We start from the raw sequence: 55,505 nt of genomic DNA, 5'->3' as shown, positions 1-55,505 counted from the left end.
GAAGCGCTGGAGGGCGTACCGGTCTCGCAATGGCTGACCGCCGAACAGGCCCCGGTGGAGGCGCTGGCCCGATTTCACACGGTGGACCATGTCGACCGGGTTCTCTCGGCCTGCGCCGAAGCGGGCGAGGAAAACTGGGTCGCCCTGGACGCCGATACGCTGGTGCGAGGCCCCTCGGCCCGCGCCGCGCTGAGCGGGGTTGGCGGTGCCCTGATGGCGGTCGATGGCGCGGTGGAAGACGGGGAGGGCGCCTGGTTCGTCCTGGCCCGCCCGCCCGGTCATCATGCCGAGCCGGACCAGGCCATGGGCTTTTGCCTGTTCAACCAGATCGCCGTCGCTGCCAAGCATGCGCTGGACGTGCACGGCCTGCCCTCGGTCGCCATCGTCGACATCGATGTCCATCACGGCAATGGCACGCAATGCCTGGCCGAGGCCGATGAGCGCGTCCACTTCATCTCCCTGCACCAGGCCCCGCTCTATCCGGGGACCGGCAGTGCGGGGGAGACGGGCCTCAATGGCAATGTCGTCAACATTCCGCTGCCCGAAGGCACGGACAGCGAGTCCTGGCGCCGGGCCTTCGAGGCGGAGGTCATCCCGGCGCTGCGCCGGGCCGAGCCGGCCCTGGTCCTGGTCTCGGCCGGTTTCGACGCGCACGCGGATGATCCGCTGGCCGGTTTTCGCCTGACAGACGAGGATTACGCCTGGGCCGCGACACAACTGGCTGGCATTGCCCGGGAATTTGCGTTTTCTCGTCTTGTTTCCGTACTGGAGGGCGGATACGACTGCCCGGCTCTGGCCCGCTCGGCCTGCGCCTTCGTGCAGGCCCTCCACGACGCCTGAGTTTTGACAGACCCTTTTGGCCGGCAGCGACGGGGCGCTCCAGTCGATACCGCCCGCCCCCAAGCGAGTTGACCCGTTCCGCCCACATCATGACTGCGTCTTCCTCCGATATCGCCCCGACCCGGCCCGGCAGCATCACGATTGCCCGGCACGGGAAGCCGGATGCCAATCGGGAAGCCTGGCTGGACTGGCGGGGCTATGAGGACTGGTGGGACAATACCTACCAGCCGGCCAGCCTGGCGGAGGGTCAGAGCGCGCCGGATGCGCTGGTCGAAGCCGCTGCGGCCTCCCACACCGTGTTCGCCTCCACGCTCCAGCGCGCCATCGAGACGGCTAAGGCCGTGGCGCCGCAGCGGGATCTGGTGATCGATCCGGTTTTCGTGGAAGCCGAACTGCCGCCGCCGGCCCTGCCGGGCAAGTTCATGGCCAAGACCTGGGGCGTGTTTGCCCGCTGTTCCTGGTGGATGGGCCATGCCCGCGGACGCGAGTCCCGTCCCGAGGCCGAAGCCCGCGCCGGGGCCGCCGTCGACCGCCTCATCGAGGCGGCTGCAGCCGGACCGGTTGTCTTGTGCGCGCATGGCTGGTTCAACCGCATGATGCGGCCGCATCTGCGCAGCCGGGATTGGGTCTGTGTCCGCGATGGCGGCGATACCTACTGGTCCTGGCGGCGGTATGAATACCGGCCGGAATAAACCGGATGCCGGGCCATTGCCGCGCCTGATTCCGCTTTCTATGCTGCCGCACTGACAAGGAGCCGACCATGTCCGAAACCCCCAATGCCGATATTGCCAGCCTGAGCTTCGAACAGGCCGCGGCCGAGCTCGAACGCATCGTGCAGCAACTCGAATCGGGGGAAGTCGAACTGGAGCGCTCGATCGAGATCTATGAGCGCGGTGCCGCCCTGCGAGCCCATTGCGAGGCCAAGCTGAAAACGGCCGAGCTCAAGGTCGAGAAGATCGTGAAGGGTGAGGATGGCCAGCCGGCGACGGAGCCGGCCGGGCTGGACTGATCCATGTCCTCCGAAACCACGCCACCGGCCAGTATCGAGGACTTCCTGAAACTGGATATCCGCGTCGGTACGGTCACCCGCGCCGAACCCTTTCCGGAAGCCCGCAAGCCGGCGATCAAGCTGTGGGTGGATATGGGTGAGGAATTGGGTGTCAAAAAGAGTTCCGCCCAGATCACCGTGCATTACAAACCCGAGGAGCTGATCGGTCGCCAGGTCATGGCCGTGGTGAATTTTCCGCCGCGCCAGATCGGACCGGTCAAATCGGAAATCCTAGTCCTCGGCGTCTCCGACGCGGCGGGCGATATCATTTTGCTGGCGCCGGACCAAAGCGCCCCCAACGGCTCACGGATGCATTAGGCTCGCTCATGGATTCCTTCGAACAGCGCCTGAACGAAGCAGCGGACCGTGTCACGGTAGCCCTGGATGCGCTTCTGCCGCGCGCGGAAGGTCCCGAGGCCCATCTCAATTCCGCCATGCGCTATGCGGCGCTGGGTCCGGGCAAGCGGCTGCGTCCCTTCCTGGCCGTGGAGGCCGGCAAGCTGGTCGGCGCCGATGATCGCGGCGTGCTGCGGGCCAGTTGTGCGCTGGAATGCATCCATGCCTATTCGCTGATCCATGACGATCTGCCCTGCATGGATGATGACGACATGCGCCGCGGCCGGCCCACCGTCCACAAGGCCTATGACGAAGCGACGGCTGTGCTGGCCGGTGACGCGCTGCAATCGGTCGCCTACGAAATCCTCGCCCATCCCGACACGCACCAGCGCGGCAGTGTCCGCGCCCGCCTGGTTGAGCGCCTGTCGCGGGCCTCGGGGCCCTACGGCATGGTCGGCGGGCAGATGATCGACATTCGCGCCGAGACCGAACAGTTCGACATTTCCGTCGTCACCCGCATGCACCGCATGAAGACGGGCGCGCTGATCTCCTACGCGGTAGAATTGTGCACCATCCTGCGCGAGGTGGAAGATCATGTCCGCCGTGCGCTGGAAGGGTTTGCGCACGATCTCGGCTTGGCCTATCAGATCACGGACGACCTTCTGGACGCGACAGGCGACCAGGATGAAATGGGCAAGGCCGCCGGCAAGGATGCCGGTCAAGGAAAAGCCACCTTTGTCACCATTCTGGGGGTCGAGGGTGCCAAGGAGCGTTCGGGGCATTTGGCCGCACAGGCCAAGGAACACCTTGATCCGTTCGGTGCCCGTGCAGATGTTCTACGAGAGGCCGTCGACTTCATCGTCGCCCGGCGCTCCTGAAAGGCGGGACCCTGATGACAGAGAAGACCCCGGCACTCGGCAAGACCCCGGCTCTGGACCGCATCCAAACCCCGGCCGATCTGCGCAATCTGAGCGTGGAACAGCTGCGCGATGTCGCAGACCAGCTGCGGGCGGAAACGATCGATGCCGTGTCGGTGACGGGCGGGCATCTGGGCGCCGGCCTCGGCGTGGTCGAGCTGACCACGGCCTTGCACCATGTCTTCGACACGCCGCGCGACACGCTGATCTGGGATGTCGGCCACCAGTGCTATCCGCACAAGATCCTGACCGGTCGCCGCGACCGGATCCGCACCCTGCGCCAGGGCGGCGGCCTGTCCGGTTTTACCAAGCGCGCCGAGAGCGAATATGACCCGTTCGGTGCCGCGCACGCCTCCACCTCGATTTCCGCCGGGCTCGGCTTTGCCGTGTCGCGGGATCTGAAGGGTGAGGACGACCGCAATGTGATCGCCGTGATCGGCGACGGCTCCATGTCCGCCGGCATGGCTTATGAGGCGATGAACAATGCCGGCCATATCGGTGGCCGCCTGATCGTCATCCTCAATGACAATGACATGTCCATCGCCCCGCCTGTCGGCGCGATGAGCCATTATTTCGCCCGTCTGGTGTCCTCGCAGGGCTATCGCAGCCTGCGCAAGCTGGGCAAGGGCGTGGCCAAGGCGCTGCGCGTCGAGGAAGCCGCGCGCCGGGCCGAGGAATACATGCGCGGCATGGCCATGGGGGGCACGCTCTTCGAAGAGATGGGCTTCCGCTATGTCGGCCCGATCGACGGCCATGATCTCGACCAACTCGTCCCGGTCCTGCGCAATGTGCGTGACGGGGATAATGGCCCGGTCCTGATCCATGTCGTGACGCAGAAGGGCAAGGGCTATGCCCCGGCCGAAGCTGCCGACGACAAGTATCACGGCGTGGCCAAGTTCAATGTCGTCACCGGCGAGCAGCAGAAATCCAAGGGCGGCCCGCCGTCCTACACCAAGGTGTTCGCCCAGCAGCTGATCCGCGAGGCGGAAGGCGATGAGCGCGTGGTCGGCATCACCGCCGCCATGCCGGGCGGGACGGGCATGGACCTGTTCGCCGAACGCTTCCCGGATCGCATGTTCGATGTCGGCATTGCCGAACAGCATGCCGTCACCTTCGCGGCCGGTCTGGCCGCGGACGGGATGAAGCCCTTCGCGGCAATCTATTCCACCTTCCTGCAGCGCGGTTATGACCAGGTCGTCCACGATGTGGCGATCCAGAACCTGCCTGTGCGCTTTGCCATCGACCGGGCCGGTCTGGTCGGGGCCGATGGTTGCACCCATGCCGGGTCCTTCGATCTGGGCTTCATGGGCCAGCTTCCGGGCATGGTGATGATGGCGGCTGCCGACGAGGTCGAGCTGGCGCGCATGGTCGCGACGGCGACGCAGATCGATGACCGCCCGTCCGCCTTCCGCTATCCGCGCGGCAATGGCACCGGCATCGAGATGCCCGATGTGATCGAGCCGCTGGAAATCGGCAAGGGCCGGATCGTCCGCGAAGGCTCGCGCATCGCCATTCTCTCCCTGGGCACGCGCCTGGGTGAAAGCCTCAAGGCTGCCGACGCGCTGGCCGCGCAGGGCTTCTCCACCACGGTGGCCGATGCCCGCTTCGCCAAACCGCTCGATACCGACCTCATCGCCCGCCTGGCGCGGGAGCATGAAGTCCTGATCACGGTGGAAGAGGGCGCCCAGGGCGGCTTCGGCGGTTTCGTCCTGCACTGGCTGGCCGATGCCGGCCTGCTGGATCGCGGCCTCAAGGTTCGCACCCTGACCCTGCCGGACATCTTCCAGGACCAGGACACGCCGTACAACATGTATGAAGAAGCCGGCCTCAATGCCCGCCACATCGCTGCCAAGGCGCTGGAAGCCATGGGCCAGGACGAGGCGGCGGCCGAGCGGATCGCAGCGGCCCTGGCGGCCGGCTAGGGCTTCGCGCCCTTCACCAATTCCGTGAGATCCTGGACCGGCGTGCTGACCTGGCGGAAATCGACATGGTCGGCTGCCAGCGCCGTGGCCAGCTGGGCCACGTCCGCAGGCCGGACCGTTCCCGCCAGCAAGCCTGACTTGGCCAGAACCAGCGTCTCCGCCCGCGCATTGAAGAAGCTCGCCAGGCGCAGATTGTACCGGTAGAGCGCACCGATCGAGGAGAGCAGGAAGAGGATCAGCGCGATGGCGCCGGCCTGCAGGGCCAGGCCCCGGTAAAGATCGATCTCACCGGTTCCGTTGGACACCCGGAAGGCATCCGTACAGGCCGTCACAATCGCCGCGTCCGGCGTTTCGCCGGCGCAATTGCTGAGGAAATTGCCGAAGGTGATGAAAGGGCGGTCCGTGTCGAAACTGCCATCCGTCTGCAGCAAGGTCTCATAGGCATTCGCCATGCGCGCCATCCAGCCGGCCTCGGCGTGGTAGGCGGCGAGTTCCGGATCATCCCGGGTCCAGTCGGGCAGTGCATCCAGCGCGGCCTGGTATTGGGCGAAGGTCTGCACCCCGGCAAAGCGCTCGCTATGATCGGTGATGACCAGCGCGCCGGTGCCGAACTCCTCCCGGAAGGCGATGCGGCCATTCTCAAGGGGGAAGGCCACGGAAAAGCGGAAGGAGGCGCTGGTGTCGGGCATATGAACCTCGATCGGACGCGCCCCCGCTTGCGCCCCCAGAATGAACAGTTCTCCACTGCCGCCGTATACATAGAGCTCACCGGAGGCGAGGCCGGCAATGTCGCTGACAAAGCCCTCCATCACATGGCGAAGCGTCCACGCTTGGCTCGCGGCCGTCCAGACATGGATCTCGTTCTTGTCGTTGACCGCAACAATGTCTCCGTTGGGCAGAAAGTGCGACAGGCTCCACTGAGTATTGGTCCGTGTCGTCGGGATGTCCGGTTCGTAGTCGATGCGCCCCAGCGTATCAGGCGAAATCTGGTACAGGTTGGAAAAGCCGCTGCTGGCCAGGACGATACCGTCAGGGCCGAGCGACAGCGCCTCGACATAGAGCAGCGGGGAAAGCTGCGACCAGCTTGCCCCGGCATCGAAGGAGATGGACTCATAACCGTATTCCTGGACGAGCAGGACATCTCCGGCCCGGTAGAGGCGGATGTCAGCGACGTCCACATCATCGATCCAGGGCAGGGCGTCACCGGATTGCTCGATCAGCGCCGTCAGGGCTGAACGTGGGGCCTCGCCAATTCTCCGCGGGTTTTGCAGCCGGTTCGTCACATCTGGGGGAAGATCGCTCTGGTACTCAGCAACCCACACATCGCCCGTCAGGCGTTCGGTCTGCGTTTCGAAATGCGTGTTCAGTCGGGCTTGCTGGGTATTGATCCGGTTGGTGAGGATCGGCGCATTGCGTTCTCCCACGAAGGTGCCAATCGATAGGATTGCCGTGACGCCGAGGATCAGGACGAAGGCCAGGAGCAGGAAATAGCCGATGACCTGTGACCAGCGCGCCCGTGTTTTCAGGCGATCGATGACCGCATCAATATCGGCCTCGGCCGTGGGTTTGATCCCGGGTTCACTGTCCGATTGCGCCACATGATCCCCCGACGGCTCTGGTCGGAGATTATTATAGGGCCTTGTTTCGGGGTATCAATTTAAAGCTGTGAGGCGCGGTCAATTCCCCATCATCCGCGCCGCCACCTCCCGCACCGCTGCGCCATGTGACGCGACCGGATCAGCCGGATCGAACACGGTCACCGGCCAGTCCGGCGCCAGGCCTTCGCCCTCATGGACCGTCCCGTCCGCATCCGCGAAAATCTCATTGGCCAGTTCGACATACCAGCCATTGGGCAGGGGTTTGGCGAGCGGGGTGGAGAAGGCGCCGCGCGTGGTCTGGCCGGCCTGGGTGACGTTGGGCAATTGGCGCAGCATCAGTGTCGTGATCTCGCCGGCCGACACGGTGACATCACTGGTCAGCACGGTCACGGGGCCGGTATAGCGCACGCCGTCCGCGGGCTCGATCCGGTAGGTGATGTCGGGATCGGCGCTCCAGTCGGTGCGGACGGAATAGCCGTCGAAGGCTTCATCGGTGAAATGGCTGGCAATGGCGCGCGTGACGGCGTCATAGCCGCCGCGATTATTGGACAGGTCCAGGATCACCCCGTCCAGGTCTGCAAATTCGGTGAGGGCCTCGTCGAGCATGGCGTGAAGGGCAGCCAGCTCGCCCGCCGCCCATTCCGGCGTGCCCGGCTCCAGCGCATGGTCGAAACCGCCCATGGTGAAGATCTGGATATAGCCGATCCGTCCGTCGATCGTGCCGGTGATCACCCGGTCATTGAGGATATGGCGGGCGCCAGGGTCGAGGACCTCATTCATCAGCCCGTCAATGATCCCGACCAGCCAGGTCATCTCGCCCATCCCGTCATGAACCGATGCGAGGGTCTCGCCGAGCCCGTACTGGGCGCGGTGGCGTTCCCCCCCGATCTCGGCAATCAACTTGGTATGGCTGTCGCCCAGCGGCTCGATCATGGCGGCCAGAAGGGCGAAGAAGTCGGCATCCGTCTCCACCGCCGCCAGTTCCGCCCGGGCCCTTTCGACCTGGGCGTTCCAGTCGACGCCGCGCCGCTCAAAAAAGGCATAATGCTGCGCAAACACCGAGGCGAAGACGTCCAGTGTCCCGGCACGGTCGGTCAGGTCGGTCGCGCCGCATTCCGCCGGCAGGGAGTCCAGTTGCCGGAAAATCGTATGACCATCGCTGGGCAAGTATTCGAACTGGGCCCGGTCCGGACCCGTCGGCGTAAAAAAACGGTATTCCACCTGGCTCATCAGGGTCGGCCCGTCCTGGGCGGTGCGATAGCAGCCTGCCGGTGTGTCCTGCCAGCGCGTGATCCCGGTCTCGTTGATCTCCAGGATCCAGCCATAATCCGCATTGCGCCAGACGCCCTGCGCGGCGGGCAGGATGCCGGTTTCCGTACGGATGGTCTGGGTGTGGGCGGCCGTGTGGTCCGGTTCGCAGGCCGACAGGGCCAGGGCGGCCATCAGGCAAAGCGGGGCAGTGAGGGGCAGTCGGGACACGGGCAACTCCAAAAAATGACTGCGGTCATCTTTAGTCAGTTTTCTGCCCGGCATCAAGGTCCGGTATCAAGGCCCGGTGTAACCGGCGAGACGGCACAGGGCGCGCAGGCGTGCCGCCAGCGTTTCATCCAGCCTGTCAGCTTGACCGGTCACCAGGGCTTCGCGGATGGAGCCGGTCACGAGGGTCACGGCGAGATCAGCCAACTCGGCGGCGTTCACCGGCCGCTCGAAGCTGGAGGCGGTGGCCAGTTCGGTCATCCGGTTGAGCAGCGCGACATCCATCTCCCGTTCGACCGCTTGGATGGAAGGCGTGGTCGGCGCCTGTTCCGACTTGGCAGTCCACATATGCGGCGAGGCGGCGGCGCCTCGCACGCTTTCGCGCGCCAGGGCCAGCCATTGGTCCGGCAGGGCAGGCGTGTCGGAGAGGTCCATCTCGAGACCGCCACGCATGGCCTCGCGATACCAGTCGGCCAGAAGATCGGCCTTGCCGGGGAAGTGATTGAAAAAGGTGCCCTTGGCGACCCCGGCCACGGTGACAATCTGGTCGACGCTCACCGCATCATACCCGTCGCGCTCGATCAGCTGCACGGCGGCCTCGTAAAGGGCTTTGCGAACCGCGCGCTTTTTGCTTTCTCTCTTGCCAGTCATGCCGCCAGTATGGAGCGGTTGATGACTTCAGTCACTTTTCACGGACAGGCCATGCGCGCCGATCGCTATCTCGTCGACCACGGACATTTCGAAACCCGGGCCAAGGCCCAGGAGGCGATCGCGGCCGGCAAGGTGGTGGTGAATGGCCAGGTCCTGACCAAGCCCTCGCAGAAAATCTCCGACGGGGCCGAGGTGAAGGCCGAGCCGGCCCATCCCTGGGTGTCGCGGGCGGCGCTCAAGCTTGTCGCGGCGCTGGATGAATTCGGGATCGATCCGGCGGGTCGGGTTTGTCTGGATGTGGGATCCTCGACCGGCGGCTTCACCCAGGTCCTGCTGGCGCGCGGAGCGAGGCAGGTCTATGCGGTCGATGTCGGCCGCGACCAGTTGCACGCCTCGCTTCAGGCGGATGCGCGCGTGGTTTCGATGGAAGGCACGGATGCGCGGTCATTGGCGGCGGACATGTTCTGCGAACCGCCCTCGCTCATCGTCTGCGATGCCAGCTTCATCTCATTGCTGAAACTCTTGCCGCCCGTCCTGCCGCTGAGTGCGGCGAGGAGCGATCTGATCGCGCTCATCAAACCCCAGTTCGAGGTCGGCAAGGCCTTGATCGGCAAGGGCGGTCTGGTGAAGAGCGACAGCGACCGGATGCGGGCCGTCGAGGCCGTACGGGCCGGGTTCGAGGCGCTCGAAGGGGTCTCGGTACGATCAGTCATGGACAGTCCAATAACGGGCGGTGACGGCAATAAGGAATACCTTATGGCCGCCACCCGGTGTTTCCAACCGATCTAAACGTGCAAGGGACGAATCAGTTCCCGTATGTGTCCGCCGGGCGCCAGATTCCGTCACTTCCCTGACACATATAGACCTGGTCGGTGAAAGCCTCGCCATAGGCATCCAGACGGCGCGTCTGGGACCATTGGCACTGGCCGGTCGTGGAAGCGGACGTGGTATAGACCCGGGCCTCGGCCCGATCCTGGGAGCCGCCCAGAAGCTCGCCGGAGGAGCCGTAATCCTCATAGCGGTAATTGCCACCACCGCCATTGTCGTCGGCATAGTAGTATTCGTCGGAATAACCGTCCGAATACCCGTCATCATAATAGCTGTCCTGATAGCCATAGCCCGACGGCTTGCCGGCATAGGGATCGCGGCTGTCGCGATAGCGCTGCTGGCCGCAATCCCCGCCACCGGCAATCCCGGCCCCGATCACGGCGCCGACACCGGCCCCGGCAATCGTGCCGACTTCCTCGGCATTGCCGCGGTCACGGTGCTGGTAGCGGCGGTCATAGCGCGAATAATGGCGGCCACGGTCTTCCCAGCGGGCGCGGCGGTCCCAGCGGTCGGGACGGCCATGGCGGTTGTTATTGCTATCATCGGCCAGCTCATTGCCGATCACGGCGCCCAGAAGACCACCAATGATCGCGCCGGTGACCTGGCGGTTCTGGCGGGCATTCTCGCATTCCTGATAGGACTGGGCCTGGCGGGATTGCGCCTGGTAGGACTGGGCTTGGGCCAGCGTCGGAACGGTCACGGTCAGGGCCGAGGCGGCGAGCAGGGCTTGGGTCAGCAGTTTCATGTCTACCTCCAACAAGGATACGGGCGCTTTTGTCCCGGTGTTGATGCCACACTCGCACGGGCCGGATGAGCCCAGCATGAACAGCTTCCTGAAAACTTCGCAAGAAACAGGCCGGTCGGAGCCGGGTCGGCAGCCGCCATGAAGAAGGGGGCGGATGTCACCATCCGCCCCCTTCGCGATCCTTCGGACAGGCCGGGGCCTGCCTATTGGCGGCGCGCCACCTGCCAGTCGCCATAGGCGTCGCGGCACATGCGCACACGGTCGTAATTATACGTGCCGTCGGGCATGTAGACTTCCGCATCGCCCCAGCGGCACTCCACGCCGGCATTGTAATAGGTCTCGCGGATCACGATGGCGCCGCGGACCCCGGAATACGGGTTGGCCCAGTAATAGGGCTGGCCGTATTCGAAGGCGTAATTCATGGCGTAGTGATACTGGGCCCGGTCACACTGGTCGAAGCGTTCCAGGCTGGAGCCCAGGACCGCACCGAACCCTGCACCGACCAGGATGCCCGCACCGACATTGTCGTCACTGGCGGCATAACCCCCGACCAGAGCGCCCAGCAGGGCCCCGACCACGGCCCCGTCACCATTCCCGTTATAGCGGCACAGACCGTCATAATAGGCGAAGTTCCGGGTGTTGTAGCCGTGATTGTAATAGGTGCGGTGATAGCGCCAGCGGCTCGACGGACCCCAATGGCCGTAATAGCGGCTATTGTTCCAGCCATGGTTCATGTGGCGGATCCAGCGCAATTGCTGCTGGCGGCGGGCCCGGTCGCGATAGAAGGCGCGGCGGCGTTCCGCATATTCCCAGCGGCGGCGGTCATGATGCGCGCCCGGCCGGCGACCCGGACCGCGGTCCCAGCGGTCACGGCGGCGGTCCCGGTCATAGCGGCCATCGCGGTCGCGGCGGTGGCCATACCGTCCATCACGGTCGCCCCGGTGACCGAAGCGCTGATCCCGGTCGCGGCGGCGATCAAACCGATTGTCCCGGTCTCTGCGACGGTCAAACCGGTCACCGCGATCACCCCGGCGGTCGAAACGATTATCCCGGTCCGGACGGCGGTTCACATCACGGTCAGGCCGGCGGTTGGGATTGCGCACGCCGTCACCGCGCGGTCCCCGGTTCGGATTGCGGACACCGTCACCGCGCGGTCCCCGATTGGGATTGCGCACACCATCCCCGCGCGGACCGCGGTTGGGGTTACGCACATCCCGGCGCGGATCGCGGCTCGGGGTCCGGTTCGTCACATCCCGGCGAGCCGGTCGTTCGGTGCGTTCGACCGGCCGCATGACAGGTCGGCGATCCCCGCGCCCGCTTTGCTCGCGCGGCGCGATGGCCCGGTCCGTATTGCGTGGATTGCGGTTTTGTGTGCGGGCGAAATCGCCGCGATTGCCCCGGTTGCCGCGACTGTCCGCCGTCCGGCGATGTTCGCGCTGGGGACGGGCATCGCCACGTCCCTGGCGCCCGGCTCCGCGCCCGCTTTCGCGCCGCGGCCCGCGATCACCCCGCGCGCCCCGGTCACCGCGATCGCCACGTTCGGCACCACGATCCTGCCGCTGCGCCTCGGCCGGCGCCACATCCAGAAGGGCAGGGGTAAGAAGAAGGGCCGCGATCGCCGCGCCCATGAGACGGATTTTGCGTGGTGTCATCGGACACGCCTCCGGGTCTACGCCGGGACACACCCGGCCAGTTAACCCTAAGCTAAGTTTTCCCGGATGAGCCCAACATGAACGGCTCAGTCATGTTGGGGGAACACCGAGATCAGTCAGATGCTGCCAGACGCCTGGCCTCTTCCAGATATTGTCGGTCCGGCTCCGCCAAGACGCCCTCCCGATCCAGAGATTCCATCAAGTCCAAAGCTGATTGGGCATGGGCCGGTGACGAGTTCAATTCCAGCTTCGCGGCACGCAAATGAAGAATCCAGACGTCGCGGCGCGGATCAGGATCTGCACTGGCTTCACGAACGCGCTGTTCAGCCTTTTCCAGGGCGCTTTGGTAGGTGTCATATGCGGATTGAGTGTCGCCCATCGCCGCCAGACGATCCCCTTCATAGGCTTGCGCCCATATTGCCGCGTTGGAATGAGATTGGGTGAAGATTTCGCCTTGGACGTGGTCTGAGACAAAGGCGTCAAACCCGGCCTGGTTTGGATTTTCTGCGTAAATGCGGGCCATTCTGAGCACAATCGCTTGATAGCTGGGTGTGACGCCAGGATAAGCCGGGTCTCTCTCCCAGATGCTCTTCAGCAGGTCGAGTGCCAGATCGTAAGCGGCCAGTGCAGATTGAAGATTGCCGGTATCCCCATGCAGGTCTCCGATGCGCCATTGAGCGCTGGACTGATCCCAACGCGCCTGGAGAGCCGTGTTGGAATTGAGTCCGGCTCCGTATGTTTCGAATGCCTCTTCAAAGCTTGCGAGGGCTTCCTCCGGTCGTTCCAGGCTGGCAAGAATTTTCCCGATATCGCTTTGTGCCACCGCTACCAGTCTGACCCGCTCGGGCGGCAATCGCATCGCGTTCGCCTCTCCAAAGTTGAATGAAATGAGGTCTCGGCGTTGTTCAAGCGAGGTCTGCGCGTAGTCCAGCGCTTCTTCCAGCCGGCCTAGTTGGTAAAGCGCCCGGGAAATATTCAAGGTTCCGACGGCGGCATCTTCCGCCAGCCGCCCTGTTTCACGGCGTTCATCCTGAAGTGATTGCACGATTGAAAGGCTCTCACGAAAATGAACCAACGCCGCTTCATGGTCGCCCTGTTGCTGCGCCAGTTTCCCAGCCTCATTCAGCAGGATAAAATGATCGACCGGGTTGTCGTCAGGCAGGCGTTCAAAGGCGCGCTGAATATGCCGAGACGCGTTTTCGGTGTCCTCGCGGCGCATCAGGTGCCGGGCCAGAAAGATGTCAGCCCAAGGATCCGAAACTGGCACGGCTGCGGCCCGTCTCAGCGCCGCTTCCGAACGCTCAGTGTCGCCGTAGAAAAGCGCTTCACCCCTGGCCACAAAGAATTGGTAGTAGAGGCGGGGGGCCGCAAACAAACCGACGCCGACGAGCAAGGTCACGACGATCAACAACGTACGCATCATTCCTACCCATGGGGATGTGGGCGCGATGCCGGGCGCAGGTGTCTCCCGGCACCTGTTTCGCAAAGCGCGCCAATAATGGTCGACCTCACAACACGCGGCAATTGCATTGCTTGCAGTTTTTCAGCGTAAAGTTAGGGGCGGGAGAAGAATTGCGTTCGAAAATCCAATCACCACTTTCCCCGGACGAAGTTCCGGGGCCGCCCGACCGCATTCTCAAGCGATGAGTCTTCGGCAGGTCCCGGACAGCGCTGCGCGCTTCCGGGAAAAATGAGGTTGGGCTTTCAGACATCTAATTCTCCGTCATCCGACGGTGCCCGCAGGGCATCCGGGGGACCTGAGCTCCCCCGTCGACTGGATGAGTGAGGTCCCCCGGACAAGCCGGGGGATGACGGTGGAGATGTCGATAAAAAGTTCGCCGCCTAAAACGCCGACTGCCCCGCATGGCGGAGTTTGTGATCCGCCAGAACCAGCGCTGCCATCGCCTCACCCACCGGAACGGCGCGGATACCGACACACGGATCATGGCGGCCCCGGGTTTCGATCGTGGTTTCCTCGAAATCGCGGTTGAGGGTGCGGCGTTCGATGCGGATGGAGGAGGTGGGCTTCACGGCAAAACGGATCACCAGGTCCTGGCCGGTGGAAATGCCGCCCAGCACGCCGCCATTGAAGTTGGACTGGAAGATGGGGCCGTCCTGGCTCATGCGCATTTCGTCGGCGGCATCCTCGCCGCGCATGGCGGCAGAGCCGAAGCCGGCGCCGATCTCGACGCCTTTCACGGCATTGATCGTCATCATGGCCATGGCCAGATCACTGTCCAGCTTGCCATAGACGGGCGCGCCCCAGCCGGCCGGCACGCCGGACACAACGACTTCGACAATCGCACCGGTGGAGGAGCCGTCCTTGCGCAGGGCGTCCATGTCGGCTTCCCACAGGGCGGCGGTTTCCGCATCGGGACAGAAGAAGGGGTTCTCGCTGACCGCATCCCAGTCCCAGCGCTCGCGATTGATCGCGCGTTCGCCGACCTGAACCAGGGCGGCGCGGATGGAGATGCCATCGCCCAGCACCTTGCGGGCAATCCCGCCGGCGGCGACGCGCATGGCGGTCTCGCGGGCCGAGGAGCGGCCGCCGCCACGATAATCGCGGACGCCGTATTTCATGTCATAGGTGTAGTCCGCATGGCCGGGCCGCCACTTGTCGCGGATATCGCCATAATCCTTCGAGCGCGCATCGACATTCTCGATCATCAGGCTGATCGGCGTGCCGGTGGTGATCGGACCGCCGGTGCGGTCATCCTCGAATGTGCCGGACAGGATGCGGACCTGGTCGGTTTCCTGGCGCGGCGTGACATGGCGGCTCGTACCCGGACGGCGCAGATCCAGCCAGGGCTGGAGGTCGGCCTCGGTCAGGGGAATGCCGGCCGGGCAGCCGTCGACAACGGCGCCGATGGCCGGTCCATGGCTTTCGCCCCAGGTGGTGACCCGGAAAAGGTGTCCGAACGAATTGTGAGACATGTGGAACCCGCGTGTTTTGCTCACACTAGACGCGGAATTTCGCCCCGTTAAGCGGCCGACTGCGCTTTGCGGATCCAACGGGCCAGGCGGGCATGGGCCGAAGGGCGGGAATATTCATGGATGAAGGCATCCAGATCGGCACTGTCCAGAAGCGGTGCGGCCGGGCGGTCCGGCACGGGGTTGCTGGCCGTGATCCGGATCGTGATGGCGATGTCAGGCTCTCCGACCGCGTGAATGATCTCGCCTTCCAGCACACCGGCGGGAATGCGCACCAGGAGCGGGCGATCGCCATGGCGAACGGTTCGGGTGAGACCGGCGGCGGCCTGCTCGGCAGTGATTTCCAGATCCAGACCGGTCGGACCGACCGCCTTGATCAATTCCATCGCGGCGACGATTCTGGCCAGCTGTGTCAGGGTTTCCGGCGTCGGTTCGGTGACATCGGGATGCAAGGTTTTGACCCGCGCGCGGAAGGCCGATTTGGCCGCAACAGGACCGTCACCCGGCACAAGGCCGAGCGCCTCATAGGCGTCCCGCAAACTCGTAACACGCGATGTCATGCCGGGAATCTAGCGCGAGAAGATTCCCGAAAGGTTGACGGACTGCGGGAAAACTTGACCCGGCGCATCAGGCGCTTAACTAGGCGGGGAGTGCTGCAGGAGGCCCGCAATCTGATGTCCAAGAAGGATGATCTCATCCCGCCCTCGCCGGATGCCGAGGCCTATGCCAAGACGTCCGAGGCGAATGCCGCGGAAATCTTTGACCGCGAGGACCCCTTCAACCTGTTCGCCGACTGGCTCTCCGATGCCAAGCGCAAGGAGCCGAATGATCCCAATGCGATGGCGCTGGCGACGGCGGATGAAAACGGATTGCCGGATGTGCGCATGGTGCTCCTGAAAGAGGTCGATGCGCGCGGCTTCGTCTTCTACACCAATCTGGAAAGCGCCAAGGGCCGCCAGCTGGCGGAGAATAGTCAGGCGGCCCTGTGCTTCCACTGGAAGAGCCTGCGGCGTCAGGTGCGCGTACGCGGGCCGGTCGAGGCGGTCAGCGAAGAGGAGGCGAATGCCTATTTCGCCTCGCGTCACCGCGACAGCCGGATCGGGGCCTGGGCGTCCAAACAGTCCCGTCCGCTGGAGAGCCGGTTCGCGCTGGAGAAGTCCGTCGCGAAAGAGGCCGCCCGCTTCGGTCTGGGTGAAGTTCCGCGTCCGCCACACTGGTCCGGTTTCCGGATTTGTCCGCTCTCGATCGAGTTCTGGCGCGACCGTCCCTTCCGGCTGCACGACAGAATGTCCTTCCTGCGGCCCGATTTGGGGTCGCCATGGGGTGTCGAGCGGTTGTATCCTTAGGGGCAAGCCAACCGGGGGGCGGCACTCATGTCACGGGTCTTGGACATTCTGCGGGCGATCATTCTCCCGCTGGGCTGGATTTGCGCCTTGCTGGCGCTGGTCACGCCGGTCTGGTTCCTGGTGGCCGCCTTCGGGGCGAAATGGGAATTTGTCTCGCTGGAGTTCGGCCTCAACTGGATGACCCATGACATGGGCCGCAAACTCCTGCTGGCCTGTGTCGTGGCCGGGGTGCTGGGCGGGCTCTTCATGCTGGTCTACCGCTTTGTGGCCAAGGAAGCCTTCGGGGTCGTGTCATCGCCGTTGCTGGCGCTCGCCATCGGTCTGGCCGGGCTGGGCTGGGCCTGGACGATCGACCAGGCGCGGGCAGGCACGCCGCCACTGCTGGACGTGACGACCGATGCTGCCGATCCGCCCAATTTCTCCACCAGTCTTCTGGCCCGCCGAGGTCGCGGTGCGGCCAGCCTGGACTATGCCGCCAAGCAGGACGAGACCGGCCGGTCGCTGGCCGAGGCGCAGGCGGCACTTTATCCGGCGCTGACCACGCTGCATTTGCACCAGGCCCCCGAAACCGTGTTCGACGCGGCGATGGACTATGCCCATGAGCAGAACTGGCGCGTCGGTTCGGCCTCGCGGGCTGCCGGCATGTTCGAGGCGGGCGCGGAGAGTTTCTGGTTCGGCCTGCGCGACGACATTGTCGTACGCATCCGTGAGGACGGGGAGGGCGGTTCGCTGGTCGATATCCGCACCCTGGCGCGGCAACCGATCCATGATCTGGGTCGCAATCCGCGGCGGGCCCGACAATTCCTCGCCGCCATGGCGGGCGAGGACTAGACCGGTTCCGGCAGGCGGTAGCTGTCGGCCAGGCCCGGTTCTACGCTGTCACAGGCCACCCGGCCGGTTTCCACCAGATGGATGAGATGCGCCAGCACCGAGTGCGCGGCGGCCGGATGGAGGCGCTTGTCGACATCGGCATACATGGCCTCGACCATGTCGCGGACCTCGGTCCGGCCGGCGGCGATCTGTTCCAGGATCTGCATCTCACGCTTTTCGCGGTGGAGGATATAGGCCCGGATGAAGCGGTCCGGCTCGGTGATGGCGGGGCCGTGGGTCGGCCAGAGAATGTCGAACTGGCGGTCGCGTACGCGCTGCAATTGTTCCAGATAGCTGCCCATATGACCGTCCGGCGGACTGATCACACTGGTCGACCAGCCCATCACATGATCGCCGCAGAACAGCGTGTTCTCGTCCTTCAGCGCGTAGCAGACATGGTTGGAGGTATGGCCCGGCGTGTGCAGCGCCTCGATGGTCCAGCCCTCGCCGTGGAAAATCTCTTCATCCCCGACCTGGATGTCCGGCTGGAAGCCGACATCATCACCGGCCTCAAGGCGCACTTCCCCGCCCGCCGGCGGCGTGATCTGCGGGCCGTAGCCATAGACTTTCGCGCCATGCTTGCGCGCCAGCGGATGGGCGAGGGGGGAGTGGTCGAGATGATGGTGGGTGACGAAGACATGGGTCACCGTCTCACCCTCAAGCGCCGCATCGATGGCTTCGATATGGGCCGGATCGACCGGGCCCGGATCGATCACGGCCACCTGGCCATGCCCGATGATGTAAACGCCCGTACCGGTATAGGTGAACGGTCCCGGATTGGGCGCGATGACACGGCGGATCAGTGGCGACAGCGTATCGCAGCGCCCGTACTCGAACTCGAAATCTTTGACGAAGGGAATGGCAGTCATGTCATCTCGGCGGGTTCAGCGGCGCGGGGCGCCGCCTGGATATAGGCCAGGAAAGCGTCCGCCAACTTGCGGGTCACGGTGATCTTGTCAGGCAGCGCCATGGCGATCGGCGGGCCCATGTCGGTCTTGTTGACATCGACGACGTAGAGGCGGCCATCGCTGCGATCGCGCAGCACGTCCAGCCCGCCCCAGTCCAGCTTCATGGCGCGGGCAAACCGGCCCAGCTGTTCCACTTCCTGCGGTGTGAGCACGTCTTCGGTCGCGGCGATTTCGACCTCGTCATTGGAATTGCAGAAGCGCGTCTCGATGCGGCGGCGCTTGTACATGACCAGCGGGATTTCGCCGCCGATTGTCGGACAGCGCAGGTCTTCCACCAGGCTGGTCCCGGTCCGGTTGTCGATGACGCGCTGATAGACATGGCCCGGCCTGGCCTTCACGGGGCCCTGCACGATGCGGCCGTCATGGGCGCCATTGATCTCGGACTTCTCCACCATGGCACCGGTCCAGCTTTCCGGATCGACGGTCAGGGCGTAGCCGAAACAGTCTTCGAAGACTTTGGCGACATGGCTTTTCGCGATGGACTGGCAGTCGCGATTGATGACGGGGACGCCGTCGGGAACAGGCCGGGCCATGCAGGTCGTGCTGTCATCGAAGACGAAGACAGCGTCGGCATCTTCGGGGGTCTTGGCGATCCGGGCGCCGGCAGCGTGCAGCACCGACCAGATCAGATACCAGGGGCGGGGACGGTCCGGCGTGAACCAGATTTTCGGCCCGGTCCCGGCCGCGGCTTTCATCCGCCAGCCTTCTGCGACAAAATAGAAGGGGAACCAGGCCAGGACTTCACCGATCAGGCCGGGTTCTATGGGCAGGCGGGCTCCGGTCTTCTTGACGGTCACGACACCGTCCTGGAATTCGAAATCTCGCCACCACAGCGCACTGTGCATGGATCGGCCCTTCCTGACTCTTCCGGACCGCATCCTAGGCATGAGTCGAACACATGCAATTCACGCTGGATCACACTCGGCGCGGAAATTGCGTGACCGGCGGCAGACCGGAATGCGGGAGGCGAATGTGAACGGCGGACAATTCCTAAGCAAGCGCCTCGTGCGGCTGGGCTGGCTCATTCTGGCACTGATCCTCGTGCAGTTCTTTGTCAGTCCGGCGACAAGCGAGACAGGACTATCTCGGACGGCGCCCCTGCCGCCGCTGGATGAGGCCGCGACTGCATCCCAACGGCAGACACTTCATTGACAATAAACGTGTCACATTGAAACTGCCCCACTTCTCGGAAGAGCCGGTTCATTCATGTTTGGTTTCGTCATCCGGCGCATTGGCGTCGCCATTCCCACGATTTTGGTGATCATTACGGTCGCCTTCTTCATGATGCGCGCAGCGCCCGGCGGTCCGTTCGACCTGGAACGCCCGATGCCGGAAGAGACCCGTCAGACGCTGCTGGCCAATTACGGCATGGACCAGCCGCTCTGGCGCCAGTACGTGGATTACATGGGCGATCTGGTGCAGGGCGATCTCGGCCCCTCGCTCAAGCTTCGCGACAAGCGCGTCTCCGAAATCATCGCGGAAGGCTTCCCGGTCTCCGCCACGATCGGTGTCTTCTCCATGGCGCTGGCGATAGTCCTGGGCTCATTGCTCGGATCGGTCGCGGCACTCCGGCAGAACACGGCCGGCGATTTCTCGATCATGACCTTCGCCATGGTGGGGATATCCATCCCGCCCTTTGTGATGGGTCCGATCCTCGCCCTGGTCTTCGGCCTCTATCTCGGCCTGGTGCCGACCGGCGGTCTCGATCCGCGCTATGGCATGACGCCGGACCGTCTGATCCTGCCGATCATCACTCTGGCCCTGCCGCAGATCGCCATCATTGCGCGTCTCATGCGCGCCTCCATGATCGAGGTGATCCGCTCCAACTACATCCGCACCGCCCGGGCCAAGGGCCTGTCGGCGACCGCGGTGATCTTCAAACACGCCCTGCGGTCCGCCGTGCTGCCTCTGGTCAGCTATCTCGGCCCGGCCTCGGCGGCGGTCCTGTCCGGTTCGCTGGTCATCGAGCGCGTCTTCCAGCTGCCGGGCATCGGCAAGCACTTCGTCGACGCCGCCCTGCAGCGTGACTACACGGTGGTGATGGGGGTCGTGATCATCTACGCCTCGCTCATTATCCTGCTCAACCTGTTGGCCGACCTGCTTTACGGCGTGCTCAACCCGAAAGTGAAGTACGACTGATGAGCCTCATCTCGACCCCTCAGGAAAAGACAGAGCTCCTCGAAAAGGCGGCTGTGAAAGGCCGTTCCCTCTGGGATGACGCGCTCGCCCGCCTGCTGCGGAACCGCGCGGCCGTGGCGTCGATGATCGTCCTGGGCCTGTTCGTCTTCCTGGCCACGATCGGCCAGCTGCTCTGGGTGCATGACTACGACACGATCTATCGGGACCGGGTCTGGATCGGCCCGACGCTGGAGAACTGGCACCTTCTGGGCACCGATGCGCAGGGCCGCGACATGGTCGCGCGCATTCTCGTCGGCCTGCGGGTCTCGCTGATGGTCGGCGTTGTGGCGACCATCGTGTCCCTGGTGATCGGGGTGACCTGGGGCGCCATGGCCGGCTTCATCGGCGGCAAGGTGGACCAGGCGATGATGCGCGTGGTCGATATCCTCTACTCGCTGCCCTTCATCTTCTTCGTGATCATCCTGATGGTCGTGTTCGGCCGAAATATCGTGCTGATCTTCGTCGCCATCGGCGCGGTGGAATGGCTGACCATGGCGCGTATCGTGCGCGGCCAGACCCTGGCCCTGAAAGGCATGGAATTCGTCGAGGCTGCCGAAGCGGCCGGCGTGTCCAAGACCAATATCATTGCGCGCCACATCATTCCCAACGTGCTGGGCCCGGTCGTGGTCTATGTCACGCTGATGATCCCGGTCGTGATCCTGGCGGAAAGCTTCCTGTCCTTCCTGGGCCTGGGCGTCCAGGAACCTCTGACCTCGCTGGGGCGTCTGATCTCGGCCGGTGCGCAGGACATGGAGCCGGCGCCGTGGACGCTGATCGGCCCGGCGGTGACGATGATGATCACCCTGTTCTGTCTGAACTTCATCGGCGACGGGCTGCGCGATGCGATCGACCCGAAGGATCGCTGATCCATTTCATCGACCGGACAAGAAAAAGGCCGCCCAACCGGGCGGCCTTTTTTGTGGCGCCTGGCCGGGGGCTCAGCTCACGCGTTCGGCGCGGAACCAGCGGCCGCCATTGTTGAACTGCATGAAGTAGGAGCCCAGCGCCCCGGTGCGGATATGGGCCTCCAGGCCCGGACGGGCCCCCCGGCTGATCCCCTGGATGCGGGTATTGTCGGTCTGGCGCCAGACCTGGCCATTGGCCAGGGTGACGGTGATCTTGCCGTCCCGGCGGGTGGAGATCTCCGTCACGGCCAGCCCTTCGATCCGCTCGATCCGGCCGTCATCATCGCGGGTCACGACCCGGTCGGCAGACGGGGCGGGTGCGTCGGCGGCCTCGGCCAGCTCGGAATGATCACCGCGCAGGCTCGGCAGGGAGAAATTGGGAATGCTCAGGCCGAAGGTCGATTCCTCGGCCCGCTCGATCTGGCCCCGGTCGACCGCCACGATGTCGCCGGCCTCGGCATCGCCGTACAGTGTGGCCACCGCAGCATCCAGACAGGCCAGACGGGCCGAATCATCTTCGATTGCCCGGCAGGCGAACAAGGGCTGCAAGGGTTGGCCACCCGATTGGGCAGCCACAGGCGCAGCGAGAATAAAAGGCGATAAAATAACGAATAATTTGGATTTCATGGGGATTCCGTACGCAGATGGATTGAGCGGACTATGCGCCACTGGCTTGCAGCTGTCGACCGGGTGCGCATGTTCCGCTAGAAGTGACAATTGAGTAGAGTTTTGACGCGTCGGAGGGGAGACCGATACCGTGATCCGCAAAGCCTTTTTGAAGTCCGTTCTTGTGACCGCTTCCGCCCTGGCCCTGGCGAGCTGTGGTGGTGGCAGCCCGGTTGATTCCGACCATATCATCCTGAACCGGGGCAATACGGCAGAGCCTCTGTCGCTCGATCCGCACAAGGCCAGCGGGACGTGGGAAAACCACATTATCGGCGACATGTTCATCGGCCTGTTCACCGAAGCGGCGGACGGCACGCCGATTCCGGGCATGGCGGAAAGCTGGGACGTGTCGCCGGACGGTCTGACCTGGACCTTCCAGTTGCGCGAAGCCAGCTGGTCCGATGGCGAGCCGGTGACGGCCAGTGATTTCGTCTTCGCCTGGCGCCGCATCGCGTCGCCGGAGACCGGCGCACAATATGTGTCGCTCCTCTATCCGATCGCCGGCATGGAAGCCGCCACGCGGGGCCAGGCCCCGGTCGAGGAGATCGGTGTGACGGCGATCGATGACCGCACCCTGGAAGTGCGGCTGGAAAACCCGGCGCCCTACCTGCCGGGCCTGCTGACCCACTACACCAGCTTCCCGCTGCCACAGCACGTGGTCGAGCAATACGGCGACGAATGGGTGCGTCCGGCCAATATCCAGGTCAATGGCGCCTATCGCCTCGAAGACTGGCGGACCAATAACTTCGTCCACCTGGTGCGCAATACCGGCTTCTTTGACAATGAGAATGTCTGCATCGACGACGTCTACTACTATCCGACCGTCGACAACTCCGCCGCCGGACGCCGCGTCCGCAATGGCGAGCTGCACATCAACAACAACTTCCCGGGCCAGCAGCTGGACTTCCTGAACCGGGAGATTCCGGACTATGTCCGCATCGCGCCGTACATGGGTACGATCTACTTCTCCATGAACACGACGCTCGACACCTTCTCCGACCCGAATGTGCGCAACGCGCTGGGCATGGCGATCGACCGTCACTTCATCGCGGACGAGATCCTGCGGGCAGGCTTCCAGCCGGCCTATTCCCTGGTGCCGCCGGGCGTGAATGATTATCCGGGCGGCGTGTCCGCCGAATGGGCCGACACGCCCATCGAGGAACGCCGCGCTGAAGCCCGGGCCCTGCTCGAGGCGGCCGGTTTCGGTCCGGACAATCCGCTCCAGTTCGAATACACCTACCGTGCCACGGGCGATAATCCGCGGATCGCGCCGGTCGTCCAGAATGACTGGTCGGCGATTGCTGACTGGGTGCAGCCGGAGCTGATCGTCAACGACACGCAGATCCACTACGACAATCTGCGCGCCAATGACTACCAGATCGCCGATGGCGGCTGGATTGCCGACTATAATGACGCCTACAACTTCCTCTTCCTGGGCGAGTATCGCTCCGTCCCGATGAACTATTCGCGCTACAACAATCCGGAGTATGACGCGATGGTCACGGCGGCGAACCGGGAGCTGGATCCGGAGGCCCGCGGTCGCATGCTCGCTCAAGCCGAGCAGATGCTGGTCGATGACATGCCGATCATCCCGATCGTCTATTATGTCTCCAAGAACCTCGTGAATCCGGACGTGACCGGGTGGGAAGACAATATCGTCGACATCCACCGTACGCGGTACATGTGCCTGGCGAGCGCCATGGAGGATGCGGCGGAATAAGCACCGCCGCTTGCCAGACCAAGCCCCGTCGACCTAGCTTGTGCGTAACAGGTTCAGGTCGCGGGGCTTTTTCATGTCAGGTGGGGATACAATCACGGATGCCGTGATCGGTGGCGCGGCCGAAGACGCGGTGGGCGATGCCGTCGGCGCGTCCAAGCGAAAGAAAAAACAGCATTTCTCCATGTTCCAGTCGCCGACGGCAGCGGGTGAGTGCTCCAATTGCGGCACCAAGCTCTCCGGGCCGGTCTGTCACAGTTGCGGCCAGACCTCGGACACCTTCCACCGGCCGATCTGGGATCTGTTCATGGATGTGGTCGACGGGCTGCTCGGACTGGAAGGCCGGCTGTGGCGCACCCTGCCGGCCCTGATGTTCCGGCCCGGCGCCGTGACGAAATCCTATCTGACCGGCCAGCGGGCCCGTTATGTGATGCCCTTCCGGCTCTATCTGACGGCCAGTGTGCTCTTCTTCCTGGCCTTCTCCTTGGTCAATTCAGGCGGTGGCGGTGACACGACGGACGTTGAGCCCCCGGACGCGGCAGCGGCCATCGAAGGCCAGCAGGCCGGATTGGAGGCGGCCCGCGCGAATGTCCAATTCCTGCCGCCAGAAGTCCGGGACGAGGTCATCGCCGGTCTCAACGAGGCTGATGCTGATCTTTTGGAAGCCGCCGAAAACGCCGACGAACCGCTGACGCCGGAAATGCGCGAATTGCGGGCCGCGCAGGGGCGGGAAGAATCCAAGCTGGCCATTCGCCGTGCCCTGCTGCCGGAGGATTTCCCGGATGTGGAACCGGGCACTGAGGATGATCCCCAGCTCGTCGATGCCGGCGGCATGACGTTGAGCTTCGGCGACGTGTCAGGCGCCCCCTATTGGCTGCGGGCGCGGCTGGCCAATGGGGCGGACCGGATCATCGATACGCAGGGCCAGGCCCTGTGGACGGAGATGAAGACCTGGGCGCCGCGCCTGATCTTCTTCCTGCTGCCGATTTATGCGCTTTTCCTGGCGGGGACGCATTTCTACAAGAAGGGCCTGTTCTTCTACGACCATCTGGTCGTCTCGCTCCATTTCCATGCCTTCCTGTTCTTCCAATTCCTCCTGCTGGGCGTGATCAGCCTGGCGATCGGGCCGGGCTGGGCGATACTCGCCTTCTTCCTCTGGTCGAACTACTACCTCTACCGGATCCACCGTTCCGTTTACGAGCATGGCCGGATTTCCTCGGCGATGCGGACCGTCTTCCTCGATTTCATCTACATGATCGTGCTCAGCTTCGGCTTCATGATCCTGTTCTTCGTCGGGGTGTTCAACGCGGGCAGCTGAACGGCTGTTGCCGACCGGACATGAAAAAAGGGCCTGCAAGCGCAGGCCCTTTTCTTGTCGCCGGGGATGAGGCCAGGGCTTATTGGGGGACCTGGCTCGTGGTGCGCATCTGCACGCCGGTCTGCTGGCTGGCCTGGCGGGCCTGCAGCGCCGCCTGGACTTCCGGCAGCTCCATCAGCGCATTCAGGCGGGCCGCCGTCTCGGCCGTGTCGGCGGTGACACCGAACATTTCCTGGAAGGCTTCCAGCGGGGTGCGTTCGCGCGGGAAGCGGCGCAGGCGGACATCGCTCTCCGGCGCGATGCCGGCCAGCTGCTTGGCCACCGCAATGGCATCGCGGAAGCCGCCGATCTCGTCGACCAGGCCCAGGTCCAGGGCCTGCTGACCCGTCCAGACGCGGCCGCGGGCGATCTCCAGAACCCGCTCCAGCGGCAGGTCGCGGCCATCGGCCACGCGCTGGGTGAAGTCCTCATAGACCTGTTCCATCTGGCCGCGATAGGCGGCGCGCTGGCTCTCGGTCCAGGCTTCGGCGCCGGACATGGCGGTGGTGTATTCGCCGCCGACCGACACGGTCTCCACATTCAGCCCGACCATGTCGAACGTGCCGTCCAGCACGATCTTGCCGCCCAGCACGCCGATCGAACCGGTCAGCGTGGTGCCGTGGGCCAGAACGTAGTCGGCCGGGGCCGCAATGTAGTAGCCGCCAGAGGCGGCCAGCGAGGCCATGGAGACCACGACCGGCTTGCCGGCTTCGCGGGCCCGGTTGATGGCGAACCAGATCTGGTCGGAGGCAATGGCGGACCCGCCGGGCGAATCCACCCGCACCACGATGGCGCGGACATTCGGGTCCTCGGCAGCGTCGAGAATCGCTTCTGCCATGAAGTCGCCGCCGATCATTTCCTCGCCGCCGAACGGGCCGCTCAGCCCGTCACCGGTGACGATGGCGCCCTGGCCCTCGATCAGGGCAATGACCGGATCATTGCTCCAGGCCGGAACGGCTTCGGCATGATAGTCGGACAGTTCGATGAATTCGGCGCCCGGACCCGCTTGGGACAGGGCCGCTTCACGCGCTTCGACGACATGGCCGAGATGGTCGACCAGACCCGCTTCCAGCGCGCCTTCGGCCGAATGCGGGGCGGTGTCGAACAGGGCGCGAATCTCCGCCGGCTCAAACCCGCGGTCGGCGGCGATCGCATTGACGGCCGTGTCGAAGATCGAGCCGATATAGCTTTCTGCCGCTTCGCGGTGGGCTTCGGTGAAGTCCGACTGGGTGTAGGTGTTGGCGGCGTTCTTGTACTCGTGGAACTGCTCGAATTGCGGCTCGGCATTGAAGTGTTCGAACAGGCCGCCCAGGAACATCACTTCGGAGGCGAGGCCGGCCGGGGTGAAGTTCGCCGTGTCCTGCAGCCAGATCTCGTCGGAGCCGGAGACCGCGAAATAGCCGGTCACACTGGTGCCTTCAAAGCCCTGGGCGTGGGTCAGCACGAATTTGCCGCTGTCGCGGAAATCGGCCAGCGCGGTGCGGATTTCCTCCGCCATGCCCGGGGACAGTCCGAATTCATTGGCCCGGATGAACAGGCCTCGCACGCGGCGGTCCGCCTCGGCACGCTCCAGCGTGCGGACAATGTCCACCACGGGCAGCGGCTCGGCAAAGCCGAAGGGCGAGCGCGAGGGCGTGTCCAGGCGCGGGGTGCGCAGGTCGAGTTCCAGGACAATCCCGTCCTGGGGCAGGGCGGTCTCGCTGGCCGCGGAGCTCAGGGCGCCGCCGATCAGCGCGGCGATCAGGACAAAAAACGCGATACCGGCCAGCACAGCGCCGACCACGACGCCGACCACTGACCCGAAAAATGTAATCCAGAACTGTTTCATGAGAGCCCTTTCCGACCCAGCCGTGCACACTCAACGGACCGTCGTGCAAGATGCGGTCCTGTTGGTCCCACAATGTAGGCAGACGCAGGCGGAGGGTCGAGGGAAAGCGCGCGCAATCATCCCGCCGGGCACAGTGCGCGCCGGTTCTTCACGCAAGCGTGATGAGATGTGCGGGATGAGGCGGGAAAGTGAATGGTCGGAGTAGCAAGATTCGAACTTGCGACCCCCGCCTCCCGAAGACGGTGCTCTACCAGGCTGAGCTATACTCCGAACCGAGGCGCGGCTTATAGCCAACTCTCTGTCGCGGCGCAACGCGGGAAACGCAGGCATTCGCAGACGGATTTCAGTCGCCCGCCGCGCGCCGGTCTGCGGCCTGCAATCGGTTATATGATATGCATGCGATTTTCTGCACTTCGCGCTGCAATCGACCCATTTGCGGCGTTGCATCCGGGCGAGGGGTTATGTATTTACCGCGCTCCGTCCTCGCTGACGGGCCCGGTTGGGGCGTCGCCAAGTGGTAAGGCATCGGTTTTTGGTACCGACATTCCCAGGTTCGAATCCTGGCGCCCCAGCCAATCTCTCCCTCCCTGTTATATAGTCGGCCGCGCATCGCGATATTGCGCTGCGGCAATCCCGTGCCCTACACTCATTCCGGGAACCGGGGAGGTTCCGCAATCGTGTGTTTTCCGTTGCAACCGGGTGTGGGGGGCCATACCATTTTGGGGCGAGCTGCGATTGCCGGGTAAACGTGTGACGCGAATCCGGCGCATTTCAGCGCAGTTCGAGCCGCATTCCGGCCACAAAGATGTATTGATCGTAGTGTAACGCTGGTGTTAGCGTTCCAGCGATTTTCAAGCGGCGTGCGAACGCCTACAAGATGATGGACCAACCATCGCGGGGTATACGGGTGATCCGCAGCTGCGGTAACCACTCGGCTAGACTTGATCGCTAAGCCGCATGTCGCGGCAGCTGTCTGAGGCCGCTTGAACGATAAGGGTAGGGGGCCGAACCGGCAGGCCTGTGCCGGGTCAGCATCGAAGTTTTTTTGAAGCGGGAAGCTGCAAGCGACCCGCATTGACCATTGTGAGGCGAGAAATGGTGAACTTGAAGAATTTGGTTCGCGCGTCGCTTATGGCGACTGTTGCGGCGGGCGCCTTTGGGGGGGCCGCCGTTGCGCAGCTGGACCAAACCCTCAACGTTGCGCGACAAAATACGACGGAAGGCGCTCAGACGCAGCGCCGCATCGATCAGCTGGACGACCAGCGGACCGATATTGAGCTGGAATACCGCGCTCTGCTCGAGCAGATCGAATCCCAGCGTCTCTTCGTCGAACAGCAGGAAGTCTTCATCCGCTCGCAGGAGAGCGAGATGGGCTCGCTGGAAGACCAGATCGAACGCGTTGACGGCATTCAGACCGACCTTGCCCCGATGATGCGGGAAATGGTCGAGAACCTCGAGAACTTCGTCAGCCTCGACCTGCCGTTCCGCCTCGAAGGCGAAAACGGCCGTCTGGCCCGTATCGAAGGCCTCTACGAGCTGATCGATGATCCGTCGGTCTCCCCGGCCGAGCGCTATCGCGTCATCTTGAACGCCTACGACATCGAAGCGTCCTACGGCCGTTCGCTGAACGCCTATGACGAAACCGTCCTGGAAGACGGTGTGCCGGTGAACGTCAAAGTCCTGCAGATCGGCCGTGTTGCCATGATCCGCCAGTACGATGATGGCCGCATGACCATCCGTCACAACAACTCCAGCGACTGGGAAAGCCTCCCGGGCAGCTACGAAGCCAACGTGACCCGCGCCATCCGCATCGCCGAAGAAGTGACGACGCCGTCTGTCTTCCTCGTGCCGCTGCCTGGCCCGCAGGTCGCCCAATAACGGCTCGGAACGGAGAGTAGGATTATGAAAACCACCATCAAAATGCTCGCCGCTGCCGTTTCGTTTGGCGTGGCACTCACCTCCGGCGCTGCGTTCGCTCAGACCGAACCGGCCGGATCCATCAGTGAACTTCTCAACCGCGTGCGTTCCGACGCCCGCGAAGCCTCTGCGGAAAACCAGGCTCGCCTGCGTGAATTCCAGTCCAGCACCAACCAGCAGCAGGCGCTGCTGAACCAGGCGCGTTCGGAACTCGCCAGCCTGCGCAACCGCGCAGACCAGCTGACGGCTGAATTCGAAGCCAACCAGGTCCGCATCGACGAACTCGACCAGGAACTGCGTGAGCGCCAAGGTGCGTTCGGTGAGCTCTTCGGTCAGGCCCGTCAGGTCGCCGGCGAATTCGCCGCCATCATCGACGCGTCCATCATCTCGGCCCAGTTCCCGGGCCGCGCCGATGCGCTCGACACGCTGGCCCAGAGCCGCACCCTGCCGACCCGCGACGAACTGAACTACATCTGGCGTCGCATCACCGAAGAGATGATCCAGCAGCAGCAGGTCGTCACCTTCAACACGGTCGTCACCGGCCTGGGTGGTGGTGAAGCCGTTCCGACGACCCGCGTCGGTCCGTTCGTCGTCTTCACGAACTACAACAACAACCAGCGCTTCGCGTCCTGGGAAGAAAGCGAAACGACGGGTGCCTGGGGTCTGCGCGACCTTCCGGCTCAGCCGCCGGCCAACTTCACGGGCGGTGCCTCGGCGCTGTTCAATGCGGACCCGAACGAAATCGTGATGGGTGTTGTTGACCCGTCCCGCGGCCCGCTCCTGGAAATCTACAAGGACGTCCCGGATATCCCGGAGCGTATCGAACAGTCCGGCAATGTCGGTAAGGTCATCATCGGCCTGCTGATCATCTCCGCAGCCTTCGGTATCTTCCGCCTGGTGGTCCTGCTCGGCACGCAAGCCGCTGTCGGTGGCCAGAAGCGCAAGTCGACCGGTTCCAAGTCCAACCCGCTGGGCCGCGTGATGCTGGCTTATGAAGCGGCCAAGGACAAAGACGTCGAGACGATGGAACTCAAGCTGGATGAAGCCATCCTGCAGGAGTCGCCGAAGCTCGAATTCGGTCTGAACTTCCTGAAGCTCGCGGCCGGTATCGCACCGCTGCTGGGTCTGCTCGGTACCGTGACCGGTATGATCAAGACCTTCACCCAGATCACCCTGTTCGGTACGGGTGACCCGCGCATCATGGCCGGTGGTATCTCCGAAGCCCTGATGACCACGGTTCTGGGTCTTATCGCCGCCATTCCGCTGCTCTTCATTCACTCGTTCGCCCAGTCCTTTGCACGCGGCGTTCAGCAAGTGCTCGAAGAACAGGCTGCTGGCATGGTCGCCCGTCACGCTGAAGAGCGTCACGGCTAATCGGAGGAACCGCTATGGATTTCCAGGCCGTATCAACCGGCCTTCAGGAGTTCCTCGAGCGGGGAGGCCCCGTCCTCGTTGTCATCATGGCAACAACATTTGTGATGTGGGCCTTCATCCTCGAGCGCTTCGCCTTCTTCTTCTTTGCCCAGGAGGGCATTGCGAAGACGGTGCAGCGGGAGTGGAGTGCGCGGGCAGACAAGAAGTCTTGGTATGCCCACGCGATCCGCGACCAACTCATCTCGGAGGTCAAACAGCGTTGCGATCAGAATGTCGAGCTGGTGAAAACCCTCGTCGCTGTCGCTCCGCTCTTCGGACTGCTCGGGACGGTGACCGGTATGGTCTCTGTGTTCGACGTCATGGCGATTTCGGGTTCGTCCGACGCCCAGGCCATGTCGGCCGGCGTGTCGCGAGCTACGATCCCGACCATGGCCGGCATGGTGGCCTCGATCTCGGGTCTCATCTTCGCCAACCAAATCGAACGTCTGGCCAAATCGCGCACTGCGAAACTGGCCGACAGTCTCGAAATCGGTGAGGGAGAGGGCTGATGCGTCGTCGTCAAAACCACCAGGATGATAATGCAGAAGTGAACATGACGCCGATGCTCGACATCGTGTTCATCCTGCTCATCTTCTTCATCGTCACGGCCACCTTCCTGTCGGAAGAGGGTCTCGACATGCGGCCCCCGCCTGACAGCGACACGCCGCCGGACTCCAACGCACCGCCGCCGATCGTGGTGCAGGTCGACAATGAGAACCAAATCTTTGTCAATCAGGTCCGGACCGACGTTGATCGTGTGCTCTCGGCTGTGAACCGCTTCCGCGCGGAAGCGCCGAACAGCGCCGTACTCCTGGAAGTCCAGGACGAGGCCGAGCATGGCATCATTGTTCAGATCTGGGATGAAATGGGCGCCAATGGCGTGCCGGTTTCGATCCAGCGCTCGAACAGTGAAACATAGAGCGGGAGGAAGTTATGGCGAGACGCGTTAGCCGCGTGAATACCGACGAGGAAGAAGTCGAGCTGAACATGACGCCCATGCTGGACGTCGTCTTCATCCTGCTCATCTTCTTCATCGTGACGTCAGTCTTCATCAAGGAGCCCGGCGTGGATACCATCCGCCCGGACGCCATGACCGAAGATGATCTGAACCCGTCCATGCTCATCGCGGTCACGGCCGACAATGAGATCTGGGTCAATCGCCGCGTCTACGAGATGAGCGAACTGCGTGGGGTGATCGAGCAGCTTCTGCAAGAGAACCCGAAGGGACGAGCCGCCATCCAGGGCGATGAGGGGGCCAATATCGGCATCATCCTCGACGTTCAGGAACTGCTCATGGAACTGGATGTCGAAGTGCATATTTCGACGCTCCAGACCTAAGGGAGGAAGACAATATGGGTAATCTTGTCCGCCTTCTCATTGGTGTCCCGGTCGCGGGTATCATCACGGTTGCACTCTTCTTCATCATGACCCGCCTGATCCTCGTTGAGGGTTCGTGGGAAACGGAAGAAGTCGAAGATCGCAACTTCTCCATCAATGATGAAGTTGCCGAGGTCGAGGCTCGTCGCCGCGACACCACGATCGACGATGTGCAGCAGGTTGATCCGCCACCCCCGCCGCCGCAGATCGAGCGTCAGCGGGCTGAACAGCCCTCTGAAGGCCTGGCGACGGTCATGGGTGAAATCCCGGCCTTCGAAGCGCCGCAGCTCAACAGCGACAGCGTCAATTTCTCGGTCTCCGACCGTGACGCCCAGCCGCTGGTGCGGATCGAACCGCAATATCCGATGCGGGCCGCCGAGCGCGGGATTTCGGGAAGCTGCTGGGTCCGTTTCGACGTGACCCCGGATGGAACGCCGACCAACATCTCCGTCTACCGGTGCGACAGCTCGCTCTTTGAGCGCGCCTCGATCCGGGCGGTGGAACGCTGGCGCTACAATCCGAAAGTCGAGAACGGTGTGCCGGTCGCACGCCGTGGCGTGGAAACGCGCTTCGACTTCCAGCTGGCCGATTAACAGCGATCGGAGCGGGCGGTTCTCAAACCCCGCCCGCTCCAACCGCCGTCGGAATGCGGGACCCCTAGCGGTCCGAGTATTCCGCCAGATCTTGTCAAAGCCGGTCCGGGGAGTTGGATCGGTATGAAGGAGCCATCGATGATCCGTTTCAAGGGATTCGATACCTCGGGCTTGCTGCGATCCGTCGCAACACTCGCCCTTGCCGCCTCGCTGGCTGGCGTGATGGTCGTGGACGCTGAAGCCCAGCGAAACCGCAACCAGGAAGAAGAGAATGACGGTTCCGAACGCACCTTCTCCAGCCGCATCGGCGAGATCGTGCTCGAAGCCCAGGAATTCCAGAGCAATGACCAGTTCGCGCAGTCTATCGAGTCGCTGAACCGGGCGCTCGGCATGTCCGACATCAACCCGTATGAGCGCTCTGTGGCGCTGCAGCTGCGGGGTCGGGCCTATTACGAACTCGAACAGACCACCCGGGCCATCCAGGACTGGCAGGGCGCCATCGCAACCGGCGCGCTCCTGGTTGAGGAAACGGTCAATCTGCGGATCAATATCGGTCAGCTTCTGATCGCCGATGGTCAGTATGATGCCGGTATCGTCTCGCTCGAACAGGCCGTGGAACTCGGCGGTGTCGACTCGGTGAATGTCGGCGTCGCCCGCATGTTGGCCCAGGCCTATGGTCAGGCCGAACGTTTCCGGGAAGGCCTGCCTTGGGCGGAGCGCTTCTGGGATCTTCGCCCGGCGGCCGAGCGCCAGCGTGGCGATTACTCGCTGATGCTGTTCTACTACCAGCAGCTCGAAGACGTTCCGAACCAGTTCCGCATCATCGAAGGCATGGTGCAGCGCTGGCCCACCGAAAAGAGCAATTGGCGCTCCTACGCCTCCCTGCTGGCTCAGACGGGTCGCGAGCAGGATGCGTTCGAAGCCAACAAGATCATGTACATCAACGGCATGTTCGACGAGAGCCGCGAGATCGTGGCCCTGGCTCAGTACTACTCCTACTATGAGTATCCCTATCGCGGTGCGATCATCCTCGAGCGGGAACTCAATGCGGGTACGGTGGAGCGCAACCAGAACAACCTGCAGCTTCTCGCCAATATGTGGCGTCAGTCGCGGGAATGGGAACGCGCCATTCCGGTGCTGCGCCAGCTGGCCCAGCTGACCGGTTCCGGCGATGACTATCTGAAACTGGCTGAAGCCATGTATCAGGAACGCCAACTGGCCGAGGCCGAGGACGCCTTCCAGGAAGCCCTGAACCGGGGTGGTCTGGATCGTCCGGGTACCGCCTGGACCCTGCTCGGCAATGTCCGCCAGGAACTGGGCCGGACCGATGCGGCACTGGCGGCCTTCCGCGAAGGTACGCGCTATCCGTACTCGCGCCGGACGGCCAATGGCTGGATCACCTTCATCACCAACCAGCGCGCTGCGGCGGCGGACCGGGTCCGCATCCGCGAGAATGTGCGTCGGGATGAATGCCGCTTTGCCGTGGAAGACCTCCGCGAAACGGCGATCCTGCTGGGTGATGTCGACGAGAATGGCCGCATCGTTGTGGCCGTGCCGGACAATTGCCGCGACCTCTACAACCAGTATGGCGAGAACATCCAGGAAGCCGCCGAAGCTGCCGAAGCCGCGGCGACCGAGGAAGAGGGCGAAACCGACGCCGGTTAAGCGGCTCCACCTTTCGCGCATTGATCAACGCCCCGGTCTTGGACCGGGGCGTTTTTCTTTGGGTGATCGGGGCGGTCATGCTACCGGGGATGCGGGGGGCGTCCGATTGGGGATCAACAATCATGACGCTGAGATTTTTGACGCTTCTCTCATGGGCGCTGTGTGCGCCCTGGGTGATCGGTGACGCCTGGAGCCAGGCGGCCGAGGACGACGGCACCATCCAGTATCGCCTGGTTGCGGAAGGGGGCTTCCAGACCTGGTCCGGTGAGCTCGGTTTTGCGGGCAATGCCGACGGGGTGTCCGAAATCCGCCTGCCGGGCGACTGGGGTCCGGAGACCGGGCTGGAGGCGCAGTTCAGCGATCTGCAGATTTCGGTCGATGGCGCGGCCTTTGACCCGGTGGCCGCCCGGGACGGGGTGATCTCCGTCGAGCATCCGGCTCACGCCCGGCTGACCCTGCGCTACCGCTTCTCCCAGGACTATGAAGGGCTGCCGCAATGGGGCGTGCAGCGGGTTCCCGGATTGCGGCCCGTGACCCAGCCCGGTTTTGCCGTGTTTGTCGGCGCCGCCGCCTTTCCGCATCCGGTCCGCCCGGAGGCTGGCCGTCAGGTCTTTGCCATTACCGTCACGCGCGATGGGGAGGCGGTGCCGGTCCGGTCCAGTCTCGGGGATGGCGCCGACATCCGCACCGAGGCCATTCCGGTTTCGCGCTTTCTCGATACGCTCTGGGTGGTCGGGGCGTTCGAGACCGAGAGCCGCGATTTGAACGGCGTGACGATCCGCTCGGCGATCCGGGGTGATCTGCCGTTTCCGGCGGAGGCGATCCAGAACCGGGCCGAACGCATGATCGCCGACGCGACAGCGCTGTTCCGGGACACGCCGTTCGACACCTATCTGATCGCCGCCATGCCCCTGCCGCCCCTGCCGGAGCAGTCAGCCGTGATCGGCACGGCCTTTCACCAGACCTTCCTCATCCTGACCACCGCCAATGCGCCGGCCGAGGAAGTCCGGCACACGATGAGCCATGAAGTCCTGCACGAATGGATCACCGGGCGCATGGGGCCGACCGACATGGCCACGGATCCCGCGCGCATGTGGTTCACCGAGGGCTTCACCGAGTACTTCACCCTGCTGGTCCGCTTGCGCGTCGGTGATCTGGACCTTGAGGGCTTCCTCGCGGCGATCAATGCCCTGGAAGCGCGCTATGAGGCGTCCCCGGTGCGGGACATGACGCGACAGGCGCTGATCGATCATGTCTGGGACAGCCGGGACACCGAACGTCTGCCCTATCAGCGCGGCGCCTTGCTGGCCTTCCGGGCGGATGGTGACTTGGCCTCGCGCCGGTCCGGACGCCTGGCCGACATCCTGGCCGGCCTGATCGACGAGAACCAGGCGCATCGGGAACAGACGGGCCAGTCTCTTGCACTCACGGATGCCCGCATCCAGGCCGCGCTGGAGGCTGGGCTGGGTGAGGCAGGCTGGCGGACCATCGACCGGGTGACCGGCGAGGGGGTGTTGCTGACAGACCCCGACCGGGCGCTGTTCGGCTGTCTGGTGCGCGCCGCAGAGGACCGGCGCTGGCAGGTCATGGACGGGGTTGAGCGGTCAACCTGCCGGGACCGCATCGCCGGCTAGCGCCTCACTCCGGGGCACCGGCCCCGGGTTTACACCGTTCACCCCCAAAAATTGATCCGGCAGGACGCTTGCAACCTGCGCGCGCCTCATTCTTGCCCGAATGTGACGGGAACCTTTCGGCTTCATGACGGCATGCACCGGGGCTGGGGAGTTCACGTCATGATCGGGGAGGTGCACATGAGACAGATACACTGCCACTCCGGCCTGGCCGGAGCGATTGGCGCGCTGGTGGTTCTTTGCCTGGGGTTGACCCTGGCACCGCTGGCCCAGGCCCAGGAGGGCGAAACCCGAGAGCGCAGCGCGCGCAGCGAAGCCTCACTCTCGACCCGGGTCGGGCAGCGATTGCTCGATCTGATGGAAGCGGAGGCCGAGGGGCATTGGCAGATTGCCCATGACGGCTATCGCGACCTGCTGCGCCTGGACGGGCTCACGCCTTATGAACAGGCCGCCATTCTCAAAATGCTCGGCCGGGCCCGCTATGAGCTCGATGACACGTCCGGCGCCATCGCGGCCTGGCAGCAGGCCGTCGAGCTGGACGCCCTGCCGGACGAGGATGCCAATGTCCTGCGCATCAATGCCGGGCAATTGTTGTTGGGCGAGGGCGAATACCGTGACGGGGTGGAACTGATCGAGGCCGCCCTGACCCGGGGCACGCCGCTCAGCGGTGACCTGGCCCTGCGCCTCGCCCAGGGCTATGGCCAGCTCCAGGACTACCGCACCGGCTTGCGCTACGGCCGGATCGCCTTCGAGGCCGCCGAAGAGCCGGGGCGCCAGCATTTCTCCATCCTGCTCTTTTTCTACCAGCAGATGGATCTGGTGCCGCAGCAGACCGAGCTGATGGGCCAGATGATCACGCGCTGGCCCGACGAGAAATCCTATTGGACCAGCTATGCCTCGCTGCTGGCGCGCAGCGGTCGGGAACAGGATGCCTTCGAGGTCAATCGCATCCTCTATCTCAACGGCATGCTGGAGACGAGCACCGAACTGGTCCGGCTCGCTCAGTACTATTCCTATTATGAATACCCGTTTGGCGGGGCCGAGATCATGGAGCGGGAATTCAATGCCGGCCGGATCGATCCGACACCGGAGAATTATCAGCTCCTGGCCAATCTCTGGCGCCAGGCCCGGGAATGGGATCGCGCCCTGCCGGTCCTGCGCCGCATCGCCACCCTGACCGGGGCCGGTCCGGATTATGAAAAACTGGGTGAGGCCCTCTACCAGGCCGGGGATTTCAGCGAAGCCGAAGCCATGTTCGTCCAGGCCATCAACCAGGGCGGCCTGGACCGTCCCGGCGATACCTGGAATCTGGTCGGCACGGTCCGCGTCGAGACTGATGATCTGGAGGGCGCCATCGCGGCGTTCGAGGAAGCACTCGCCTGGGACTATTCCCGCGCCGGCGCCCAGGGCTGGATCAGCTTCGTCGAACAGAAGATCGCGATCGGCCTCCAGGGCGAACGCATGCAGGACCAGGTCAATATCGAGGCCTGCGAACTGGAGATCGAACGCATGCGGCGCTCACCCCCGATGGGCGAGGATGAGGTCGACAGTGAGGGGATCCGGATCTTTCCCCGCATGGATGATCTGTGCCGGACCTATTTCGATCAGTACGGCCAGCTTCATCCCGAATACGACCGCGCCTGACCCTGTCAGAGACGCTTTCGGATCGCGCCCGGTCTTTTCAGGCCGGGCGCGATGCCGTTTCGGGCCGGGTCTGGCGAGGTCCTGATGCCGTCCTGATGTCTTTCTGGGTCTGTTCCAGGTCCGTCCTGGACCCGAAATCACCCTCTCGCTGCCCCATTCTGTCCCGGTTTCAACCCGGTTTGGCCCCGGTTTTCATTAAAATAAGCAGTGTTGGCGCGGTGTTGTCGCGTCGACAACCCCGGTCGGACCGGAGCGCGAGTTGTGCGTTTCCGGCCCCCTGGCCGGTTTGTTGAAACGGGGATAACTGTCTGGGGCCATGCAGGATCTCGCAAGGGAGGGGAGCCTGTCTTTCCATGAGCATGAGTTTGCATCCGGTGCGCACACCGGTCGTCATTCCGGTCGCCGGTGCCGTCACCGTCGGCCTTTTCATCATGATGAATAATTTGATCGATATCGGACCGGTCACGCCGGACCCGGTGGTCGAACGTCCACCGGTCCAGATCCGCTTCGAGCCGGAGCCGGTCGTGATTGATGATCACTGGGACCAGCTTGAAATCACACAGATTGATCCGCCACCGCCGGCCCAGCGTCTGGATGTGCCGCGCGCGGCGGTCGACGTGCTTCCGGGCGGGGACAATTACACGCTTCCGCCGATCGAAGTGGCCGGCATCGATACCGGGGACGGTCTGGTCAATTTCGACCGGGCCCAGCCGGAGCCGCGGGTTCGCATCAATCCGGTCTATCCCGCCAGCGAGGCCTCCCGGGGCCGTCCGGGCGAGTGCACGGTGGTGTATGATATCACCCCGGAGGGCCGCACTGCGAATATCCGGGCCGGCACCTGTACCAGCACCGCCTTCGAACGCGCCACGATCAATGCGGTCAGCCGCTGGCGCTACGACCCCCAGGTCCGCAATGGCGAACCCATTCTCTATCGGGATGCGACGACCCGATTGGTCTACTCGCTTGAAGAATAACGAAAATGGGCGCCCCGAACCGGGGCGCCCATGATCGTTTCAGGACAAGGCGAACGGGAATTTTACTCCGCCGCGATCGCCTCGACCTCTTCATCGGCCAAGCCGACCACCATCAGCGCAAAGGCCCAGTTCAGCGCGGTTTCCCGCAGACTGTCGAACCGGCCCGAAGCCCCGCCATGACCGGCGCCCATATTCATCTTGAGCAGCGTCAATCCATCATCCGTCCGCATCGTCCGCAGACGTTCGACGAACTTGGTCGGCTCCCAATAGGTGACCCGCGGATCGGTCAGTCCGCCCGTCGCCAGGACATGGGGATAATCCATGGCCTGGATCTGGTCATAGGGGCTGTAGGCCTCGATGGTCTGGTAGTCCTCGGTGCTCTCCAGAGGGTTGCCCCATTCCGGCCATTCCGGCGGCGTCAGCGGCAATTCCGCATCCGACATCGTGTTGAGCACATCCACAAACGGCACCGCGGCGATGGCACCGGCGAACAGGTCCGGGGCCATGTTGATGGCGGCACCGACGAGCAGACCACCGGCCGATCCGCCATAGGCGACGATATTGCCGCGTGAGGTATAGCCTTCGGACGCCAGCGCTTCACCGGCCGAGACAAAGTCCCGGAAGGTATTGGTTTTCAGCTCCAGCTTGCCGTCCAGATACCATTGATACCCATTGGCCATGCCACCGCGGATATGGGCGACGGCGTAGACCATGCCGCGATCCACCAGCGGCAGCGGCGTCACCCGGAAAGCGGCCGGAATGGTGATCCCGTAGGAGCCATAACCGTACAGCAGCAGCGGTGCAGAGCCGTCGATCGGCGTGTCGCGGTGATAGAGAATGGTCACCGGAATCTGCACCCCGTCATGACCTTCGGCCATGATGCGGCGAACGACATAATCCTCCGGATTGTGACCGGATGGCACTTCCTGGCGCTTGCGCAGGACCCGCTCGCGGGAGGCCATGTTGAAGTCATAGGTCTCTTCCGGCGTGGACGGGCTCTCATAGGAGAAGCGCAGCATGTCCGTGTCGAACTCATAGCCCGAGGAAATGCCCAGCGAGTAGGCTTCCTCGTCGAAGGCGATGTCATAGCTCTCGCCGCTCTCATAGTTCAGCACAACAATGCGCGGCAGGGCGTTCTGGCGCTCCATGCGGACCTGCCAGTCGGCAAAGCCGATCAGCGCATTGACCAGCGTGCCCGGACGGTGCGGGACAAAGTCTTCCCAATTCTCGCGGCCCGGCGCATCCAGCGGCGCGGACACGATCTTGAAGTCGACGGCGCCGTCCGCATTGGTGCGGAAGTAGAAGCGGTCACGGGCCTCGGTGAGATAGTATTCGACGCCTTCCTCACGGGCCGAGATCAGGACCGGTTCGGCGTCGGGATCATTGGCATCCAGCAGGCGCAGCTCGTTGGAGGTGTGGCCGCCGGCATTGATCACCACATAATTATGCCCGTCCGACAGGCCGACCGAGACGAAGAAGCCGTCATCGGGCTCTTCATAGATCAGCTCGCTGGCACCGCCATCGCGGGACTGGCGATAGACGCGCTTGGAGCGGCCATTGTCGTCGCGCCACACCCAGTAGAGGGTCTGGCTGTCATTGGCCCAGGTGAAATCGCCCGAGCTTTCATCGGTCAGGGTGGCGACAATCGCGCCTGTGGCGATCTCGCGGATGCGGATCTCGTAGTATTCCGACCCGCGTACATCGACGCCGAACGCGACATACTGGTGGTCCGGCGAGTGCTCCATGATGGAGAAATCCAGATAGTCGAAATCGGCGGCCTCGGCATCGCCATCGACCAGGATTTCCTCCTCGCCGACCATTTCTCCCGTCTCCGGATCAACCGGACGGCGCGAATAGATCGGATACTGGCCGCCTTCGCGATAGCGCGTGAAATAGGCGTAATCGCCATCACGTTCCGGCACGGAGGTGTCATCTTCCTTGATGCGGCCACGGATTTCCTGGAACAGACGCTCCTGCAGCGCTTCGGTGGGCGCCATCACATCGTCCAGATAGGCGTTCTCGGCATCGAGCAGGGCGCGGATATCGGCATCCAGCGTCTCCGGCTCGCGCATCACCTGCTGCCAGTTCTCGTCCTTGATCCACTGGTATTCATCCACACGGGTGAAGCCCAGCTGTTCGATCTCGACCGGACGCTGTTCGGCGACGGGGGCCTCCAGGCCCTGGGCCCGGCTGATCAGGCTTGAGGCCGCGGTTTCGGTCGTCATTTCACTCTCCTGGCTGCAGGCGGTCAGCGCCAGGCCCAAAAGACCCGCGCCAGCCAACCCGGCAATCGTGTTCACTCGCATCATTCCCCCTCTAGGCCAGACAGGCCCTCGCTGCTAGCGCTCGCTCTGCTCCGGACGGAAGTCCAGGACAGTGCCATTGGTACAATATCTCAAGCCGGTTGGCTGCGGACCATCCGGAAAAACATGGCCCAGATGAGCGCCGCAATTGGCGCAGTGGATCTCTGTCCGCGGTGTCAGCAGCTTGTGATCGGTCTTGGTATCGACCGCGCCGCGGTCGGCCGCGTCATAGAAGGATGGCCAGCCCGATCCGGATTCGTATTTGTGATCCGCCTTGAACAGGGCTTCGCCGCACACCTTGCAGTGATAGTCACCGGCGCGCTTTTCCGTGTTGAGCGGATGGGTGAAGGCCCGCTCCGTGCCTTCCTCGAAGGCGATGGCATAGGTCAGCGGGTCGAGCCGGGCTTTCAGTGTCTCGATTTCGGCATCAGTCAGTTTCGGCATCACGCACCTCGTTTCCGGGCAGGGCGGCCGGATGGATCTGGCCGCGTCTCACCGACAATATGGGTGTTGTGAGGCTGATGACCACCAGGACCAGTCCCAGTCCGATCATCGGCACGAGGGCGGACCATTGCGGTCCCAGCGCGCCGATCATGAAACCCATCAGGATGGCGCCGGCCGGCATGCCGCCGAACAGGCCCAGCTGATAGACCGACATGACGCGGGCCAGCTTGTCCGGCGGGGCCTGTTCCTGGACCACGGCACGGGACAGGGAGATCGCGACACCGGCCCCGAGCCCCCAGACGAAGACCAGCACATAGAGCGACCAGAAGGGCAGGGGCAGGGCGAAAGCCCCGGTGGACAGAACCGTCACGCCTTGGGCGAGGATCATGGCACGGCCCGGCTTCTCGATCTGGCGGAACACGGCCAGAGCCACATTCGCGATGAAGGCACCGACCCAGAAACACACCATCAGGCTGGCGATTTCCCGGAATCCGCCGCCATAGGCTTCGCGGATCAGAAGCGGGATCAGGACCAGGAAGGCCCCGCCTACGACCAGAATGCCGAGGGCGATCATGATCACCGTCATCGGCATCAGGACCGGCGAACGGAAAACCGCGGACACGCCGTCGCGCAGATCCTGAAGCGGATGCGCGGTCGACATATGCCGCTTGGAGCCGAGCCTTGGCAGGAAGGCTGCCGAGAAACCGCCGATCAGCAGGCCCACGCCCTGCAGCATGAAGAGGGCACCGGGGCCGGTATAGGCGGCAAAATATCCGACGGCCATGCCGGCGATCTGGGCCCCGAACTGGACGGCCGAGGCCATCACCACCGCGCGCTGGAGTTCGATCCCGCCATGCCGCGTCCGGGCGGAAATCCGCACCACCGGATTGATGGCACTGTCCCGGGCAGGCATCACAAAACCACCCGCCACGCCGATCATCAGCGCGAAGGACACCATGACCCAGTAGGAGAGCTGGTCGGCCAGAAGGAGACCGGCCAGGGTGGCCGCCGCAAGGCCGGCGAAAATGTAGAAGTAGAAAATGATCCCGCGACGGTCCTTGCGCTCGGCCAGAACGCCGGCAAAAGGCAGGAGCAGCATCATGGGTCCGGTCAGCGCGGCCTGGGCAATGCCCAACCGTTCCGGGCTCTCGCCCAGTGTGAAGGTGATCACGCCGGGGAAGAGGGTGGTCTGCAGGCCGAAGCCGAAAAACCAGCCCGCGACGAGCACAAGGTAAGCCCCGAAAGGGGGGAGCCGGAGATTGCGATTGCCCGCAAGGGGGCGGAAAACTGGCAAGGGTCTGAACTCGAGCGGAACGGTCTGTGGATAGATCACCCGAATGTGTTCGGGTGAAAAACAAAGTGCGCTATCTCTAACAAGCTTAAGCGCTTAGGCAAGAAGCACGCTTGTTGGGGAGAAATGACATGCGCTGGATTCACCTGGGTCTCACTGTCCTGCTGGCTGTCTTCATGCTGTTCATGGGAGCGCAGAAATTCGGCGCCGCCAATCCGGTTTTCCAGTATATCGCCGAACAATCGGGCATCGGCCTGTTTGAGCCGGTCCTCCGGATTGCGACCGGCGTGGCGGAGGTGCTGGCGGCGGCTCTCCTGCTGGCCGGCCTTTTTGTCGGAGCGATCCGGAGCTGCGGCGGCATGCTGTCGGCGGGGATCATCGGCGGGGCGATTGTTTTCCACCTCACGCCCTGGCTGGGAATTTCGGCACCTGTCGCATTTGACGAGAGCGGTGATTATGTCCACTCGCCCATGCTCTTCGGCATGGCCGTGGTCTTCTTCCTGATCGCATTGGCTGTGACCTGGCTGGCGCGCCAGACGGCGCCCGGCAAGGCGTCTGCCTGAGGCAGTCGTACGGTACGATTCATTAACGCCCGCAAGGCACTCTGGTGAGTGACCTGAGTTTCGGGAATGAAGACGCATGGCCGATGCACAGCCGCTGGATCTGACAGAACCTGTCGCGACACCCCGGACGCGCGCCATCCTGGCGCGGCGTCTGGCGGATATTGTCGGCCTGCCATCCAGCCGGATCACGCCGCGTGAACGCTGGATTGTCGGCGATCTTCTCTATGATGTGATCCGCGCCAGCGAGCTGGAATTGCGCCAGCGATGTGCCCGGCGTCTGGCCGGGCTGTCAGATGCACCGCATCGTCTCTTGCGGACCCTGGCCTGTGACAAGTTCGAGGTGGCCGAGCCCATTCTGGAGCAATGCCAGGCCCTGACCGATTTCGACATGCTGGAAATTGTCAGCGCCGGCTCGATGCAGCACCGGCTGACGATCGCCAAGCGCGAAAACCTGTCCGAGACCGTGTCAGCCGCCCTGGCCGCCTATGGCGAGCCGCCGGTCGTCGAACGTCTCCTGCGCAACAGAACCGCGACACTGGCCACGCCGACCCTGGACCATTTGGTCGGGGCCGCGCTGGAGGAAAGCGGCTACGCCCAATTGCTCATCCGGCGCGAGGAGCTCCGCCCTGCCCAGGCCTTCCGTCTGTTCTGGGGCTGCGAACACATGGACCGGTTCCAGATACTGGAGCGGTTTGCCGTGGACCGGACCATTTTGCTGGAAGCCTCGGAGGATATTTTCCCGATGGCGTCTCAGGAGAGCTGGTCCGATCCGATGGTGGCCCGTGTCCTTCGCTATATCGATCGCCGCCAGCGGGACCGCGAGGCCTCAGAGCGCAGCACCTACGGCTCGCTGGAAGGCGTGTGCGAAGCCATGGCGATGGACGGGGCCCATCCGGACATCGTTTCGGAGATTGCCAATCTGGCGTCAGTGGACCATCGCCTTGTAGCCCGCATGATCGAGGATATGGCGGGCGAACCCTTGGCCATCCTGTGCAAGGCGACCGGTCTGAAATGGCCGTCCTTCCAGAATATGTGGCGCGGGCTCGGGCGCCGTGAGGACAGCGATCCCTGCCACCAGGCCCGCAAGGTCTTTGACAGCCTCTCGGTCGAGAAGGCCCAGACCGTGCTGCGCTACTGGAATTTGTCCATGGAAGACAAGGACTAGGCGAACAATCGCTTTTTCCTATCGTCCTGATCAAAACAATTCATGCCCTAACTCGCTGAAACGCTTTGCAAACGCCGGCTTTGAGAATTATTCTCAAAGAGTGCTTTCAAGGAGTTTTCCATGGCCGCACTGGCACGATCCTGCCTCGGCTTGATAGCGCGTGAAGCGGGCAAGCGATCAACGGCCAAGGCCGTGACCTATGCCTTCATGCATTGGTGCGTTGCCATGACCGTGGCCTATCTCATCACGGGCAATTGGCGCGCGGCTCTGGCCATCGGCCTCGTTGAGCCTGCTGTCCAGACCATCGCCTACACGCTCCATGAGCGGGTCTGGTCCCGCGTCTAGAGGGACGGCGAACCTCGCCAATCCCCCTCGCCGCGCGGGCGCGGCGCACTACGTCCGCGGTCCAGTGATCCAGCTGAGTGAGAGGACGATCATGAAATGCCCCGTCGACAATGAAACCCTGGTGATGACCGAACGATCCGGCGTCGAAATCGATTATTGCCCGGTGTGTCGGGGAGTCTGGTTGGACCGCGGTGAACTGGACAAGATCATTGAGCGGTCCCAGCCGCAAATGGCTCAACCTGTCCGCCCGGCCCCGCCCGTGCAGGGCGGGACGCGTTATGATGACCGTCGCCGGCCCAAAAAGCGCGAAAGCTTCCTCAGCGAGCTGTTCGACTTCGATTGAGCCGGAGGTCCTGCGGAAGGGGTGAGTGGCAAATCCACATGAAGACTGGGTGCATCTGACCGTCCGGTTCATCTGGTCAAGGCTCGCCTCTCCCGCTAATAACCATGCGACAAGCGTTATCGCGCGGGGAGTTTCCATGTTCTACGGCGTCAGCCTCACCGCCTTTCTGGTGGCGCTCTGGCTTACCCTGTCAGGGCCTTTCACCCTGTCTGGCGATTATCCGATCGTCATGACGGTCGGGGTCGTTTCCATCGTCACCACGGTGGCTTTGACCTTCCGAATGCGAATCGTCGATCGCGAGACGGTTCCGGCCGGACCGATGATTCCGCTCTTCGCCTACTGGTCCTGGCTGGGCGGCGAGATCTTCAAGTCGAATCTGGCGGTCCTGCGCCTGATCATGAAGCCGGAGCTCAATGTCGAGCCGCGTCTGATCCGCGTGCCGGCTGAACAGCGCACCGATCTGGGCCGCTGCGTCTTCGCCAATTCCATCACGCTGACGCCGGGCACGGTGACGGTCGATATCGAGGATGACGGCTTTCTTGTGCACGCCCTGGACACTGAATTCACGGAGCCGGCCGGCTTTGCGGAAATGGGGCAGCGGTCCGATACGGCGACCGATGGCCGCCGGGAGGCGAAATAATGGATGTCGTGACCTTTCTCATCGCGCTGGGCCTGACCGCCGCCATGGCGATCATGCTGGCGCGCCTGTTCGCAGGGCCGACCCTGTATGACCGCGTGCTGGCGGCGAACTCCTTCGGTACCAAGACCGTGCTCTTCCTGCTGGTCTTCGCGGCCATTGTGGACCGTCAGGATGCCATAGACATCGCGCTGCTCTACGCGCTGATCAACTTTGTGGCCACGATCGCGATCCTGAAATTCTTCCGCTATCGCTCGCTGGAAATCGCGCTGGCACAAATGTCCCTGCGCAAGGCGCTCGACGGGGAGTATGACGAATGAGCTTCGGCGAAATCCTTCAACACGCCCTGTTTGCCGGATCGGTCGCGGCCATGACGGCCGGTCTGGTCTTCGTGCTGGCGGGTGCCATCGGCGTGAACCGTTTGCCCGATTTCTACACCCGCATGCATGCGGCCGGCGTGACCGACACGCTCGGGGCGGAGCTGATCGTTCTGGGTCTGTTGCTGCAGGCCTCCGACTGGCAGACCTTTGCCAAACTGGCCCTGGTCGGCCTGCTGCTGTTCCTGACCAGCCCGACGGCCACCCATGCCATTGCCAATGCCGCCCATCGGGCTGGCCACAAGCCTGCGCTGTCGCGGTTCAAACCGCCGCATCCCAAGGATGCCGGCTCGACCAGCGGGGAGGGGTGATCCGACATGCCTTCTGATCTGACCCAATATCTCGACTACGCGCTGATCGCGATGCTGCTGGCGGTGGGCTTTGCCATTGTCCGGCTTCGCAATCTGTTCGCCGTGGTCATGCTGACCGGCGTGTATTCGCTTCTCTCTGCGGCCTGGTTCGTGTCGCTGGACGCGGTGGACGTGGCCTTCACGGAAGCCGCCGTCGGCGCCGGTATCTCCACCGTGCTTCTGTTGGGCGCCATGCTGTTGACGGCCCGCGAAAGCGAGCCCGCCGGCAAGAAGCGCCATTGGGCGGCCTTTGCTGTCGTGGCAGCCTCCGGCGCAGCGCTGTTCTTCGCCATTCCGGACATGCCCGTCTATGGCGACCCGGATTCGCCGGCCAATTCCTATGTCGGCATGGATTACATGGAGCGCACGCCCAACGAGATTGCCGTGCCGAACGTGGTCACCGCCGTGCTCGCCTCCTACCGGGGTTATGACACGATGGGCGAGACGGTCGTGGTGTTCTCGGCGGCGCTGGGCGTCATGCTGCTGCTGGGCTTCGGTACCGGCCGCCGCGAGGAAGACGAGGAGGACGAGCTGTGAGCCCGCACCTGATCCTTCGCATTGTCTCCAAACTCCTGATCCCGCTGATCGTGGTCTTTGGTTTCTATGTCCACTTCCATGGTGACTTCGGTCCGGGCGGTGGGTTCCAGGCCGGCGTGATCATCGCTGTGGCCGTTATCCTCTACGCCCTGATCTTCGGCATGGACGAGGCCCGGCGCGCGGTTCCGCCCATCGTCGTGCGCTATGGCGCTGCCCTGGGGGTTCTGATCTTCGTTGGTACTGGCATCCTGACCATGTTCATGAACGGGGCCGGGGAACCGCTGAACTTTCTCGATTATGACGCGCTGCATCCCGACCAGTCGCACCATTCCGGCCAGCACTACGGCATCCTGCTCGTGGAACTGGGCGTGTTGTGCACGGTGACCTCGGTGATGCTGGCCATTTTCTATGCCTTCGCCGGACGTGTGCCGGACATCAAGGACGAGGACTGGTGATCATGGTGGAAATGCTTCTCGAGCGCTTCAACTACATCCCGATCATCATCCTGATGATGACGGGGCTGTATGTCGTGATTGCGACCGGAAATCTGGTCAAGCGTCTGGTCGGCCTGTCCCTTTTCCAGACCTCGGTCTTCCTGCTCTACATCACGATCGGCAAGGTCTTCGGCGGCCAGCCGCCCATCCTGGCCGAAGGGCATGGGGATGAGGGTGGTCATGGTGCGGACGCCGGTTATGCCGGTGCCGAGGCTGCCGTGGCTCACGCCGCTGAAGGGCATGAGACGCCTGCGACCGATGGGCATGAGGCCGCCGATGCGCACGGCGCGACCGACGCCCATGGTGATGCCGGCATGGATGCTGGCCACGCAGCCGATGCGGTTGCGGATCATGGGGCGGACCATGCCTCTGATGCGGCCCATGGCGCGGCCGATGCTGCCGGTCATGCCGCCGAAGTCCTTTATTCCAACCCGCTGCCGCACGTTCTCATCCTGACGGCCATTGTCGTCGGCGTGGCGACTCTCGCGGTCGGCCTCGCTCTCGTGGTTCGCATTCGCGAAGCCTACGGGACGATCGAGGACGATGAGCTGAACGCAGCCGACTATTCAGTCGAGACCGGGGGGTCCGTCTAAATGGAAATGCTGGCCTCTCTTCTTCCGGCGGGTGTCGCGACACACGCGCCGGTCCTGATCGTGGTTGTGCCGCTGATCGCCGCGGCGCTGGCCGCCTTCATGCCCAAGGGCGTGTGGGCCTGGGGCGTGGCTGTGGCAACGTCGGTCATCGTGGCCGTGCTGGCCTTTGGCCTGCTTGGCCAAGTCGGTGTGCACGGTGTGGTCTCGTACGAAGTGGGCGGCTGGGCGCCGCCGCACGGGATCGAGATCCGCCTCGATAGCCTGAATGTCCCGATCCTCCTGCTGCTGGGCGTGCTGGGTGTGCTCAGCCTCATCTACGCCTTGCCGAGCGTGGCCGATGAAGTGTCCAAGAAGCAGCAGTCGCTGTTCTATTCCGCCTTCCTGGTCTGCTTCTCCGGCCTGATCGGTGTGACGGTGGCAGGCGACGCCTTCAACGTCTTTGTATTCCTCGAGATTTCCTCGATCGCGACCTACACCATCATCGCCATGGGTGTGGGCAAGGACCGCCGCGCGCTGACAGCCAGCTACAACTACCTGGTTCTGGGCACGATCGGTGCCACCTTCTTCGTGATCGGCGTCGGCTTCCTCTACATGGCGACCGGCACGCTCAACATGGCCGACATGGCCGCCGTGCTGGAGCAGCAAGGCCATAACCGGGTCACCCAGGCCGCCTTCGCCTTCATCGTGGTGGGGCTCGGCCTGAAGGCCGCGATGTTCCCGCTGCATGTCTGGCTGCCGAATGCCTATGCCTTTGCGCCGAACTTCGTGACGGCCTTCCTGGCGTCGACGGCGACCAAGGTGGCGTTCTACGCGCTGGTCCGCTTCGTCTTCTCGATCTTCCACCCGGATGTGGCCTTCGTGTCGATGTCCTTCACCTGGCTGTTTGCCGTGGTCGGGGTGATCGCGATGATGGTGGCGTCCGTGCAGGCGGTCTTCCAGACCGATGCCCGGCGTCTGCTGGCCTACTCCTCCGTGGCACAGGTCGGTTACATGATGCTGGGTCTGGGCATGGGCACGGCCGCGGGCCTGTCAGCCGGTTTGCTGCACCTGATGAATCACGCCCTGATGAAGGGCGCGCTCTTCATGGCCCTGGGCGCGTTCGCGCTGAATTTCGGCGTGCGCCAGGTCAAGGACCTCGCCGGTCTGGGCAAGACCATGCCGGCTTCGGCCATGGCCTTCACGGTTGCCGGCCTGTCCCTGGTCGGTGTGCCGCTGACCGTTGGCTTTACCTCCAAATGGTACCTCGTCTCCGCTGCCCTCGATCGGGGCTGGTGGTGGGCTGTGGCGGCCCTGATGATCTCCTCCCTGCTGGCATTGGCCTATGTGGCGCGCCTGCTGGCGGCGATCTGGATGGAAAACCCGCCCAGTCATCATGGTGAGGTGGCGCAGCGCCGCCTGGCCCCGTGGATGATGGTGGTGCCGATGGTCACCCTGGCCGCGGCCAATGTGTATTTCTTCTTCCACGCCGACCCGCTGGTCGGTCTGGCCCGTGCGGCCGCCGAAGCCGTGATGGGAGGACGTTAAGCGATGTGGACGCCTGAACTTTCACTCGCCCTGGCCCTCGCCATTCCGTCCCTCGGCGGTGTGGCTGTGGCCTTGTTGGGCCGGTATCCGAACCTGCGCGAAGCCGCGACCCTGATCTCGGCCGTGCTGCTGGCCCTGAATGTGGCCTATCTGGTCGAGGCGGCGCAGAGCCATCCGACCCTGGAACTGGCCACGCTGGCACCGGGACTGCACCTGGTGTTCCGGCTGGAGCCGCTGGGCGCCGTCTTCGCGGCCGTGGCCTCGGGGCTCTGGATCGTCAATTCGCTCTATTCGATCGGCTATATGCGGGGCAATGGCGAGAAGAACCAGACCCGCTTCTATGTCTGTTTCTGCATTGCCATCGCGGCCGCCATGGGCGTCGCCCTGTCCGGCAATCTGTTGACCATGTTCCTCTTCTACGAGGTCCTGACCCTGTCGACCTATCCGCTGGTCACGCACAAGGGCGATGCCAATGCCAAGCGGGGCGGGGCCATCTATCTGTCCATCCTGCTGGGAACATCGATCGGTCTGCTCCTGCCGGCGGTGATCACCACGCACTTCCTGGCCGGCTCGACCGATTTCGTCGCCGGTGGCCTGCTGGCGGTGAATGATGTCACCCCGGCCATCGCCGGTGTGCTTCTGGTCCTGTTCGCTTTCGGGATCGGCAAGGCGGCTCTGATGCCGGTCCACCCCTGGCTGCCCAATGCCATGGTGGCGCCGACGCCGGTCTCGGCCCTGCTGCACGCCGTGGCCGTGGTGAAGGCGGGCGTGTTCGCCATGCTCAAGGTGGGCGTCTACATTTTCGGTACGGACCTGATTGCCGCGACGCCGGCCTCGGATGCCCTGGCCTGGATTGCCGCCATTTCCATCGTGCTGGCCTCGGTCGTCGCCATGACCAAGGACAATCTCAAGGCCCGTCTGGCTTTCTCCACCGTCTCCCAGCTCTCCTATGTGACTCTGGGCGTGATGCTGGCGTCGCCTCTGGCCATGCTCGGGGGCGCACTCCAGATCGTGATGCACGCTTGGGGCAAGATCACGCTCTTCATGAGTGCCGGCGCGATCTACACGGCCACCAAGAAGACCGAGATTTCCCAGATGGCGGGGCTTGGGCGCTACATGCCGTGGCTGTTCATTGCCTATACGGTCGGTGCCCTGTCGATCATCGGCCTGCCGCCCCTGGGTGGGACCTGGCCCAAGCTCTTCCTGATGGAAGGGGCCTGGGAGAGCGGTCACGGTCTGCTGATCGTGGCCCTGGTGGCCTCGTCCATCCTGAATGTGGCCTATCTTCTGCCGATCTCGGCGCGCGCCTTCTTTGCGCCGCCCGAGGAAGCCGGCCTGAAGAAAAAGCCGCCCATGCTGGTCATCCTGCCGCCGGTCATCACGGCGTGCGGCGTGATCGTGCTGTTCTTCCTGATCGGACCGCTGCGTGACTATCTCGCGCCGGTCTTCATGTCGTCATCCCTTGCTGCGGAGGCCGCCTCGTGAGCGATCAATCCGGCAAACATGATGAGCGCATCCACCCGGCCGCCCGGCCGTTCCTGTGGCTGGATGCGCCCTGGCTGAAATCCTCCATGCTGTGGATCCTTCTGGTCCTGGCCCTGGGCTTCGCCGCCATCGATTTGTTCCACCACCGCCATGAATACGTGTCGCTAGCCGAGACCACGGGCTTCTACGCCCTGTGGGGCTTCGGATCCTTCGTGCTGGCCGTGATGGTGGGCTGGTTCGTGATCCGGGGGCTGCTGGGCCGTTCCGAAGACTATTGGGACGGGGAGGGTGACCAATGATCGAGGCGTTCCACGACGTTTCCCCGGCCTGGCCGGTTATCATCGGTGGTCTGATCGCGGCCGCGATCCCGAACCATTATGTGCGCAAGGGCCTCGCCCTGATCGCGCCGATCCTGGCCGGCCTGCTCTGGTTCAACGCGCCGAGCGGTGGCCATGTCGGGGGCATCATCGAGCTGGGCGGTTTCGTTCTGGAAACCTTCCGCTATGACGGTCTGTCCCGTATCTGGGGCCTGATCTTCATCATCGCGGCCTTCATCAACGGGCTCTACGGCTTCCACGAGAAAGACCGGGTCGCGGATGCCGCCGGCCTGATCTATGCCGGCGCCGGTCTGGGCGCCGTGTTCTCCGGCGATCTGCTTTCGCTCTTCTTCTTCTGGGAACTGACCGCGATTTCCTCGGTCTTCCTGATCTGGGGGTCCAAGACCCAGGCCGCCTTCAAGGCCGGCCTGCGCTATCTGGCGATCCACGTCCTGTCGGGCGTGATGCTGCTGGCCGGTGCCGTGATCCATGCTGCCGATACGGGGAGCTGGGCCTTCGACGACAGCCTGTCCATCGACACGCTCGGCGGCCTGCTGATCTTCCTGGCCTTTGGTATCAAGTGCGCCTTCCCCTTCATGCACAACTGGCTGCAGGACGCCTACCCCAAGGCGACCGTGACCGGGGCTGTCGTGCTGTCGGCCTTCACCACGAAACTGGCGGTCTATGCGCTGGCGCGCGGTTATGCGGGGACGGATGTACTGATCTGGATCGGTGCGATCATGACGGCCTTCCCGGTCTTCTTCGCCGTGGTGGAGAACGACCTGCGCAAGGTCCTGTCCTATTCGCTCAACAACCAGCTCGGCTTCATGGTTGTCGGTGTCGGCGTTGGTACGGAACTGGCCATCAATGGTGCCGCCGCGCACGCCTTCGTGCACATCATCTACAAGGCGCTGCTCTTCATGAGCATGGGTGCGGTCCTGCACCGTGTCGGCACGGTGAAAGCGTCCGAACTGGGTGGCCTGTTCAAGTCCATGCCGGTGACGGCCATCTTCTGCATCATCGGCGGTGCGGCCATTTCGGCCTTCCCGCTCTTCTCCGGCTTTGTCGCCAAGGCGATGACGCTGGCGGCGGTGGCGCACGAGCATCACTGGGTCGTGTGGCTGGTTCTGCTGTTCGCCTCGGCGGGTGTGCTCGAACATTCGGGCATCAAGATCCCGTACTTCGCCTTCTTCTCACATGATCGCGGTCACCGCGTCCGCGAGGCACCGGCGAACATGCTGATGGCAATGGGTGTGGCGGCCCTGCTGTGCCTTTATCTGGGGTGGCCGGACATGTTCGGCATCCCGGGCGGGTATCGCGCGCTCTACAATCTCACGCCCTATCCGGAAGTGGCCAATGCCTATCCCATGTGGACCTTCGATCACGTGGTCGGGCAGATGCAGCTTCTCATGGCGGCCCTGTTTGCCTTCGCCTTCCTGGTCCGGATGAAATGGTATCCGGATGAAAAGCGCTCGGTGAACCTCGACTTCGACTGGGTCTATCGCCGGGCTTTCGACGGTCTTGCCCGTTGGAGCTACGCCATGTTCAGCCGTCTGTGGGCGGCCATCGGCAATCTCCTGGCCGGTGTGCGGGATCGCCTGGGCGGTCGTCTGTTCCAGACCTTCAGCCCGATGGGCGCGCTGAGCCGGGATATCCCCAGTGGTTTGCTGGCGATCTGGACCAGCGCATTGCTCGCGATCGTCCTGCTGATTGCCTATCTCGCCCCTTAAGTCTCAAGGGCTTGCGAATTCAAAAGGGCGCCACACGCAAAGGTGGTGCCCTTTTTCTTTGCGTGTATACTAGGAAAAATATCCCCGGGTATGGATCGGGCTCCTAGCATCGATGAGACCGCGGTCAGGGGGACTGCGTAAGAGTGGGAGATTTTGATGCCATCCATGCGATTGAACCGGCTTCACGATGATCTGGCGCGCGCCCGACTGGCCCAGGGGGCGGCGGCTTATGCCTTCGGCGTGCCACCGGCGGAAATCGAAGCCCCTACCCGCCGGTCCCGGCAGGCCTCCCTGGCGCGGCAGGTGGCGATGTATCTCACTCATGTTGCCTTCGAACTGTCCCTGTCCCGCGTGGCACAGGCGTTTGGCCGGGACCGTTCGACGGCCGCCCATGCCTGCCACTGCATTGAGGATCGTCGCGACGATGCCGCCTTCGATGAGTATCTGGACGCGCTGGAGGAGAGCCTGCGCGGCACGCCCCGCATTGCCGATGCGGACACACCGGGCCAGGCGGCATGAGCGCTCCCCGCTGGGTTCGCGCCCTGGCCCGGCCGGGCCGTGTTCTCAGACCCCTGCAGGGCGGCGGACTGGGCGTGTTCCCGGGCGCCGACCGGCGCCGTCGGCCACTGGTCCGTGTGACAGCCCGGCAAGTCGAGGCCGCCCTGCAGGCCGGCTGGGTCGAGACGGCTGAGGGACAATACCGCTTGTCAGCATCCGGGCACGAGGTCGTCGGTGCCGGCGCTACCCACGAGGCCGCTGGCCGGGGCGCGCTTCGGCAGGGCTTCGTCATGGACCAGGACGGCCGCGAACGGCGCGTGACGATCAATCCTGATGAGGGCGCTATCGCCAAATGGCGCGCGGTTCTGTCGCCATCGGCCTGTGCGGCGGTCGAGCAATTCCTATCGGACTATACCCGCTCGAGCTTGCATCAGTCGGTCACCCGCAACTGGTCGCCCACAGCGCCACGGCGGGGCGAGGCCGCCTTTCGGGGACCTGACGGGGCGGCGGTCTCGGCCCTGGCCGCCAAGGACAGGGTTTTCAATGCGCTGGACGCGCTGGGTCCTCAATTCGCCCGGATTATCGAGGCGGCCCTGATCCGGGAGGAAAGCCTTGCGGCCATGGAAAGGCGCTTTGGCTGGGCGCGTCGGTCCGGGCGCACGGGTGTGGAACTGGCCTTTGCGCGACTGGCACAGATTTACGGCTATGCGCCGGACTAGGCGCCGGCGGCACCCCGGATCCGGCCGATCATGGAGGCAAGCCCGTTGGAGCGTTGCGGGGAGAGATGCTCGGACAAGCCGATCTGTTTCAGCACTTCGCGGGCATCGACGGACAGGATCTCGTCCGGCGTGCGGCCTGAATAGATGCGAAGCAGAAGGGCGGCGAGGCCGCGGACGATGTGGGCGTCGCTGTCTGCCTGGAAGGTTAGGCGGTCGCCCTCGTGGCCGGTGACGAGCCAGACCTGGCTGACGCAGCCTTTGACCTTGTTGAGGTCGGTCTTGTCGGTGTCTGGCAGACCGGGCAGGGCCTTGCCCATGTCGATGAGATACTTGTAGCGCTCTTCCCAGTCGCCCAGGAAGTCGAACTCTTCGACGATCTCGTCGATCTCTGTCTGGATGCTTGTGTCAGTCATGTCAGCGCCGAGGTAGAGCGCGCACCCCGACAGTGCAAGCCCGGGACTGACGTTCGGTCTCCGGGCGCTGATGACAGATCAGGATTTGGCCGGGGCCGCTTCTTCGGCGAGGAGGGCGGTTTCGATACGGTCGGTGGCCATTTCGGTCAGAAAGCCGCCGAAGCGCATGGCTTCACGCCCGGCATCGCAGAGCGCGGAATTGTTCTCGCACCATTCATTGACGGGCTTTTCGGCATCGATCCGGGTTTCGGAGAGAGAGACGGGCATGCTGAAGGCGTCACCGGCGAAATCGCTCGGTACGAACACACTCACCACTGCGAGCCAAAACGCGGCGCGGATGAGAAACATCATGCTGTGTGCCTCCTCTTCTTATTGGCGCAGAAGACCCTTCAAGGCCCTTCATTGCAGGATAGAGGCTAGGCGAAATTGCGTGCAATTGCACGCTAAACCGGGTTTTACGGCGAACAGCGTGCAAAATTGGAGCAGGATGTTTTCGTAAAATTTGCGCGCAATTTTACGGAGTCCCGGAGCGGGACACGTCTTGTTAAGACTTCACCGACCGTAAGGTGGTGTCAGTCCCCGCCGGTTTCGGTCGCCAGACAACGCGAGACGTCCAGGAGGGCGTGCTCGGCGATGCAGAAACTGTCTTCATACTTGAAGTGACCGGCCGCGACGCATTGTGACAGGTCCAGACGCACCCAGGCCAGGCATCTTTCCACGACCGGGTCGGCGAGGAGATAATCGATGGCCGCATCCGTATCCGTCATGCCGTCCAGGGACTGCAGGGCTGCAATCGAGAGAATGCGGCCGACGCGTTCGCGATCCGGGTTCCGGGTGGTCTGGCCGACGGTCAGGGTCAGTTCAGGGCCGATCGCCTCATCCGTAAGCCCGGCACTGGGCGGTTCGAACAGGGCCGAGGCCGGCAAGCCGGACGCCACGCCATAATCGAGGGAGAGGCGGACATCTTCCGGAAGCTCGATCGGGCTGTTGTCGATATCGCTCAAGGTCGCCAGGCGTTCCTGACGGTCGCGATAGACACGATTGGCCCAGCGTTCGGACTGAAGGTCGTAAGCGGCCGCGCGATAGCGTTCGGACAGCCCGACAATCTCGGCATTGTCTTGGTCGATGGCGCTGACCACGGAATCCTGGGCCTCGCCGGCCGAACCAAAGCTGGTGGCGAAGGCGGGATCGTTCATCAGGCCGGAGATCGCCGCTTCGGGGCCGTAATAGTCCGCCAGCTCGCGGACCTCGTCGATGTATTCCGGATGGCGGGCCGCGACGATGGCCGCATAGGCGATCCAGGCCCGGACCAGACGTTCCTCGCCGTAGAAGCGGGTCAGCTGGTCCATCGCGTAGTCAAGATCCTCGGCCGAACCGATCGGCG

57 protein-coding genes and 2 tRNA genes (2 of these 59 running past the window's edge) are annotated in these 55,505 nt (G+C 63.7%); 40 read left to right on the top strand and 19 right to left on the bottom strand.

Annotation, left to right across the window (positions count from 1 at the left end; genetic code table 11):
- From FCS99_RS14230 to dxs, 6 genes are all read left to right on the top strand, one after another.
- Window positions 1-840, top strand: the 3' portion of a protein-coding gene (locus FCS99_RS14230; protein WP_138513708.1) for a histone deacetylase family protein. The gene continues 93 nt to the left of window position 1, outside the view; the window shows 840 of its 933 coding nt (coding positions 94-933); its start codon lies beyond the left edge, outside the window; it ends in the stop codon at window positions 838-840.
- An 89-nt stretch (window positions 841-929) separates the two neighbouring features.
- Complete coding sequence (locus tag FCS99_RS14225; RefSeq protein ID WP_138513706.1) at window positions 930-1,532, top strand: histidine phosphatase family protein; 603 nt, start codon at window positions 930-932, stop codon at window positions 1,530-1,532.
- Between the two features lie 68 nt (window positions 1,533-1,600).
- Entirely contained in the window at window positions 1,601-1,849 is a 249-nt protein-coding gene (locus FCS99_RS14220; protein WP_138513702.1) for an exodeoxyribonuclease VII small subunit, read from the top strand.
- Window positions 1,850-1,852: 3 nt separating this feature from the next.
- Entirely contained in the window at window positions 1,853-2,206 is a 354-nt protein-coding gene (locus tag FCS99_RS14215) for a tRNA-binding protein (protein ID WP_138513700.1), read from the top strand.
- A gap of 8 nt (window positions 2,207-2,214) precedes the next feature.
- Window positions 2,215-3,102 (top strand): polyprenyl synthetase family protein, encoded by an 888-nt coding sequence (locus FCS99_RS14210; protein WP_138513698.1) that lies wholly within the window; start codon window positions 2,215-2,217, stop codon window positions 3,100-3,102.
- A 14-nt stretch (window positions 3,103-3,116) separates the two neighbouring features.
- Window positions 3,117-5,063 (top strand): 1-deoxy-D-xylulose-5-phosphate synthase, encoded by a 1,947-nt coding sequence (gene dxs / locus FCS99_RS14205; RefSeq protein WP_138513696.1) that lies wholly within the window; start codon window positions 3,117-3,119, stop codon window positions 5,061-5,063.
- Here dxs and FCS99_RS14200 read toward each other — a convergent pair.
- From FCS99_RS14200 to FCS99_RS14190, 3 genes are all read right to left on the bottom strand, one after another.
- On the bottom strand, window positions 5,060-6,661 hold the full coding sequence (locus FCS99_RS14200; protein ID WP_138513694.1) for a hypothetical protein: 1,602 nt from the start codon (window positions 6,659-6,661) through the stop codon (window positions 5,060-5,062). The genes dxs and FCS99_RS14200 overlap by 4 nt on opposite strands.
- 78 nt (window positions 6,662-6,739) lie before the next feature.
- Window positions 6,740-8,140 (bottom strand): S41 family peptidase, encoded by a 1,401-nt coding sequence (locus tag FCS99_RS14195; protein ID WP_171036394.1) that lies wholly within the window; start codon window positions 8,138-8,140, stop codon window positions 6,740-6,742.
- Window positions 8,141-8,206: 66 nt separating this feature from the next.
- A complete protein-coding gene (locus FCS99_RS14190; protein WP_138513690.1) occupies window positions 8,207-8,788 on the bottom strand; it encodes a TetR/AcrR family transcriptional regulator in 582 nt (193 codons plus the stop codon).
- A gap of 21 nt (window positions 8,789-8,809) precedes the next feature.
- Between FCS99_RS14190 and FCS99_RS14185 the strand changes: the two genes are divergently transcribed.
- Complete coding sequence (locus FCS99_RS14185) at window positions 8,810-9,577, top strand: TlyA family RNA methyltransferase (RefSeq protein ID WP_233352846.1); 768 nt, start codon at window positions 8,810-8,812, stop codon at window positions 9,575-9,577.
- A gap of 16 nt (window positions 9,578-9,593) precedes the next feature.
- On the opposite strand, the gene FCS99_RS14180 is transcribed toward FCS99_RS14185, so the two are convergent.
- The 5 genes from FCS99_RS14180 to FCS99_RS14160 all read right to left on the bottom strand — a co-directional run bounded on the left by FCS99_RS14180 (window position 9,594) and on the right by FCS99_RS14160 (window position 15,504).
- Window positions 9,594-10,361 carry a hypothetical protein gene (locus tag FCS99_RS14180; RefSeq protein ID WP_138513688.1) on the bottom strand — a complete coding sequence of 256 codons (768 nt, stop codon included), beginning with the start codon at window positions 10,359-10,361 and terminating at the stop codon, window positions 9,594-9,596.
- A 203-nt stretch (window positions 10,362-10,564) separates the two neighbouring features.
- On the bottom strand, window positions 10,565-12,013 hold the full coding sequence (locus tag FCS99_RS14175) for a hypothetical protein (protein ID WP_138513687.1): 1,449 nt from the start codon (window positions 12,011-12,013) through the stop codon (window positions 10,565-10,567).
- A 112-nt stretch (window positions 12,014-12,125) separates the two neighbouring features.
- Window positions 12,126-13,436: a tetratricopeptide repeat protein gene (locus tag FCS99_RS14170; RefSeq protein ID WP_138513685.1), complete on the bottom strand. Its 1,311-nt coding sequence runs from the start codon at window positions 13,434-13,436 to the stop codon at window positions 12,126-12,128.
- A 419-nt stretch (window positions 13,437-13,855) separates the two neighbouring features.
- Window positions 13,856-14,947, bottom strand: coding sequence for a chorismate synthase (aroC, locus tag FCS99_RS14165; RefSeq protein WP_138513683.1), 1,092 nt, complete (start codon window positions 14,945-14,947; stop codon window positions 13,856-13,858).
- A 47-nt stretch (window positions 14,948-14,994) separates the two neighbouring features.
- Window positions 14,995-15,504: a hypothetical protein gene (locus tag FCS99_RS14160; RefSeq protein WP_138513681.1), complete on the bottom strand. Its 510-nt coding sequence runs from the start codon at window positions 15,502-15,504 to the stop codon at window positions 14,995-14,997.
- Window positions 15,505-15,618: 114 nt separating this feature from the next.
- Here FCS99_RS14160 and pdxH point away from each other — a divergent pair, with 114 nt between their 5' ends.
- Complete coding sequence (pdxH, locus tag FCS99_RS14155; RefSeq protein ID WP_138513680.1) at window positions 15,619-16,290, top strand: pyridoxamine 5'-phosphate oxidase; 672 nt, start codon at window positions 15,619-15,621, stop codon at window positions 16,288-16,290.
- A gap of 27 nt (window positions 16,291-16,317) precedes the next feature.
- Entirely contained in the window at window positions 16,318-17,121 is an 804-nt protein-coding gene (locus FCS99_RS14150; protein WP_138513678.1) for a DUF1499 domain-containing protein, read from the top strand.
- On the opposite strand, the gene FCS99_RS14145 is transcribed toward FCS99_RS14150, so the two are convergent.
- Together FCS99_RS14145 and FCS99_RS14140 are read right to left on the bottom strand one after the other, a co-directional pair.
- Window positions 17,118-18,029 carry an MBL fold metallo-hydrolase gene (locus tag FCS99_RS14145; protein WP_138513676.1) on the bottom strand — a complete coding sequence of 304 codons (912 nt, stop codon included), beginning with the start codon at window positions 18,027-18,029 and terminating at the stop codon, window positions 17,118-17,120. The genes FCS99_RS14150 and FCS99_RS14145 overlap by 4 nt on opposite strands.
- Window positions 18,026-18,973, bottom strand: coding sequence for an ATP-grasp domain-containing protein (locus FCS99_RS14140; protein ID WP_138513674.1), 948 nt, complete (start codon window positions 18,971-18,973; stop codon window positions 18,026-18,028). Before FCS99_RS14140 ends, FCS99_RS14145 begins: the two co-directional genes overlap by 4 nt.
- A 361-nt stretch (window positions 18,974-19,334) precedes the next feature.
- On the opposite strand from FCS99_RS14140, the gene FCS99_RS14135 reads away from it, so the two are divergent.
- Window positions 19,335-20,267, top strand: coding sequence for an ABC transporter permease (locus FCS99_RS14135; protein WP_138513672.1), 933 nt, complete (start codon window positions 19,335-19,337; stop codon window positions 20,265-20,267).
- Window positions 20,267-21,172, top strand: coding sequence for an ABC transporter permease subunit (locus FCS99_RS14130; protein WP_138513670.1), 906 nt, complete (start codon window positions 20,267-20,269; stop codon window positions 21,170-21,172). The genes FCS99_RS14135 and FCS99_RS14130 overlap by 1 nt, the downstream gene beginning before the upstream one ends.
- Before the next feature lie 72 nt (window positions 21,173-21,244).
- On the opposite strand, the gene FCS99_RS14125 is transcribed toward FCS99_RS14130, so the two are convergent.
- The gene (locus tag FCS99_RS14125; protein ID WP_138513668.1) at window positions 21,245-21,838 is read right to left on the bottom strand and encodes a hypothetical protein; all 594 of its coding nucleotides are present in this window, start codon (window positions 21,836-21,838) and stop codon (window positions 21,245-21,247) included.
- 130 nt (window positions 21,839-21,968) lie between these two features.
- Here FCS99_RS14125 and FCS99_RS14120 point away from each other — a divergent pair, with 130 nt between their 5' ends.
- On the top strand, window positions 21,969-23,597 hold the full coding sequence (locus tag FCS99_RS14120) for a peptide ABC transporter substrate-binding protein (RefSeq protein ID WP_138513666.1): 1,629 nt from the start codon (window positions 21,969-21,971) through the stop codon (window positions 23,595-23,597).
- A 73-nt stretch (window positions 23,598-23,670) separates the two neighbouring features.
- Window positions 23,671-24,912, top strand: coding sequence for a DUF3667 domain-containing protein (locus FCS99_RS14115; protein WP_138513664.1), 1,242 nt, complete (start codon window positions 23,671-23,673; stop codon window positions 24,910-24,912).
- A 79-nt stretch (window positions 24,913-24,991) separates the two neighbouring features.
- On the opposite strand, the gene sppA is transcribed toward FCS99_RS14115, so the two are convergent.
- A complete protein-coding gene (sppA, locus tag FCS99_RS14110; RefSeq protein ID WP_138513662.1) occupies window positions 24,992-26,779 on the bottom strand; it encodes a signal peptide peptidase SppA in 1,788 nt (595 codons plus the stop codon).
- 193 nt (window positions 26,780-26,972) lie between these two features.
- Window positions 26,973-27,049, bottom strand: a tRNA-Pro gene (locus FCS99_RS14105).
- A 230-nt stretch (window positions 27,050-27,279) separates the two neighbouring features.
- On the opposite strand from FCS99_RS14105, the gene FCS99_RS14100 reads away from it, so the two are divergent.
- The 11 genes from FCS99_RS14100 (at window position 27,280) to FCS99_RS14050 (ending at window position 37,993) form a co-directional block, all read left to right on the top strand.
- Window positions 27,280-27,354 (top strand) — tRNA-Gln (locus FCS99_RS14100).
- A gap of 556 nt (window positions 27,355-27,910) precedes the next feature.
- On the top strand, window positions 27,911-28,657 hold the full coding sequence (locus tag FCS99_RS14095) for a DUF3450 domain-containing protein (protein WP_233352845.1): 747 nt from the start codon (window positions 27,911-27,913) through the stop codon (window positions 28,655-28,657).
- A 24-nt stretch (window positions 28,658-28,681) separates the two neighbouring features.
- Complete coding sequence (locus FCS99_RS14090; protein WP_138513658.1) at window positions 28,682-30,070, top strand: MotA/TolQ/ExbB proton channel family protein; 1,389 nt, start codon at window positions 28,682-28,684, stop codon at window positions 30,068-30,070.
- A 14-nt stretch (window positions 30,071-30,084) separates the two neighbouring features.
- Complete coding sequence (locus tag FCS99_RS14085) at window positions 30,085-30,618, top strand: MotA/TolQ/ExbB proton channel family protein (protein ID WP_138513656.1); 534 nt, start codon at window positions 30,085-30,087, stop codon at window positions 30,616-30,618.
- Window positions 30,618-31,028: an ExbD/TolR family protein gene (locus FCS99_RS14080; RefSeq protein WP_138513654.1), complete on the top strand. Its 411-nt coding sequence runs from the start codon at window positions 30,618-30,620 to the stop codon at window positions 31,026-31,028. Before FCS99_RS14085 ends, FCS99_RS14080 begins: the two co-directional genes overlap by 1 nt.
- Window positions 31,029-31,042: 14 nt before the next feature.
- On the top strand, window positions 31,043-31,447 hold the full coding sequence (locus FCS99_RS14075) for an ExbD/TolR family protein (RefSeq protein WP_138513652.1): 405 nt from the start codon (window positions 31,043-31,045) through the stop codon (window positions 31,445-31,447).
- Between the two features lie 14 nt (window positions 31,448-31,461).
- Window positions 31,462-32,079 carry an energy transducer TonB gene (locus FCS99_RS14070; RefSeq protein WP_138513650.1) on the top strand — a complete coding sequence of 206 codons (618 nt, stop codon included), beginning with the start codon at window positions 31,462-31,464 and terminating at the stop codon, window positions 32,077-32,079.
- 138 nt (window positions 32,080-32,217) lie between these two features.
- Window positions 32,218-33,744, top strand: coding sequence for a tetratricopeptide repeat protein (locus FCS99_RS14065; RefSeq protein WP_171036393.1), 1,527 nt, complete (start codon window positions 32,218-32,220; stop codon window positions 33,742-33,744).
- Between the two features lie 122 nt (window positions 33,745-33,866).
- The gene (locus FCS99_RS14060; RefSeq protein WP_171036392.1) at window positions 33,867-35,378 is read left to right on the top strand and encodes a M61 family metallopeptidase; all 1,512 of its coding nucleotides are present in this window, start codon (window positions 33,867-33,869) and stop codon (window positions 35,376-35,378) included.
- Window positions 35,379-35,555: 177 nt separating this feature from the next.
- Window positions 35,556-37,019 (top strand): tetratricopeptide repeat protein, encoded by a 1,464-nt coding sequence (locus FCS99_RS14055; RefSeq protein WP_171036391.1) that lies wholly within the window; start codon window positions 35,556-35,558, stop codon window positions 37,017-37,019.
- A gap of 353 nt (window positions 37,020-37,372) precedes the next feature.
- Window positions 37,373-37,993 (top strand): energy transducer TonB, encoded by a 621-nt coding sequence (locus tag FCS99_RS14050; RefSeq protein ID WP_138513642.1) that lies wholly within the window; start codon window positions 37,373-37,375, stop codon window positions 37,991-37,993.
- 62 nt (window positions 37,994-38,055) lie between these two features.
- Here FCS99_RS14050 and FCS99_RS14045 read toward each other — a convergent pair whose 3' ends face one another.
- Genes FCS99_RS14045 through FCS99_RS14035 form a run of 3 tightly spaced genes read right to left on the bottom strand, consistent with a single transcriptional unit; the run spans window position 38,056 to window position 41,968 of the window.
- Complete coding sequence (locus tag FCS99_RS14045) at window positions 38,056-40,302, bottom strand: S9 family peptidase (RefSeq protein ID WP_233352843.1); 2,247 nt, start codon at window positions 40,300-40,302, stop codon at window positions 38,056-38,058.
- Window positions 40,303-40,332: 30 nt separating this feature from the next.
- Window positions 40,333-40,740, bottom strand: a complete 408-nt coding sequence (gene msrB / locus FCS99_RS14040; RefSeq protein WP_138513640.1) for a peptide-methionine (R)-S-oxide reductase MsrB — start codon at window positions 40,738-40,740, stop codon at window positions 40,333-40,335.
- A complete protein-coding gene (locus FCS99_RS14035) occupies window positions 40,724-41,968 on the bottom strand; it encodes an MFS transporter (RefSeq protein WP_233352842.1) in 1,245 nt (414 codons plus the stop codon). Before FCS99_RS14035 ends, msrB begins: the two co-directional genes overlap by 17 nt.
- A 194-nt stretch (window positions 41,969-42,162) precedes the next feature.
- Between FCS99_RS14035 and FCS99_RS14030 the strand changes: the two genes are divergently transcribed.
- From FCS99_RS14030 to FCS99_RS13955, 16 genes are all read left to right on the top strand, one after another.
- On the top strand, window positions 42,163-42,594 hold the full coding sequence (locus FCS99_RS14030; protein WP_138513636.1) for a DoxX family protein: 432 nt from the start codon (window positions 42,163-42,165) through the stop codon (window positions 42,592-42,594).
- A gap of 76 nt (window positions 42,595-42,670) precedes the next feature.
- Window positions 42,671-43,759 carry a DUF2336 domain-containing protein gene (locus tag FCS99_RS14025; RefSeq protein WP_138513634.1) on the top strand — a complete coding sequence of 363 codons (1,089 nt, stop codon included), beginning with the start codon at window positions 42,671-42,673 and terminating at the stop codon, window positions 43,757-43,759.
- Window positions 43,760-43,879: 120 nt separating this feature from the next.
- On the top strand, window positions 43,880-44,104 hold the full coding sequence (locus FCS99_RS14020; RefSeq protein WP_138513632.1) for a DUF2061 domain-containing protein: 225 nt from the start codon (window positions 43,880-43,882) through the stop codon (window positions 44,102-44,104).
- A 91-nt stretch (window positions 44,105-44,195) separates the two neighbouring features.
- Complete coding sequence (locus FCS99_RS14015; protein ID WP_138513630.1) at window positions 44,196-44,447, top strand: TFIIB-type zinc ribbon-containing protein; 252 nt, start codon at window positions 44,196-44,198, stop codon at window positions 44,445-44,447.
- A 136-nt stretch (window positions 44,448-44,583) separates the two neighbouring features.
- Entirely contained in the window at window positions 44,584-45,087 is a 504-nt protein-coding gene (locus tag FCS99_RS14010; RefSeq protein WP_138513628.1) for a Na+/H+ antiporter subunit E, read from the top strand.
- A complete protein-coding gene (locus FCS99_RS14005) occupies window positions 45,087-45,404 on the top strand; it encodes a monovalent cation/H+ antiporter complex subunit F (RefSeq protein WP_138513626.1) in 318 nt (105 codons plus the stop codon). Before FCS99_RS14010 ends, FCS99_RS14005 begins: the two co-directional genes overlap by 1 nt.
- The gene (gene mnhG / locus FCS99_RS14000; RefSeq protein ID WP_138513624.1) at window positions 45,401-45,772 is read left to right on the top strand and encodes a monovalent cation/H(+) antiporter subunit G; all 372 of its coding nucleotides are present in this window, start codon (window positions 45,401-45,403) and stop codon (window positions 45,770-45,772) included. Before FCS99_RS14005 ends, mnhG begins: the two co-directional genes overlap by 4 nt.
- Before the next feature lie 6 nt (window positions 45,773-45,778).
- A complete protein-coding gene (locus tag FCS99_RS13995) occupies window positions 45,779-46,348 on the top strand; it encodes a DUF4040 domain-containing protein (protein WP_138513622.1) in 570 nt (189 codons plus the stop codon).
- Entirely contained in the window at window positions 46,345-46,803 is a 459-nt protein-coding gene (locus FCS99_RS13990; protein WP_138513620.1) for a Na(+)/H(+) antiporter subunit B, read from the top strand. Before FCS99_RS13995 ends, FCS99_RS13990 begins: the two co-directional genes overlap by 4 nt.
- Before the next feature lie 2 nt (window positions 46,804-46,805).
- A complete protein-coding gene (locus tag FCS99_RS13985) occupies window positions 46,806-47,435 on the top strand; it encodes a cation:proton antiporter subunit C (protein WP_138513618.1) in 630 nt (209 codons plus the stop codon).
- Entirely contained in the window at window positions 47,436-48,959 is a 1,524-nt protein-coding gene (locus tag FCS99_RS13980; protein WP_138513616.1) for a monovalent cation/H+ antiporter subunit D family protein, read from the top strand.
- A gap of 3 nt (window positions 48,960-48,962) precedes the next feature.
- Complete coding sequence (locus FCS99_RS13975; RefSeq protein WP_138513613.1) at window positions 48,963-50,444, top strand: proton-conducting transporter transmembrane domain-containing protein; 1,482 nt, start codon at window positions 48,963-48,965, stop codon at window positions 50,442-50,444.
- The gene (locus FCS99_RS13970; RefSeq protein ID WP_138513611.1) at window positions 50,441-50,743 is read left to right on the top strand and encodes a hypothetical protein; all 303 of its coding nucleotides are present in this window, start codon (window positions 50,441-50,443) and stop codon (window positions 50,741-50,743) included. The genes FCS99_RS13975 and FCS99_RS13970 overlap by 4 nt, the downstream gene beginning before the upstream one ends.
- Complete coding sequence (locus FCS99_RS13965; protein ID WP_138513609.1) at window positions 50,740-52,491, top strand: Na(+)/H(+) antiporter subunit D; 1,752 nt, start codon at window positions 50,740-50,742, stop codon at window positions 52,489-52,491. The genes FCS99_RS13970 and FCS99_RS13965 overlap by 4 nt, the downstream gene beginning before the upstream one ends.
- Before the next feature lie 156 nt (window positions 52,492-52,647).
- Window positions 52,648-53,010 carry a helix-turn-helix domain-containing protein gene (locus FCS99_RS13960; RefSeq protein WP_233352841.1) on the top strand — a complete coding sequence of 121 codons (363 nt, stop codon included), beginning with the start codon at window positions 52,648-52,650 and terminating at the stop codon, window positions 53,008-53,010.
- A complete protein-coding gene (locus FCS99_RS13955; protein WP_138513607.1) occupies window positions 53,007-53,708 on the top strand; it encodes a DUF6456 domain-containing protein in 702 nt (233 codons plus the stop codon). The genes FCS99_RS13960 and FCS99_RS13955 overlap by 4 nt, the downstream gene beginning before the upstream one ends.
- On the opposite strand, the gene FCS99_RS13950 is transcribed toward FCS99_RS13955, so the two are convergent.
- The 3 genes from FCS99_RS13950 to FCS99_RS13940 form a co-directional block, all read right to left on the bottom strand.
- Window positions 53,705-54,121 (bottom strand): SufE family protein, encoded by a 417-nt coding sequence (locus tag FCS99_RS13950; protein ID WP_138513605.1) that lies wholly within the window; start codon window positions 54,119-54,121, stop codon window positions 53,705-53,707. The two genes, FCS99_RS13955 and FCS99_RS13950, sit on opposite strands and share 4 nt — an antisense overlap.
- Before the next feature lie 78 nt (window positions 54,122-54,199).
- A complete protein-coding gene (locus FCS99_RS13945) occupies window positions 54,200-54,472 on the bottom strand; it encodes a hypothetical protein (protein ID WP_138513603.1) in 273 nt (90 codons plus the stop codon).
- Window positions 54,473-54,693: 221 nt separating this feature from the next.
- Window positions 54,694-55,505 carry the 3' portion of a hypothetical protein gene (locus FCS99_RS13940; protein ID WP_138513601.1) on the bottom strand. 217 nt of this gene lie beyond the right edge of the window, so 812 of the gene's 1,029 nt are visible here — the last part of the coding sequence; the start codon falls outside the window, past its right edge; it ends in the stop codon at window positions 54,694-54,696.

The organism is Maricaulis alexandrii, from assembly GCF_005871165.1.
Lineage (GTDB): Bacteria > Pseudomonadota > Alphaproteobacteria > Caulobacterales > Maricaulaceae > Maricaulis > Maricaulis alexandrii.
Note: the sequence above shows the minus strand (reverse complement) of the source record. Positions and strands in the feature narration are given on the sequence as shown.

What these genes read in the sequence shown, in the direction of transcription:
- FCS99_RS14225 (WP_138513706.1), top strand. Translation starts at nt 930, where the DNA reads ATGACTGCGTCTTCCTCCGATATCGCCCCGACCCGGCCCGGCAGCATC.
- FCS99_RS14220 (WP_138513702.1), top strand. Translation starts at nt 1,601, where the DNA reads ATGTCCGAAACCCCCAATGCCGATATTGCCAGCCTGAGCTTCGAACAG.
- FCS99_RS14215 (WP_138513700.1), top strand. Translation starts at nt 1,853, where the DNA reads ATGTCCTCCGAAACCACGCCACCGGCCAGTATCGAGGACTTCCTGAAA.
- FCS99_RS14210 (WP_138513698.1), top strand. Translation starts at nt 2,215, where the DNA reads ATGGATTCCTTCGAACAGCGCCTGAACGAAGCAGCGGACCGTGTCACG.
- dxs (WP_138513696.1), top strand. Translation starts at nt 3,117, where the DNA reads ATGACAGAGAAGACCCCGGCACTCGGCAAGACCCCGGCTCTGGACCGC.
- FCS99_RS14190 (WP_138513690.1), bottom strand. Translation starts at nt 8,788, where the DNA reads ATGACTGGCAAGAGAGAAAGCAAAAAGCGCGCGGTTCGCAAAGCCCTT.
- FCS99_RS14185 (WP_233352846.1), top strand. Translation starts at nt 8,810, where the DNA reads ATGACTTCAGTCACTTTTCACGGACAGGCCATGCGCGCCGATCGCTAT.
- FCS99_RS14180 (WP_138513688.1), bottom strand. Translation starts at nt 10,361, where the DNA reads ATGAAACTGCTGACCCAAGCCCTGCTCGCCGCCTCGGCCCTGACCGTG.
- FCS99_RS14175 (WP_138513687.1), bottom strand. Translation starts at nt 12,013, where the DNA reads ATGACACCACGCAAAATCCGTCTCATGGGCGCGGCGATCGCGGCCCTT.
- FCS99_RS14170 (WP_138513685.1), bottom strand. Translation starts at nt 13,436, where the DNA reads ATGATGCGTACGTTGTTGATCGTCGTGACCTTGCTCGTCGGCGTCGGT.
- aroC (WP_138513683.1), bottom strand. Translation starts at nt 14,947, where the DNA reads ATGTCTCACAATTCGTTCGGACACCTTTTCCGGGTCACCACCTGGGGC.
- FCS99_RS14160 (WP_138513681.1), bottom strand. Translation starts at nt 15,504, where the DNA reads ATGACATCGCGTGTTACGAGTTTGCGGGACGCCTATGAGGCGCTCGGC.
- pdxH (WP_138513680.1), top strand. Translation starts at nt 15,619, where the DNA reads ATGTCCAAGAAGGATGATCTCATCCCGCCCTCGCCGGATGCCGAGGCC.
- FCS99_RS14150 (WP_138513678.1), top strand. Translation starts at nt 16,318, where the DNA reads ATGTCACGGGTCTTGGACATTCTGCGGGCGATCATTCTCCCGCTGGGC.
- FCS99_RS14145 (WP_138513676.1), bottom strand. Translation starts at nt 18,029, where the DNA reads ATGACTGCCATTCCCTTCGTCAAAGATTTCGAGTTCGAGTACGGGCGC.
- FCS99_RS14140 (WP_138513674.1), bottom strand. Translation starts at nt 18,973, where the DNA reads ATGCACAGTGCGCTGTGGTGGCGAGATTTCGAATTCCAGGACGGTGTC.
- FCS99_RS14135 (WP_138513672.1), top strand. Translation starts at nt 19,335, where the DNA reads ATGTTTGGTTTCGTCATCCGGCGCATTGGCGTCGCCATTCCCACGATT.
- FCS99_RS14130 (WP_138513670.1), top strand. Translation starts at nt 20,267, where the DNA reads ATGAGCCTCATCTCGACCCCTCAGGAAAAGACAGAGCTCCTCGAAAAG.
- FCS99_RS14125 (WP_138513668.1), bottom strand. Translation starts at nt 21,838, where the DNA reads ATGAAATCCAAATTATTCGTTATTTTATCGCCTTTTATTCTCGCTGCG.
- FCS99_RS14115 (WP_138513664.1), top strand. Translation starts at nt 23,671, where the DNA reads ATGTCAGGTGGGGATACAATCACGGATGCCGTGATCGGTGGCGCGGCC.
- sppA (WP_138513662.1), bottom strand. Translation starts at nt 26,779, where the DNA reads ATGAAACAGTTCTGGATTACATTTTTCGGGTCAGTGGTCGGCGTCGTG.
- FCS99_RS14095 (WP_233352845.1), top strand. Translation starts at nt 27,911, where the DNA reads ATGGCGACTGTTGCGGCGGGCGCCTTTGGGGGGGCCGCCGTTGCGCAG.
- FCS99_RS14090 (WP_138513658.1), top strand. Translation starts at nt 28,682, where the DNA reads ATGAAAACCACCATCAAAATGCTCGCCGCTGCCGTTTCGTTTGGCGTG.
- FCS99_RS14085 (WP_138513656.1), top strand. Translation starts at nt 30,085, where the DNA reads ATGGATTTCCAGGCCGTATCAACCGGCCTTCAGGAGTTCCTCGAGCGG.
- FCS99_RS14080 (WP_138513654.1), top strand. Translation starts at nt 30,618, where the DNA reads ATGCGTCGTCGTCAAAACCACCAGGATGATAATGCAGAAGTGAACATG.
- FCS99_RS14075 (WP_138513652.1), top strand. Translation starts at nt 31,043, where the DNA reads ATGGCGAGACGCGTTAGCCGCGTGAATACCGACGAGGAAGAAGTCGAG.
- FCS99_RS14070 (WP_138513650.1), top strand. Translation starts at nt 31,462, where the DNA reads ATGGGTAATCTTGTCCGCCTTCTCATTGGTGTCCCGGTCGCGGGTATC.
- FCS99_RS14065 (WP_171036393.1), top strand. Translation starts at nt 32,218, where the DNA reads ATGATCCGTTTCAAGGGATTCGATACCTCGGGCTTGCTGCGATCCGTC.
- FCS99_RS14060 (WP_171036392.1), top strand. Translation starts at nt 33,867, where the DNA reads ATGACGCTGAGATTTTTGACGCTTCTCTCATGGGCGCTGTGTGCGCCC.
- FCS99_RS14055 (WP_171036391.1), top strand. Translation starts at nt 35,556, where the DNA reads ATGAGACAGATACACTGCCACTCCGGCCTGGCCGGAGCGATTGGCGCG.
- FCS99_RS14050 (WP_138513642.1), top strand. Translation starts at nt 37,373, where the DNA reads ATGAGCATGAGTTTGCATCCGGTGCGCACACCGGTCGTCATTCCGGTC.
- FCS99_RS14045 (WP_233352843.1), bottom strand. Translation starts at nt 40,302, where the DNA reads ATGATGCGAGTGAACACGATTGCCGGGTTGGCTGGCGCGGGTCTTTTG.
- msrB (WP_138513640.1), bottom strand. Translation starts at nt 40,740, where the DNA reads ATGCCGAAACTGACTGATGCCGAAATCGAGACACTGAAAGCCCGGCTC.
- FCS99_RS14030 (WP_138513636.1), top strand. Translation starts at nt 42,163, where the DNA reads ATGCGCTGGATTCACCTGGGTCTCACTGTCCTGCTGGCTGTCTTCATG.
- FCS99_RS14025 (WP_138513634.1), top strand. Translation starts at nt 42,671, where the DNA reads ATGGCCGATGCACAGCCGCTGGATCTGACAGAACCTGTCGCGACACCC.
- FCS99_RS14020 (WP_138513632.1), top strand. Translation starts at nt 43,880, where the DNA reads ATGGCCGCACTGGCACGATCCTGCCTCGGCTTGATAGCGCGTGAAGCG.
- FCS99_RS14015 (WP_138513630.1), top strand. Translation starts at nt 44,196, where the DNA reads ATGAAATGCCCCGTCGACAATGAAACCCTGGTGATGACCGAACGATCC.
- FCS99_RS14010 (WP_138513628.1), top strand. Translation starts at nt 44,584, where the DNA reads ATGTTCTACGGCGTCAGCCTCACCGCCTTTCTGGTGGCGCTCTGGCTT.
- FCS99_RS14005 (WP_138513626.1), top strand. Translation starts at nt 45,087, where the DNA reads ATGGATGTCGTGACCTTTCTCATCGCGCTGGGCCTGACCGCCGCCATG.
- mnhG (WP_138513624.1), top strand. Translation starts at nt 45,401, where the DNA reads ATGAGCTTCGGCGAAATCCTTCAACACGCCCTGTTTGCCGGATCGGTC.
- FCS99_RS13995 (WP_138513622.1), top strand. Translation starts at nt 45,779, where the DNA reads ATGCCTTCTGATCTGACCCAATATCTCGACTACGCGCTGATCGCGATG.
- FCS99_RS13985 (WP_138513618.1), top strand. Translation starts at nt 46,806, where the DNA reads ATGGTGGAAATGCTTCTCGAGCGCTTCAACTACATCCCGATCATCATC.
- FCS99_RS13980 (WP_138513616.1), top strand. Translation starts at nt 47,436, where the DNA reads ATGGAAATGCTGGCCTCTCTTCTTCCGGCGGGTGTCGCGACACACGCG.
- FCS99_RS13975 (WP_138513613.1), top strand. Translation starts at nt 48,963, where the DNA reads ATGTGGACGCCTGAACTTTCACTCGCCCTGGCCCTCGCCATTCCGTCC.
- FCS99_RS13965 (WP_138513609.1), top strand. Translation starts at nt 50,740, where the DNA reads ATGATCGAGGCGTTCCACGACGTTTCCCCGGCCTGGCCGGTTATCATC.
- FCS99_RS13960 (WP_233352841.1), top strand. Translation starts at nt 52,648, where the DNA reads ATGCCATCCATGCGATTGAACCGGCTTCACGATGATCTGGCGCGCGCC.
- FCS99_RS13955 (WP_138513607.1), top strand. Translation starts at nt 53,007, where the DNA reads ATGAGCGCTCCCCGCTGGGTTCGCGCCCTGGCCCGGCCGGGCCGTGTT.
- FCS99_RS13950 (WP_138513605.1), bottom strand. Translation starts at nt 54,121, where the DNA reads ATGACTGACACAAGCATCCAGACAGAGATCGACGAGATCGTCGAAGAG.
- FCS99_RS13945 (WP_138513603.1), bottom strand. Translation starts at nt 54,472, where the DNA reads ATGATGTTTCTCATCCGCGCCGCGTTTTGGCTCGCAGTGGTGAGTGTG.